This is a genomic window from Kribbella sp. VKM Ac-2568, assembly GCF_004345365.1.
Classification (GTDB): domain Bacteria; phylum Actinomycetota; class Actinomycetes; order Propionibacteriales; family Kribbellaceae; genus Kribbella; species Kribbella orskensis.
This window is the reverse complement of the sequence record NZ_SLVF01000023.1, coordinates 1-57,671: the sequence shown is the minus strand read 5'-3', so window position 1 is coordinate 57,671 and position 57,671 is coordinate 1. Positions and strand designations below refer to the sequence as shown.

Here is a 57,671-nt window from a genome sequence, read left to right as displayed (position 1 = left end):
TGTGAGCTTGGTCAAGAGCAGCCGTCCACACGTCAACGGAAGGAACAGACTCGTCGTTGCGCAGATCCGCGACGTCGCGATTCGCAGAGACTGTGAGTTCCTGCCCTTCGAGCGATGTCGTCGACAAGAGCGATAGGCCGGCCACTACTGGTGCAGCCGCCCACTTCAGTACGTGATCCAGGTGGGCCTTGTCGGGCTCGCCTGGTCTGCTCATTCGCTGCTGGGCAAGCATCACGAGAGTGTCGGCAGACAGCGGCCGCGGTGTTCCAGTTCCTGCCCAGCCGGTTGCGACATCGACAACGGCTCGAGCCATGGAGCAGTCGCCGCCAGCCGGCTCGAAGGGGCAGTGGCTGTCCCCTCCTGCCAGCCGTTCCAGCAATGAGCCTAAGGCGGTGAACGCCGGGCCGACTCCCTCGGCGAAGTCAAAGTCGGGGTAGATGGCTGCAGCCTGGGCGAGTTCTGCGGGCGACAGCAGGCGCTCCAATGCCACCGGCGTGCCGAACTCACGGGACAACTCGCGCTCCTCTGTCACCCACGTCGGGTACCGCGTAGACGAGATCGTTGCCACCACCCGGAGGCCAGGTGACCGCTCGCGGAGTTCACGCAGCAGCCGAACGCTCAATCCGTCGGGACAGAACCGGTCTACGTCGTCAAGCCACAACACCAATCGATCCGAGTCTGCCAATCGTGAAAGGACATCGAGGTCGTCGACTGCCTGGCGTAGGCCGTCGGGAGCGATAGGGATCAGCGCCGAACGGGCGAGAGGCTCCGCCAATGCCGTCTCGTAGGCCGTTCGGGTTGCCCCGCTCGCGGGCGCTCCGACAATCAGCAATAACCCACGAGCTCGAAGGTGCTCACGAGCCGGCCGATCGACATCTCGTTGTACGTACTCCGTGCTGCTCGGACCTTGGCTCAGTGAGCTCGCTACTCCGAGCGAATCGAACGGATCGATCTGGTCGAATCGTTGAAGGGGCCAGATCTTCACGCAGCGCGCGATTGACCGCAGCCATGCAGCCTCATCAGCTGCCGCCTGCTCGGCTGCGACCTTGAGCGCAGCATCACGGTCACGACGGATCGCCCTGATTTCGCGCAGAACCTGCACAACCACCAGCAGACCGAGTGCGGCCCAGGGGAGATATGGCCGCCGCTCGAGCCAGCCTGGCACGGCCGCGGATGCGTAGTTGGTAGTCAGGCCGATCGATACGAGGGTCAGCGCCGTAATCGCGACCGCAATCCAGTCTTTCCAATGCGTTCTGTTGCTCCCCACCCGCGCATACTGCCACGCTGCGGAGACTTGCGACACACCCAGCGAATGATCCAAGCGACCGCTTTAGCTGGTCCTGCGTCGGTCGCTGACTGCATAGCAGAGATCGTACGTCGGGAATCGTGGCTGCGACTGGCTGGTGCGGCCTCCACCTTCAGCGAGAGGTGGTCGCAGAGTCGTCGCGAAGGCCGAGCCGGCGATGGCTGCGGCTGCGAAAGTTGTGGAGATGAGCCGGTGGACCGTCATATTTCAACCGTAGCCGAGGGAGCCGGGATCCCTTTGTTTGTTGGGTTACCGCATCACTACGCGGGCTAGCCCAGTCGGAGATCGTCGAGGGTGTTGTAGTTCCACAGCATGCCGTGGCCGGGGGGGTCTGGCGGGGCTGCTCGGCCCGTCTTTGATGGCCAGGCTTTCGACCTGGTTCCTGATCACGACCTTCAGCGTCTCCTTCGGCACCCATGTGCTACATCTGCCGGCGCGGACGATGATTGTCGTCGCGGGTGCAACAGCTGCGACCCACGGGCTTCTCGTCATCCCGCGGCATTCGTCGTCGAACGCTACGGCCGCAGGGTGCCGATGGTGGTCAGATCGATCGGAGTGGCAGTCCTCGCCGTTCCGGCTTTCGCCCTGCTCCGCTCCGCCGTACCAGCACACACGACATGTCCTGCGCCGGTGATCGAGAAGTACCAGCCGCTCTTCTCCCAGGACCGCTCACAGGAGTCACTGTCTCTTGCCTCTTCGATCCGTCAGATACCAGACGGCCTCCCCTGCACCTGCAGCAGCGAACACGGCAACAGCGATCCATGGAAAGGCCGGCTGCGTGTCGACGGCAGGGCGGGTTCTAGTCAACGTCGCAACACGCGGTGCGTCGCCGAGGCTAGCAGCGCTGTGAACAACTCGGCAGGCGAGCGGTCTCCGAGGACGTGACGGGGCCGGTGGGTTGATCTCGTTCTCGACGGCCCGCAGGTGCGCTGGAGAGTGAATGCTGAGATCGGTTCCTTTGGGGAAGTACTGACGCAGGAGTCCGTTGGCGTTCTCGTTCGAGCCGCGTTGCCAGGGTGAGTGGGAGTCGCAGAAGTAGATCGGCGCTCCGAGCGTCGCGGCGATGGCGGTGTGGCGGGCCATCTCGGTTCCCTGGTCCCACGTGATCGACCGCAGCAGCGCTGGTGGCAGATCGCTCATGCGCGCCTGCAACGCGGCGTGCAGGGCATCGCTGTCGCGTTGCCGAAGATGCAACAGCCGGATGGTCCTGGTGGACCGCTCGATCAGGGTCCCGATGGCTGAGGCCTGGTCTTGGCCGATGATGAGGTCTCCTTCCCAGTGGCCGGCCTCGCTCCGGTCTTCGGGCGGGAAGGGCCTGTCGTGGATCGACAGCATGGGCTGCTCGAAGCGGGGTCGGCGGCGCTCGGTCTTTTGATGGGCTCGCCGGTGATCCCGCCCGGTGCGCAGCGGCGAACGATGCTGCGGTGCCACTCGCGGCGGCCGCAATAGCGTGGTCCCGGGCTGATAGACGGCCTGGTAGATGCTCTCGTGACACAACCACACGCCGGCTGCTCCGGATGGCGCAGCCGAAGCTGCCGGCTGACCTGCTGCGGGCTCCACCGCTGCGACAGCAACTCTCCCACCACGGCATGCAGCTCGGGGTTGGTGTCGAGGCGACGACGATGCCGGCGGGCCCGGCGAGCGTCGCCTGACGGTGCGCATCGAACGGCCGATAACTACCGCCCGCGTGCGCGTTGCGGCGCAGTTCACGCGAGATCGTCGACGGTGCCCGGCCCAGACGATCCGCTATCTTTCGGACGCCGCAACCTGCCTGGCGCAGGTCCGCGATCTCGATCCGCTCCTCCTCGGAAAGGAATCGTGAGCTGACCTGCCGCACCGCGAGCCGGTCGAGCGGAGCAACGAAGCCGACGACCTGGCCCTTGCGGTACGTCTTGTAACCGCGCGACCAGTTGTTCCCGGTGGTTCTCGAGATACCCACCTCGCGGGCCGCGGCCAGGATGCTCCAGCCACGATCACGCAACTCCACGAACCGCTGACGCTTGGCCGACTGCGGCCTACGCCCCGGCCCCATCTTCACACGACGAGACGACAACACAACCTCCGGATCCAGGACGAAGTGTTGCAACCGTCAGTAGAAACCACCCTGCCGCCTAGGGGTCAGTTTCCACGTGCCGTCGACATACTGCTCCTACGAGTCGCGGATGCGTTGGTGGCGATCGGCTGGCGCGCCTACGCGGATTCCTTCGCCTCGCGTCGGTGTGGGCGAGCGGGCGTTTGGTTGCGGCGTACGGCATGCGGCCGTGCGGAGGGGATGAGGTATCGAGCGAGTGGTCGACGAGCAGGGGAGCACACGGGCAGCTCAGTCGTGATGGCGAGCCGGGAAGTGTATTGCGGCGCCCCAGCCGGTGTTGTCGTTGAGTGCCTGTGATGGATTTCGTGCATATGGATCACGTGATGTTGCGAGCAGGACTGGTCATCTACGGACTGTCCGAGTCGAGGAGCGCAACCGTCGATCAGCGCCAGGTAACGGATCCGCTGCCGGGCGGGCTGTTCCCGGCCAGGGCAGCGTTCGCTGGGTCACTGAGGGCCTTGGTGGTGTCCGGATCCAGGCCGTTGCCTGTCTGGGTCAGTGCACCCGCAGCGCCGCCCCAACGGTCGGCGACAGCGCGAGCTCGCAGGCGATGACCGTGGCGGCCAGGATGATCGCCATACGAAGAGCGGCTTGCGCAGCCCACCGGCGGAAAGACCGGTCATGACACCCAGTGTCGCAGCAGAATGCCTCGACCGGGGTTCGTCAGATCAGTGTGCAGAAGACATCTTTGGCCTGTTTGGGGCGAGTGGGCAGCGAAACCCTCAGGCTGAGGACGTTGTTCGACTCGTCTTCCTCGGCGATCTCGTTGTTCGGGTCGACGGTCACCGTACAACGATGCGATCTCCCGTAGTCGTCCGTCGCGAGATCGACCTGCATACCGGTGGATCCTGATCCTGAGCCGAAGGCAGTGTGACCGCCTCCGCCGAGACCGGTATCGCTGAGGAGATTGAACGGGACGAGATGGTCGTAGTCACCCGCACCTTTGTTTCGGACTGTCACGAAGAGGGTCAGGCCGTCGGCGCCGCTGATCTGGCCACCAGGAACGACCGAACACCGCGGTTCTGCGGACAAGGTGAAGTCCGGGCAACGGCAGTCCCGGCGTGGTGGTGGGGGGAGTCGTCATCCAGGTGTCGGCCTCGAGGCTCACGATCGACGCCGGCCCCTTCAGGTTCTGATGAATTCGCATCTGAGCAGTCCCGCCTTCGCCAGGCTCGATGTGCACCGTGATGGAGCACGCCTGAAGTTTGACCAGATCCTCTTTCTCGCAGTTCCCGGTCTGGGAGAAACGTTCCGCGATATTGCCTCTGAACTCGATGAGGCCAATTTTCAGCAGGGTCTTTCCGCCACTCGTCACCACGACCTCGGAGTCGCATTGATCGCCGGTGCAGCGGACCTGCTTTGGCTGCACATCGATGCACAGCTGTCCCTCGCAGTGCCCAAACTTCCCGCCGGTCGTGGTGGGCTTGGAGGTTGTGGGAGTTGTTGTTGGGTCGTTCGCAGGATTCACGCCCGGCGGCACGGGGAACGTGTTCACCATCCCGAGCGCCGTTTCCGGGACCGAGAATCCGACGTACGTCAGCACCAGCGCGACGACGGCGGCAACGATCCCTCCGAAGAGTCGGAGTCGAGAGAACTTCCCGGCGGTGGCGATCAGCGGCGGGATGGCCGCGCCCAACGCGGCTCCGATCAGCTTGACGGTCGGCGACTTGTCCAGCGCAACGGTGACGAGTGTCCCGGCCACCGAGCCGACCACCGCCAACAGCGTCGGAACAAACGCCGCTTCCGCCTGCTCCTGTGCTTTGCTCGACTCTTGTGCATTCATGTCGATCACGTCCACGATCGTGGCTGCCGGGAACGACCCCCGAATGATCCGACGTGAACGAACCGCCCGCCCCCATCGCAATTATCGCTCTCATCGCCGACCAACACCAGACCGTGAATCCACCGGCCAGCGTCCCTGGCTTGTCGTTCAGGCTTTCAAACCCTTGCTTGACCCGGTGAAATGTATTTCCGCCCTGGACACCGCGCGGCAAAGGGCGACGATCGAATGACAGGCAGCACAACTGGTGGACCGGCGTGATTCGGGTCCCTGCTCAGATCTGATCCATTGACTACCACTTCGCCTGACGGCATCGTGTAAATTGTCAATTTGTCACCACTCACGGGGAGGGGTGTCGGGCGAGTCGCGGCACGCCGCCTAGACGACGGATGCCTCGGGGGCGATTCGATATGGGCGCTCAATGGGCTCGGCTCGGGCCATCCGGCCCCGGTGGTCCAGGGCACCCAGCTACCACACCGACGGGGCCAGTGCGCGTGACCTACCCGGTTCGACTCAGCCTGCTCAGCGGCTTCGAGCTGGTCATCGATGGGGACGCTGTACATGTCCCGACGAGCAGCCAGCGGGTGCTGGCCTTCCTTGGCCTGCACATACGACCGCAGCCGCGCACCCAGGTCGCGCGCAGCCTGTGGCGCGAAGCGACCGACCAGCGAGCAATCGCGAATCTCAGGGCTGCGCTGTGGAAGCTGCACGTCATCAGGGAACGGGTGATCGTCGCGCGAAAGGACCAGCTGTCTCTTTGCGGGGAAGTGTCGGTCGACCTCGCCGAGGTCTTGCAGAGGGCCCGTGAGCTTCTCGACATCTCCTGCGCCGGGGGCACCGACCAGCCTGCAGCGCCCGCCGAGCTGTTGGACCTGCTCTCCAGAGACGTCCTGCCTCACTGGGATGAGGACTGGGTCGTCATCGAGCGTGAGCGGGTGCGGCAACTGCGGATCCACGCCATCGAGGCGCTGTCGGTGCGTCTGCGCCGCCAGGGTTGGCACGCGGAAGCCGTCGAGGCCGGCCTGGCCGCCGTCGCCGCGGACCCGTTGCGGGAGAGCGCCCAGCGTGTGCTGATCGAGGCTCACCTGGCTGAGGGTAACGCCGCGGACGCGCGGCGCCAGTTCGAAAGCTTCCGCGACCTGCTCTGGAGAGACCTCGCGATCCGCCCCACTCCGGCGCTGGACGCGCTGATGGCCCGGCGTTGAGCCGGCGACGGCGTCACTGACTGACCCGACCGGGGACGGCGGGTGTGCGCACCCGGTCCAGGAGCGTCTCCGTGTCGGCCGACACGGAGACCCGGGAGTCGGACGCCAGTCGACGCCGGTAGCCGTCCAGAGTCCGCTGAGCGTCGTACTCGTTGCCCTCGGACAGGTGGGCCTCCATCACCAGCCTGCAGGTGACCTCCCGCATGGGGTCGATCGCCATCGCCGTCAAGCCGAGCTGGATCGCCTCCGCGGGGTCGCCGCGAGCCAGCGCCCCTCTCGCCCTGGACTCGAGCACCCGCAGAATCAGCTGGCGCAGCCGCTCGCGCTCGATGGTCAGCCAGTCGTCGTACCAATCCGGGAGGAGGTCGATGAACAGGGAGTCGAACGCCACCGGACCATCCAACCCGCAGTTCGCGCTGGCCGTGATCTCGCCGACGCCGTCACGGGTGTCGACCCACACCGACTCGGCTAGTCGTAGCCGCGTCGGCGTGGTCTCGATCAGTTCCACGGGCAGTCTCCGGAGTCGCCACAGGGTCGAGCGCAAGCTCGCCCGCGCGCGCTCCTCGGTGCTGTCCGGCCACAGCTGCAGGGCCGCGAAGTCCCGCTCCACGCCGCGCGCGGTCAAGGCCACGAAGGCGAGGAGCCGTTGCGTGCTGGGCTGCAGGGTGGGGGCCTGCTGCCCGTCGATGGTGAGCTCGAACCCGCCGAGCAAGTGGAGTCGTACGTCGGGCATTCCGCCCCCCTCGGTCGCTAGCGAAGTGGTCACGATGCCAGAGCGAGCACTTCCGGGCCGTCACCACGAACGCCGCACCCGCGTCACCATCGCCTCATCCGCCGGTCAGGCCCGGGCTCACCCCTCCTTCTCGAACGAGCGCACCACTGACTCCACGGCCTCCAGGATCGCGATGGTGCCGATCAACGGTTCGCCAGGCTCGACCGCGCCGACGAGCAGCCGAGCGCGCGGCCGCGGGTCGTGAGCCTCCGTCCACAGCCGAAGCACCACGATCAGGTCGTGGGGTGAGGAGTGCGTAGCCCCAGTCACCGGGCGACCATCGCGCAGGGAGGCCGTCGCGCACCGAGGTCAACCGCACTCCGGGGGAGCCGGGGCAAGGGCCGGTCGAGGTCCACGGGCAGACTCTCGGCGGCTCCCGTTACACGCGCGTCACCGGCCGTGGGGACCGTGTCATGCCTGTGACGCGTGGGTGACGTGGAATGCCCACAGTCAGGCTGGGGCGAAGTCCAGGGGCGACCTCGAGCAACTGAAAGACCTGAACCATTTCTAAGGCCGAGACAAGCGGTGATCGCGAGTCCCTTAAACCACTCCTCGCACCGGCCTTTGCATACCGCGGAGCGAATGGCAAGTCTTCAAAGGCGCGGAATTCATTTCGGCCCGTCCCTCGCATTCGCAGCGTCACAGCGAGGTGCTCGCGATCGAATTGCTGTCTCACGATCGCGCCATTGTGTCGAGCATCGTGAAGCCTGCCGACACGAGTGACGACAGCACGCACGGTCGGTTCCACGATGTCCGCCTTTACATGCGCAAGCAGGACCGGGGCGATTGGGTGCTGCTGGCGTGGGCAAACGAGGGCGCTCTCCCTCCCGGCCAGCATGTCGAGCCAGCCGGCCATCTCGCTGGACGCGAGAGTAACCAAGGCGTGGAGATTGGGAGGCACCACGCGAGCTCGGGCAGCGACGACGAGAGCAAGATGGTCACCGTCGCCTCGTGGCTGCTCAGATTCGCCGCGGCCATTCTCGCCTACCTCACAACACATTTTCTGTTCACCGAGAGTGTCAGTCGGGACGAACGACGGCAATCGGCCGTGATCGCCGCAGTCGGTGCGGCCATTTCCTTGGCCGGCGCCTACATCGTTGTGCTCTACGGTGGATATGCCAGTCGCAGTTGGAGGACCACGGACGTCATCGCCTGGCAGTACGGGTGGCTCGACCTCGTTCCCGAGGTCGAACGCCCCCCGATGAGTCGGACGCCTCCAGCGGCGCGGCAAGTTCGCCATCGACCGGTGGGCGGCCTCCCTGGAGTCATCGTCTCTGGCGCCTGGCTACCTACGGCCGGCGTCATGCGAGGCCTGCTCAGCCGGACCGCCTGGCGCCCGTCTTCGAGGTCTTCTTCATCTTCACAGTGGTGGCGTTCGTCGCCCTCATGGTGGGTGGTGCCTACTCGCGGCTGCGACGTTGACCACTGCCGTCAGAAGCGGTTTCCGGCCCCAGCCGCCGGTGGTCAACGCGGACGTGTCGCACGCCCCTTCGGGTGATCCGAGCGCGTGGATCTGTCCCTCGGCTGAACCCACTCTGCATCGGTTTTGGATCCTCCGATCCATGGTTCGGCGATGGAGACCCGCCGGAGAATCGGGCGATCGAGTTGACCTTCTCTGAAGGGCCCGTCCATGAGCCGAACGCGCGCGATCCTCGCAGGGCCGTTCGCCAGCACGCCCTTCGCGAACGGGCTCAGGATGTTCCTCGCGGGCTCGGGGCGGTTCGACACGGTCGAAGCGGCGGACCACGCCGCCGTGGACGACCTGCTCCTCGAGGACGGCCCCGTCGTGGTCATAGCCGAGGGGATCGACCTGCGCTGGGCGCTCGATCTCCTGGACCGTGCCGGTCAGCTCTCCGTCGTCCTCCTCGACGACGCCGGTCGCCGGGCAGTGATGACCGTCGACGACCCCGGCGCGCAGCACCTCGTGCGACTTATCGAGGAGCTGGGTGTGCCGGACCGCGCGGGCGCGGGCACGCGCCCAATCGCGCGACTGCACCTCGTCGACCCCTCCCACGCCAGTGGGTCCGCCGAGGTCCAAGACCCCACCTCGCCCCTCAATCTCGACGCCCAACCACCCCGCCCGGAATCGAGCCGCGGCCTCGACTCGACGGCAGTCCCCTCGATCCGTTCTGATCCGGCTTCTGTCGACCATCCGGCTTCTGTCGACCTCACGTCGGTGACGACGTGGCTCAGCCTGGTGCTTGGCGTCCGGCTGCGGGAGCGCGCCGAGGGGGCCAACGAGCCCTCCTTCGCGGGTTGGACCGCGTCGCCGAGTGACGCGCTCGCTGGTCTGGGCCTCGAGAACAACACCGCCGACGAACTGCGTGCTCGATTCGCTGATACGGATCGTGGCGTCATCGTTGACCGGCGCGGTCTGCCTGCCGTCCTCGCCGCGGCGGCCAGGAGCTTCGCTCTCAGCGACGGGGAGTTGCGTGCCCTGCTGGTCGCGCTCGCGCCGGAACTTGATGCTCGCTTCGGGGTTGCGATCGGGGTGCTGCACGACGATCTGAACCGCCGCAGGCCGAGCGTCACCTTACTGGACGAGCTCGGCGAGTCGCGGTTCGGTGCGTGGCGGTGCCGGCAGGAGCTCGAGGCGACAGGGTCGCTCCTCGGCCGGCGGCTCCTCGTGCCGGATCGACGCGACCCCACGGTGCCTGTGGTCGAGGCGGGTCTCCTACCCCTGCCCGCGTTGATCGCGTCGTTGTTCTCGCCCACGATCGACGCCGCGGCCCGGGCGACGGGTGCGCGCCTCGTGCGGTCCCGCGGTGTGGTCGCTGCGGCCGGTGCGGAGCAGCGCGCGGCCCAGCAGTTGGAGGCCGCGATTGCAGGGGCTGATGGCACCGCGCTCGTGCGCCTCGCTGAACCGGCTGGCGGGTGGTTCGAGCGTGTCGCGGCCGCGACGGGCCTCACGCTCGTCGACGGTGACCTCGCCGCTGTCGCGGACGGGCGTCCGATCGACGACGCCATCACGAGTTGGTTGTGCCTCGCCGCCATGACAGGCGCCGGCCTCCACCTGCGGGGAGTGGGCGAGCTCACCGCGCCTGACCACCGGCGCCTCGGAGAGGCGCTCCGGTCGTTCGCTGGGACCGTCGTCGCGGTGGTGTACGACGGACCGAGTCCCGACATCGAGTCGGACTGCCCGGCGGTCGTACTACGTCGGCCCGAGCTGGACGTGGGGGAGCGCATCGACCTGTGGTCGTCGGCCGCCGCCAACAGCGGTCTCGTCCTCTCCGAGGTCGACGCCACGGCCCTAGCAACGACGCTTCCACTCGGCCCGTCGGAGATAGCCAACGCCGTCGCCCGGTTCGCAGTACAGCCGCTCGAGGCGGATGAGCCGATCGCTCGGCAATTGCGGCAGGTCGCTATCGATCAGCGGAGCCATGACCTGCCGCCGACCGTGCGGTCGATCGCGACGCGGTTCGCCTGGGATGACCTTGTCCTGGCGGACCCGGCCAAGGCGGAGCTTCGGTCGATCATGGCGCACTTCACGCTGTCGGCTTCGGTGCTCGACCGGTGGGGTTTCGTGGACCGCCTGACCTACGGCCGAGGCGTGTCGGCGCTGTTCAGCGGCCCCAGCGGCACGGGCAAGACGATGGCGGCCCAGGTCCTCGCCCTCGAGCTGGGCGTCGAGCTGCTGCTCGTCGACCTCTCGAAAACCGTGTCCAAGTACCTCGGCGAGACGGAGAAGAACATAGACGCCGCCTTCCGCGTCGCCGAAGGGCGCGGCGCACTGCTCCTGTTCGACGAAGCCGACGCGCTGTTCGGCAAGCGCTCCGAGGTCAAGGATGCCCACGACCGCCATGCCAACGTGGAGGTCGCCTACCTCCTCCAGCGCATGGAGGCGTTCGAGGGCATCGCCATCCTCACGACGAACCTGAAGCAGAACATCGACGACGCTTTCCTTCGACGCCTGCGGTTCCTTGTCGACTTCCCCCTGCCCGACGCCGCGGCGCGTGAGGTCATCTGGCAGCACGCCTTCCCGGAACGTGCTCCGCTTGCGGACGACATCGATTTCGGCTTCCTCGGGCGGCGGCTCCAGCTGTCCGGCGGGACGATCCAGCAGATCGCGCTGCACGCCGCCTTCGCGGCCGTGGACGACGGGCCGATCCGGATGCGCCACATCCTCGCCGCGACCCGGCGTGAGCTGGACAAGCTCGGCATGTTCGACGCCGGACGGGCCCTCGAAGCCCGCGCCGCACGGGCAGGTGCGGCATGAGCGCCGACGCGATCGCCGACCTGACCTCGGCGATCCGCAACCGCATCGAGGCGGCGGTGGGCCAGTCGACCGTGCACATCGGACCGCCGGTGAGCTCCGACCTCACGGCCGGCGAGTCGATCACACTGTTCCTCTTCCACGTCGAGCCGAACCGGGACCTGCGCAACGTCGAGCACCTCGTCGAGCCGCCCGGGGGCGGTCCCGACGACCTGCTCGTCCCGTCCGAGGCCCTCCCGCTCGACCTGCGCTACGTCATCTCGGTCTTCCGGCGACCGCCGAACGCCGCCGACCCGGTGGAGCTCCGCGTGCTGGGGCAGCTCGTGCAGGCGCTTGCGGCGCAACCGACCTACACCGACCCGGTGCTGCCGGGCCAGACGGTGCGGCTCACGCCTGAGCCCTACCCGATGGAGGAGATGAGCCGGGTGTGGGGCCTGTTCCCGACGACGCCGTACCAGTCGTCGATCGTGTACCTCGCCACGCCCGTGTTCATCACGTTCGCGACGCCAACCCCGGCGGCTCCCGTGACCGAGCGTCGGCTGCGCGGCGGCGTGCTCACCGGCACGGAGGTCGGGCCATGAGCGGCACCATCGAGTTCCCGGCACTCGACCCGAAGGTCGACGTGGTCACGGCGGTCCTGGTGCCCGCGGATCGCGCCAGCCGCCGGGCCGTGACGTCCGGTGTGACCGCGACGCTCTTGGACCCGACCGCCGAGCGAGCGCTGCCGGACCGCATGGTCCGCAGCCTCAGCGGCGCACTCGTGCTCCTGAACCGGCCACTCGGGCAGGCCTACACGTTCCGGATCGACCCGACCGCGGCGGGCTACGCCGGTCCGTTCACCCTGGCGTTCCAGCCCCAGGCGGCCGCGCGGCGAAGGGTCGTATGGCTGTCGAGCCGGCCGGACTCGCCGATCGACGCGGGCGCGACGGTGGTGCGCGGCGTGATCACCCGGAGTGCCGCGGACGCGTCGGCCTCCGGCCTCGAGGTCGCGGCGGTGCCCGACCGGTCCGACGGCGGTGCACCGGCGGACGGCGATCCCACGTTCGTCGGAATCACCGATCGCAGCGGGAGCTTCGCCGTGGCCCTCTCCCTGGAGCCACCCGACGACGGCGACCTGACCGCCGAGGTCGACACGACGATCACCCTCAACCGCGGCGGTACCCCGCAGCGCGACCTCGTCGTGCCGCTCCGGCCCGGGCGCGAGCACGTGTTCTCCGAGCCCCTGGACCTCGACGGCAACAACGAGCCGCCGTTCACGGAAGGGGCCTGACCATGGCCGACTCCCGCGCCCGCAACGACTTCACGCCGCGAACGTCGCGGCCGCCCACCCATCCAACCGACCCACCCACCCACTGCCCAGGAGGCACCCCATGCCTGAGTACCTAGCTCCCGGGGTCTACGTCGAGGAGATTGAGCGCGGACCCAGGCCGATCGAGGGGGTGGCCACCAGCACGGCCGCGTTCCTCGGCGCCGCCGAGCGCGGTCCGAGCCGACCCCGCCTCGTCACCAGCTACAGCGAGTACGTGCGCTACTTCGGCGGCATCTTCGACGATGCGGCCTACCTGCCGTACTCGGTACGGAGCTTCTTCGAGAACCGCGGTCGCCGCGCCTACATCGCCCGCATTAGCGGGGACAACGCCGCCCGGGCCGCCGTCACCGTCGCGGGCCTGAGCCTGAGGGCGACGGGTGTGGGGACCGCCTACAACCGTGTCTGGCTCACGATCGACGAGGCCAAGACGAAGGGCCAAAATCAGGAGGCGCTCGGGTTCCGGCTGCGGGTCTGGTACTGGGACAAGGACCAGCCCGGCGTCCCCTACGACCGCGGCGCCGTCGCCGCGGGGGTCCCGCTGCCCGGTCCCGAGGCGAGCGCGTCGGAGGTCTTCGACGACCTGCGCCTGGAGCCCACCTCGCCGTCGTACTTCCTCAAGCGGGTGAACGGCAGCAACCCGGTGGCCGGTGGCAACTCCTCGTTCATCGAGTTCGTCGAGGGCGCCGCGGTCCCCGCGTCGGTGGCCGGCATCGCGGGATCGGCCGCACTCGAAGGCGGCGTAGACGACAACGCCGTCACCGTCGGCGACTTCGAGGGCATGAAGGACGACCCGAACGACCGCACCGGCCTCGCCGCGCTGGGCCTGGACCGCTACCGGGACGTCGCGATCGTCCACGCTCCCGCTGCGGAGAAGGCGGTCGCCAAGGCGGTGGTCACGCACTGCGAGCGGAACCGGTTCCGCTTCGCCGTCATCGACGCACCCCCGGAGCAGGGCGTCAGCGATGCCCTGGAACCCCGCGACACCGTGCAGGACACCCAGTACGGCGCGTTCTACTACCCGTGGATGTTCATCAGCGATCCGCGCAACGGCGCCCGGAAGAAGGTCCCACCCGGGGGAGCGGTGTGCGGCATCTACGCCCTCAGCGACAACACGACCGGCGTGTGGAAAGCACCGGCTAACGAGGTCGTCGCCGACGCCATCGACCTGGAGTACGAGGTCACTACCGGTGCCCAGGAGGTGCTCAACCCCAAGGGCGTGAACGCCATCCGGCGCTTCCCCGGACGCGGGATCCGCGTGTGGGGCGCCAGGACGCTGTCGAGCGACCCGCTGTGGAAGTACGTGAACGTGCGGCGGCTGTTCATCTTCCTGGAGGCCTCGATCTACTTCTCAACCCAGTGGGTGGTGTTCGAGCCCAACGACCCGCGGCTGTGGGCGCGGGTGAAGCAGACCATCACCCTCTTCCTGCGCACGCAGTGGCGCGAGGGAGCGCTGCTCGGGGAGAAGGAGGAGGAGGCGTTCACCGTCTCGGTCGGGCGGGACACCATGACCGAAGACGACATCCTGAACGGCCGCCTGATCGTCGAGATCGGCATCGCGCCCGTCCGACCCGCCGAGTTCGTGATCTTCCGCATCTTCCAGCAGACGCAGGAAGCCACGACCTGAGCCACCCGCGCCATCGGAGAACGGAGCAGTCATGACACGGGAAGACCCCCTGAGGAACTTCCGCTACCGGTTGGAGATCGATCAGATCCAGCAGGCCGGGTTCGCGGAGGTCGCCATCGGTGACCTGTCCAACGAGCCGATCGAGTACCGCGAGGGCGACGAGGTCACCACGGTCCGCAAGCTCAACGGCCTCACCAAGTACGCGAACGTCACGCTCAAGTGGGGCGTCACTTCCTCCAGCGAGGTCGCCGACTGGCACCAGCTGGTCGTCGACGGCGCCACCCCGCTCGACGAGGCGCGGCGCAACGTGGTGATCCGGCTGCAGGACGAGGCCGGGCAGGACAAGGCGGCCTGGGAGCTGACGAAGGCCTGGCCGTGCAAGTACGACCCGACCGACCTGAACGGCAAGGGCAACGAGGTCGCCATCGACACCCTCGAGCTGTGCAACGAGGGCATCAAGAGAATCCAGTGAGTCGGAGGAGGCACCGAGATGTTCCAGACCGAGGTCGAGTTCACCCTGCCGAAGGGCTACGTGGACGACGAGGGCGTCCTGCACCGGGACGGCGTCATGCGCCTGGCGACCGCAGCGGACGAGATCCTGCCGCTCAAGGACCCGCGGGTGCAGCAGAACCCCGCCTACCTCACGATCATCGTGCTGGCGCGGGTCATCACGCGGATGGGGTCGCTGCCGTCGATCAACACCAAGGTCGTCGAGGGGCTGTTCGCGTCCGACCTGGGTCATCTCCAGGCGCTCTACGAGCGACTCAACGGCGACCCCGACCAGGTCGCCCTGGCCGGGGCCGACGACCTCGCCGCGCTCTACGGGCTGGAGGCGGTCGGAGGTGGCGACCGATGATGCTCTACCCCGTTGACCAGCTGTACGAGGAGATGGCCTTCATCGCCATCCACTTCCACTGGTCACGCGACACGCTGATGGCCCTCGAGCACGGCGAGCGGCGCCGATGGTGCGAGGAGATCTCGGCGATCAACCTGCATTTCAACGAGCGGGCACCGAGCCTGCTCGACGTGACGTGAGGGCGTGACATGACGCGCCCCGACCCGTACCGGGCCTTCCGCTTCCGGATCGAGATCCAGGGTCTCGTCCAGGGCGGCTTCCGGTCGGTCGGCGGGATCGAGAGGCAGACGACCGTCGAGCCGTACCGCGAGGGCGGGGTGAACGACTTCGAGCACCAGCTCGTCGTGAAGACGACCTTTCCGCCACTGACCCTGCAGCAGGGCCTCGTCGACACGACGCTGTGGGACTGGCACCAGGAGGTGATCGACGGGTCGGTCACGCGGCGCGACGTCACGATCGAGCTGCTCGACGAATCCGGTCGGGAGGCCTGGCGGTGGGTCTGCCAGGACGCCTTCCCCGCCAAGTGGACGGGAGCGGACCTCGACGCGGTGGCCGGGACGATCGCCACCGAGTCCGTCGAGCTCGTGCACCACGGGATCCGGCGCCGATGAGCCGCCCGATGGTCCCGATGCGCCGGCTCGGACGGATGACCCGCCACCGGCGGGTACGGCGGCGCCCGGTGGCGCTCGTCCTGCGCCGTCCACGGGCGCACGCCTCGCCGCAGCGTCCCACGATCCGCGCGGCGGATCAGGTGTCCGTGACGCTCGCGCCCCGCTTCACGGTGGTCCTCCAGCAGTTCGTCACCAACGCCGCGCTCGTGCGGCAGCTCGCGCACGACGCTGTAGCCGAGCGCGGCGCTCCTGCCTCGACCGCCGACGCCCGTTCCGACGTGGCGTCGCAGCTCGCGTGGTCGTGGCCGGCGTCGCCGATGCCAGCGCGCTCGCTCAGGCGCCGCGCCGACCGGCCCATGGGAACGACCGGCGTCCTCCGGCTCGCCGGGCGGGCAGCGCCTCCGAAGGCGACCGTGGTCGTCACGCCGACGGCACGGCCCGGTACGACCATCGACGCCCGTCCCGGCTCCGGGCGACCCGGGTACATGACGCGCGGCACGTCAACGCAGCCGGTGTCCCCGGCCCATGGGGGGACATCCGCCGCCCGTCGATCCGGGCAGCCGCTCGCAGCCGTCGGAGTGATGGGTGAGCCGGGTCAACCGTGGCGAACGGCTTCCGGGACGCCCCTCGGCCCACGCCCGCACAGCAGTCTCTCCGTCGCTGATCCCGGGCGGGATCGACGGGTCACCGGCGCCGCCGCCACCCGGCGGTGGGTCGGAGCCCGGCAGCACTTCTCCGACGAGGTTGCGACGGCCGGACGGTCCCGGCCGCGGGTCGACCTCGCCCTCGCCGGCTCCACACCGTCAGGTCGGCGCCACGACAGGCACGTCGCGCCCGTCCCCACCGTCTACCGGCAGGAGCCGTCGAGGGAGGCCGCCGCAGCCCAGGCCCCGGTGCCGGAGGCGAAGCCCTCCGTCGCCCAACCGGCCATCGACATCGACCGACTCGACCGCGAGCTGTGGCGCCGGTTCGAGAAGCGCTCCCGGACCGAGCGCGAGCGACACGGGCGGGCGTGAGCGGTCATGAAGCAGCAGCTGACCCGGGCGACGGTCGAGGTCCTGAAAGGCAGCGCGAAGGGCACCGTCATCGAGGTGCTCTTCAACCCGACGGAGTACAACGTCGAGCACTCCGCCAGCTTCGGCCAGACCGCCCCGCCGGGCCTCGACAACCCCATCACCCAGTTCGTCAACGGCAACGCCCAGGTCCTCACCATGGACCTGCTCTTCGACACGTATACCGGCGGGGGCCAGGACGTGTCGGAGCGGACCCGTCGGCTCACGGATCTCGTCCACGTCAACGGCGACCTCCACGCACCGCCTGTCGTGAGGTTCTCGTGGGGCGTCTTCCTGTTCACAGCGGTCATCGAGAAGGCCAGCCTGCGGTTCACGATGTTCCTTGCGGACGGCACCCCGGTGCGCGCCACGCTGTCGGTCACGTTCACGCAGTACAGGACGATCCAGGAGCAGCTCGAGAAGCCGCGGCGGAACTCCGCCGACAGGACCAAGCGCCGCAGGGTCGAGGGGCCGAACAGCCTGTGGCTGCTCGCCGACCGCGAGTACGGCGATGTGGCCCACTGGCGCCACATCGCCCGGGCCAACCGGATCGACGACCCCGGTCGACTCACGCCCGGCACCGTCCTGCTGCTTCCACCGCTCGACGACCCGACGACGGAGGTGCGCCGTGGCGGCCAAGGCACTTGACCAGCTCTCGCGCCAGCACGCGGACTTCTACGTCCCCACCTTCACCGTGCTCGTGGGGGAGCGCGACGTCGTCCGCGAGCTCTTCCTGACCGTGTCGAACGTGCAGCTGGACCTGAAGGAGCGCTCACCGGGTCAGTTCTCCTTCACCGTGGCCAACTCCTTCGACCTGGAGCGCCGGGAGTTCGTGGCCATGCGCGGTGACAAGCCGATCGACCTGTTCGAGCTGTTCGCCTTCGGAAGTCCCATCCGGGTCCGCCTGGGCTATGGCGAGGGACCGAGTCTCGAGCTGTCAGGGCTCGTGACCGAGCTGTCGACGAGCTTCGCCGCGGGCGGCACCCCCGAGCTGATGGTCAAGGGCTTCGACGCGCTGTACCCGTTGACGATCGGCAAGAGCACGAGGAACTGGGAGGACGAACCCGACAGCACCGCCGTGACGGACGTGGCGCGGAACCGGGGCCTCAAGGCGGACCCCGAGCGCACGACGCCGGTGCAGAAGCGCATCGACCAGAGCCAGCAAACGGACATGGCGTTCATCGAGTCCCTCGCCGAGCGCAACAAGGCGACCTTCTACCTACGCGGCGACGAGCTGTACTTCGGTTCACGGCACCAGCACGACAGCGCCGTCGTGTCGCTGTCGTGGGGCTTCGGGCTCGTCTCGTTTGCCCCGGAGGCGAATCTCGCGCGGCAGGTCAGCGAGGTCCGGGTGCACGCGCGGTCGGCGACCGAGGGCAAGGAGATCGTGGGCAAGGCGGGTCGCGGCGACGAGACCGGGCGCGACAGCGGGGCCTCGAGCGGCAGCGAGCGTGTCGGGAAGGCGCTCTCGTCCACGCCGCTCCTCAGCGTGCGCGCACCCGTGCACACGCAGGCCGAGGCGGATGAGCGCGCGAAGGCGCTCCTCGACGAGCGCGCGCAGGACTTCGTCACCGGCAGCGGCGAGTGCATCGGGCTGCCCGAGATCGTGCCCGACGTCAACGTCGAGCTCGGCGGGATGGGTCAGGGCTTCAGCAAGACGTACTGGGTCTCCGAGGCCACGCACACGATCGACGGCGGCGGCTACAAGACGACCTTCAAGGTGCAGGAGACAACGGTGCGATGAAGGACATCTTCGGTGGATCGAACGGGCCCGAGCGCGAGGCGGACGGGTATCTCAGCGGCGCCATGACCGGCGTCGTGACCGACAACCGCGATCCCGACGGCCTGGCCCGCGTCCGGGTGCGGCTGCCCTGGTACGAGGAGGGGGCCACGAGCTACTGGGCCCGGCTGGCCGTCCCCATGGCCGGTGACGGCACGGGCACCTACTTCCTGCCAGAGGTCGACGACGAGGTGCTCGTCATCGCTGAGGCCGGTGACCCCTCTCACCTGTTCGTGGTCGGCTCGCTCTGGAACGGCAAGGCCATGCCGCCGGCCAGCAACGACGGCGGCAAGAACGACGAGCGATTGATCCACAGCCGATCGGGCCACCGGCTGCGCTTCGTTGACGACACCGCCGCGCCGGAAATCGACCTGGAGCTGAAGGACGGTGCCCGCCTCCGGCTCGACAAGGACGGCGTGGTCGTGGACGCCGGCAACGGCAACTCCATCTCGATCGGGGCCTCGGGAACGGTCGAGATCAAGGCGACGCAGAAGCTCGACCTCCATGCGCCGGCGGTCACGATCCACGCCGACGCGTCACTGGAGGTCAAGGCGAGCGGCACCCTCACGCTCAAGGGCGCGACGGTCCAGATCAACTAGGAGGAGATATGGGACAACCAGCCGCACGGGTGGGCGACCAGACCAGTCACGGCACGCCGCTGGGACCGGGACCGGGATCGCCGATGGTGCTCATCGGCGGCATGCCGGCGTGGCGGGCCGGCTCGGACGTCCACACCTGCCCGCTGTCCGACGCGGGGAAGCCCCATGTCGGCGGGGTCGTGACGGTCGGCAGCGCCACCGTCCTCATCGGCGGGCTCCCCGCCGCCCGGCAGGGCGACCAGGTGGTCGAGGCCGGCGTCCCGAACGCGATCGCCGTGGGCGCTCCGACGGTCCTGATCGGCTAGCCATGACCACCCTCGACCTGTCGTCGAACGACTTCCTCGGCACCGGCTGGGCCTTCCCGGTCCGGGTCGGCGCGCGCGGGATCGAGACGGTCGGCGGGGACGAGGACGTGCGCCAGTCGATCCACCTGATCCTGGCGACGGCCAAGGGCGAGCGGGTCATGCGCCCGGACTTCGGATGCGGCATCCACGACCTGGTGTTCGCGGCGGTCAGCACACAGCTGATCGCCCGGCTGCGGCGCGAGGTGGAGGACGCCCTGCGGACCTACGAGGCCCGCATCGACGTCCTGCGGGTGGTGGCCGGCACGACCGGCCTGGCGGCCGGCCGCCTCGACGTCGAGATCGACTATCGCGTGCGGGCCACCAACCAGACCGGCAACTACGTCTACCCCTTCTACTTCCGGGAGGCCTGAGTGCGATGCCCGAACAGCTCCCGACCACCGATGCCCGTCGAGCCGCGCAGCTGAGGGCCGAGCTGGACCGCATCGGCTCGGCCATTACTCCCGGATGGGGCGTCGCGACCGCGCCGGACTCGTTCGGGCGTGCCCTCGTCGAGATCGCCGGGCTCCTGGCCGAGGTGACGACGACCCAGCTCGATCGCACGGCCGAGCGCGATGCGCTGGCCTTCGCGGACACCCTCGACATCCCTCCGCCCGCACCGCAGGCCGCGACCGCCACCCTCGTCCTCGTCCCCGAGGAGTCGCGGACCGCGCGCACCTTGGTACCGCTCCGGACCCAGCTCGGCGTGAGCGTCGAGGGGGAGGAGGTCGTCTTCGAGACGGCACGGGCGCTCCAGGTGAGCCCGTGCCGGATCGCCGACGTCGTCGCGGTGGACCCCGGCACCGACCACGTCGAGCGTGCGCCGGGTCGCGTCATCGCGACGGAGCCGCCGCCGGCCGCCGTCGCGGGCCACCAGGTGGCGACCGCCGCCGGGGCGGCCAGCACCATGCTGCAGGTCACGCCGGCCCTGGGGATCGAGCCCGGTGACCAGGTCCGAATCCTGGGCGTGGCGTACCGCGTCGGCGACGTGAAGCAGGACCTCGTGACGCTGCTCGACCCGCTGGAGGCCGCGGTGCCCGCCAGTACCCCGCTCGAGCGCATCGAGGCCCTGGAGTCCTTCTCCCTGCGGAACCTCCAGGAGCACGCCGTCCACATCGGTCACGAGTCCCTGTTCAACCTCGAGCAGCCGGCCCGCATCGAGCTCGTGCTGACGCCGTCCGGGCTGGCCCGGCGGCTGGCCGCGTTAGACCTGCAGTACGCGATGTGGGGGACGCGGTCGGGGGAGGACGCCCCGAGGTGGCACGAGCTCGAGCTGGTCGGCGGCTCGGCCACCACGGTGACTCTGCGCAAGTCCTGGCAGGGATCCGTCGACAAGATCGAGGTCGAAGGCCGCACGAACCGCTGGCTCCGGATCGTCCACCCGGTGCCCATCACGACGGAGGGGGTGGCGGATCCCGTCGACCACGTCGCCCTGCGGGTCTCGTCCGAGCCGTCCTCCTCCGCGGCCACGACGCCGCCTCCAACGCCGATCGGCAGCACCACGATCATCCACGCATTCCACAACGCGATGCCCCTGGCGGTAACCGGCCGCTTCCTGCCGTTCGGGCCCACGCCCGCCCGCTTCGACATCTTCTCGTTCGCCGCGCCCGAGGCGCTCTCGAAGCCGGGCGCGAGGGTGGACCTCGACATCCGCGTGGCGGACGCGTCGTTGCTCGCGCTGACGGCCCCGCGGGACGGCGAGGTGAACGCGGCAGGCACGACGGCCTACGGCATCGACGTCGGCGGCCTGCTCTACTCCCTGACGATCTCGTCCGGGTCCGACGTGAGCTGGAGAGCGCTGCCGGGCCAGGCGACCGGCGGCGCCACGGCGGTGGTGCTCGACGGCGCGGCCGGGTTGCTCGTGGCGCGCACGGCCGGCTTCTTCACCTTCGACGTCCTCGTGGCTCGCGATCGGACCGGAGCGCTCGTCTACACGATGGTCGTCGACGGCGCCTTCGCTGGCACGTGGCTGCCGGTCCCCGCGGATGCCGGCGGCGACGCCGCGCTCGACGACGTCGTGCTGGTCAGGGGTGCGCTGCCGGGCGCCCCGAGCCCGGTCCGTCTCCTGCGCGTCGTCGACGGCCAGCTCCGAACCTGCGGCCTGGCGGCGAGCGGTCCCGACACCGTGTGGCAGACCGTGTCGTCGGCGGGGGTGGGCGGCCCCGATCTCGACCAGCCGGTGGCGATGACGCTGGTGCGGGGGACATCCGCGCAGGGCGGGGCAGCGTCGGTCACCATCGACATCGTCCTCGTCGCCGACGAGGGCTCGACGTGGCTCGGACGCATCGGTCCCGGGGCCGGCGGCCTCGCCGTCACCTGGAGGAAGCTGGCCGCGATGGGTGCGCGCGCCGACGTCCGCCCGGCCGCCACGCGACACGTGCGGACCGGCGCCGGTGAACAGCTCTGGGCGGCGTGGGCCGACGACAACGTCGGCATCGCCGCCTGGACCGGACGGACCGACGGCACCGTCGGCACGCGCCGCGACGCGAGCTTCCCGGGGTTCGCCGCTGCCTCCGGGAGCTCGCTGCGCGTGGCCGCGCAGCCGTGGGCCCCCTGGGCGACGCAGCCGCTCACCACGGCCGTCGCGTCCGATGGCCAGGGGAATCGCTCGGTCCTGGTGTGGTTCGACGAGAACTCCAGGAAGCGAGCCGCCCTGCCACACGACACGGCCGACCTGCCGCCCACGGACCTCGTCATCGTCGGGCCCCCGGTGGCGCAAGGGCCTCAGCGACCCCTGCTGGTGCTGCCCCGGACGGGCGAGGCACTCGTTGTCGCCCCCGTCGACCTGGAGGCGGGCGTCCCGCTGACCGCGGACCTGCGCGACGGGCTCGCCATCACGAACGAGACGGACGCGTCGCACTACGTGGATCTCGAGTGGGCCCAGGCGTCACGGGTGCAGGAGCTCGCGGCGGCCCGGATCATCAACGCGTCCGGCGACGACCGCGTCTACGAGATCGGCGGCGGCCTCCAGGGGGCCACGACGTACCGGTTCCTTCGGCGCCTCGGGACTGCCGCACACGACGTGATCGGCAAGGCCCGTGCCGGTGGGCAGCTGCGGTTGGAGGCCAACGACTCGCTCACCGACGTCGACGATCGCCTGGTCATCGGCACCGCGTCGACGAAGGTCACCGCCATCGACGACGTGACGGAGCCCGGGTTCCGGATCGCGACCCTCGACCCGCCCCTCGCCGGCACCGCCGTCGACGACGACGTCACATACACCGCGACGAAGGTGCTTGCGTCCGGGACCGTGGATCCGGCGGACCGGCGAACACTGGTGCACCTCGGGTCGGCCGTCAAGGCAGGCGACGTGGTGCGGTTCGACGACGGCGATCCGGAGCTGCTCGTCGTGGGCGCCGACGCGCGCAGCACCGACGGGCGGTGGTGGCGGACGGGAACCGCCTGGACGACCGTTCCGGCGTCCGGGTCGGCAGTGGTGCTGGGTGATGCGACCATCGGCGCCTGGACCGATCGAGTGCTCGAGCGCGGTTTCGACAACCCCGAACTCTCGTGGGAGTTTTTCGACGGCGACGGGTGGCGGCGGCTCGAGGACGGGTTCGTCGACCGCACCCGTGAACTGGCAGCCGGCGGCACGGTCTCGTTCCGGGTCCCCGCGGCCCTCGCGCCGACCGAGATCGGCGGTCGCGAGGACCTCTGGATCCGCGCCCGGCTCGTGGGCGGCGACTACGGCCGCCCGAAGTACGTCGTCACGTCGCAGACGACCGGGAACACGACGATCCAGTCGGCGGACATCGACACCACCGGGATGCACCCGCCGGAGATCGTGTCGATCGAGGCCTCGTTCGTCCTGGACGGCCGGGTGGCACCCGAGTGCGTGCTGGTCCGCGACAACCTGGCGACCCTGGACCAGACCCAGGCCAGCGCGGCGGACCAGGCGCGCTTCGCGTTGTTCTCGGGCGCCCGCGCCCTCGACTCCGAGGTCGACGGCCCGGCGCTGTACGTCTGCCTCACCCGCCCACCGGTGGGCTCGCTGGCGCTCCTCGCGGTCGTCGACGACCAGGCGGTCGGGGCCACCCTCACGGCAGAGGTGCTGACCGCCGCCGGATGGCGGCAGGCCGGCGTCGAGGACGAGACCGTGGCGCTGCACCGCACCGGCCTGGTCCAGGTGTTCCCGTCAACGCCGCCGGTCCGGGCTGCACGGTTCGGACGCGAGGGCTTCTGGCTGCGGCTGCGGTGCGTGACCGGAGCGACCGGGGACTGGAGACCGGTCGTGCGTGGACTGTTCGTGAACGCGGTTCCCGCCCAACAGGCCCGGACCATCGTGCAGGAGATCCTGGGCTCGAGCCGCGGGGAGCCGTCCCTGGTCCTCGAACTGGCGGAGCAGCCCGTCCTGCCGGAGACCGTCGAGATGCGCGTGCGGGAGGAGCTCGGCCAGGACGAGCTCCGGGCGCTCGAGGCGGACCTGCGCCGCTCGAGGCTCCGCTCTGGTCGTCCTCCGTCGGAGGTGCCGCGCGCCGCCGTGCAGGTCGACGGGATCGACGGCACCTGGGTACTCTGGCGCCTGGTCGACTCCTTCATCGGCGCCGACGGCGACGCGCGCGTGTACCGACTGGATCCCCGGACCGGCGGTGTCACCTTCGGCGACGGCCGGCAGGGCAAGGTCCCGCCGGCCGGCAGCGATGCCATCCGCGCCTTCCGGTACCAGCAGGGCGGAGGCCCCCAGGGCAACGCGCCCGCCTGGAGTGACGTGGCGGTGAAGTCGGCGCTCGAGGGCATCGAGTCGGTGGTGCTGCCGGTCGACGCCGCCGGGGGAGTCGCCAGCCTGGAGCCGACGGCCCTGCTCGTCACCGCACCAGCCCGCCTGCGCTCCGCAGGCCGCGCCCTTGCGGTCGCCGACTACCAGGCGCTGGCCGTCGCGGCCGCCGCGCAGATCGTCAGGGCCCGGTGCACCCCGCCCGCGCACCCCGGCGACCCGGTCGTAGTCGCCATCGCGATCCGGGACGGGACACGTCGCCCCGTGCCGTCCCTCGCGCTCCGGGCTGCGGTGGCGAGGAAGCTGCGCTCGGCCGGCTGGGGCGGCCTGGTGGCGCGCCGGCTGCGCGTCGCCCCACCGACGTACGTGCCCGTGGCGGTCTCCGTGAGGTTGCGGGCGCGGGGGGATCTCGCCGCCCAGGTCGAGCAGGTCGCGACGGACAGGCTGGTCGCGCTGCTCCATCCGACCGAGGGCGGCCCCGGCGGCTCGGGCGGGTGGCCGTTCGGGCGGCGCCTCTGGGAGAGCGATGTCCTGCGGGCACTGCACCACGTGGACGGCATCGACCGCGTGGTCGACGTCGAGCTTCGCCGCGTTGACGGGCACGACGACCTCGACGTCATGCCGGCCGATGGGCTCATCTGCGCGGCGGTCCCTGACGTCGCCGTGCACGTCGAACCGATGGTCGAGCCATGACCTCCATCGTCCCCGACCTCGACACCACGACCTTCGAGCAGCTCGTCGAGCGGGCTCGCGGACAGATCCCTCGGTTCGCGCCCGGCTGGACCGACCACAACCTCCACGACCCGGGCATGACCCTGCTCGACCTGCTGGCGTGGATCGTCGACCAGCAAGCGTACCGGGTCGGGTTCGTCGGTGACCGGCACCTGGCGGCGTTCGCCGCCCTCCTCGGCGCGGGACCGAGTGGTCCGATTCCTGCTCACGGCCTCCTGTGGCCCGAGCGGTCGATCCGCGCCGAGCGGGCGCTCGTCGCGGGCACCACGGTGACGTGCGCGACGGAGCCCGACCTGCCCTTCGTGCTCGAGGAGGCGCTCCACGTCTCACCCGCTCGCCTGACCGAGCTGGTCGTGTGCGGCGATCGCACCCCCGTCGCCGTGCCCCACGACGGTGCTCGCATGGCTCCGATCTCGCTCGTTCCGGCCGGTCCCGGCGGTCGCACGACGTTGACCCTGCGCTTCGATCGGCCACTCGTCGGGAGGCCACCGGGGCCGGTGTCGATCGGCTTCGCCGTCGAGCCACCGCCCGGAGAGCCCCCTGAGCCCTCCGCGCACTCCTGGGGGCCGCTGCGCTTCGAGCACCGCCGCGGCGAGGAGCCTTGGGCGACGGCCGAGCTCGTCTCCGACGGCACGGCCGCGCTGGCGCGGACCGGCGCCGTGATCGTCGAGGTGCCCACGAGCGATGCGAGGACGTCGGTCGATCCGTCCGAGCTCCGCCTCGTGCTCGACGCGGACGCGGTTCCCCTCGAGCGCCGCATCCTCCGGGTCGAGGTCAACGTGCTTCCCGTCGTCCAGCAGGTTCTCGACGAGTCGGCGCGCGGGCACCGGGGCACCGGCCTGCCGGACCAGGAGGTCGCGTTCGACAGCACCGACCTGGTGGACGCCGGTGCACTCGAGGTCCGGGTCGGTGAAGATGTGTGGGAGGAGCGTCCGACGCTGGTCGACGCCGGACCCGACGACCGCGTCTACGTGCGGCGACCGGATGCGCTGGTCTTCGGGAACGGCGTGAACGGCCGCGTACCGGCACCGGACGCCGTGATCCGCACCGGGCCGGTCACCCGGACGCTCGGCGACCGCGTTCGGGTCCGTGCGGGACTCGTCTGGAACGTCCCGGCCCTCGACCCCGACGGGGACGCGTTCGCCACCACCGTCGACTCGATCGGCCCCGGCCGTGGGCCTACCGACGGTGCCGGCCTGCTGGCGGCCGCCCGGCGCACCGCGATCACGCGCACGGCCCTGCTCACCAATGAGGAGCTCGCCGCCGCGGCTCGCCCGCTGCCCGGATTCGCCGTGGCGCGCGCCGAGGTGCTTGACGGGTTCCACCCGGACGTGCCCGCCCGGCGCATCGACGGCACGCGAACGCTGGTCGTCATCCCGCACCGGGGCCTCGGCGTCGCCGCGACCGCTCCCCGTCCGGCCTACCTGGAGGCGGTCCGGCGCCTCCTCGCTGACCGCCGGGTGCTCGGCGACCGCCTCATCGTCGCCGGCCACTCCATCGCCTCGGTGTCCGTGCACCTGACCCTCCTGGCCACACCGGGCATCGACCTGGCGGAGGTCCGAGCCGGGGTCGTGGCGGCCCTGTGCTCACGGTTCACCGACGTGCCCCGCGATGACGCGATCGCGCCATGGCCCCTCGGGCGGACCGTGACCTGCGAGGAGGTGACCGCTCTCGCCGCCGTGTGCGACGGGGTACTGGCCGTCGAGTCGTGCGCCATCGGCCGCGCCGGCGGTCCTACGGGGGAGCAGCCGATCGAGCTCGTCAGGGACGAGGTGGCCGTCACCGCGCAGGACGACCTCCGGGTGGAGGTGGTGAGGCCATGAGCCGCCTGCCGGATTCCAGCTACCACTTCGCGACCGAGGCCCAGTGGCGCACCGGCATGCGCGACGACTTGGGAGTCCTGGGCGGGTCGCTCCGTCCGCCGCGCTCACGGCGACCCCTGCTCGTCCCGGGCTCCGGCCCGGCGGATGGCGGCGCGCTGATCGCACTCGACCCGTGCGGGCGCCCGCTGTGGGTGCGACCGGGGGACCGATCGGTCCGGCGTCTCGAGGAGCTCGGGGTGGCCGAGCTCGGCGGTCTCACCCGTGGCGCGGCACCGGTGGCCCTGACGATCAGCGGCGGCCAGCTCTGGCTCGCGACGTCCGCCGGGGTCGAGCGCCATGAGGCTCACGACCTCCAGCGGCTGGGCGTCATCACCCACGCAGTGGTGGGGACGGGCCGCCGACCGATCGCCCTGTGCCCCGACGGGGCGGGCGGCGTCTGGGTCCTCGTGGCCGGGAAGACGGGCTGTCTCACGCCGGTCCGACTCGACTGCTGGGGTGCGCCGGTCGGCGAGCCCGGGCCGCTGCCCCTCGCCGGCGACGACTCGGGGCGCCTGGCGGCGACGCGGGACGGCGTGGTCGTCGTGCCCTCGCGGACGTCGCGCCTGGCCGTGGTCATGCGACAGCCGCGGCCGGGCGGCGAGATGGCGGCCCTGCCGCTAGGCCCCGGGGCGGACGTGAGTGCGCTCACGGTCGATGCCGACGACCGGTTGGTCCTGCTCCGTGCCGACGACACGGGGAGAACGGTCGTGGAGGTCCTCACGCTGGACGGGCAGATCGACGAGCGACACCGGCTGGAGCTGCCGCGTCGACTCGGTCGTCCGTCTGCCGTGGTTGCTGGCCATGAGGTGGTGATCGTCGGATCCGGTGGCCTCGCGGTGCTCGAACCCTCGGCCACCTCGACCTCGCGCCGGATCTCGACCTACGTGACGCCGACGCTGCGCTCCCCGGCCGGCCAGGAACGCGCGGACGGGCCCCGCGGCCGGTCGTTCGGAGGGTGGAACCGCGCCGAGGTCGACATGACGTTGCCGCGAGGCACCACGATGGAGCTGGCGTGGGCCGTCACTGACGACGAGTCGACAGTCCAGGACGTCGCCGCAATCATGGCCGATCCCGGTCTCACCCCGCGCAACCGCATCGAGGCGCTCGACTCCCACCTGTCCTGGCCGGCCCACGACTGTGTCGTCTACGACTCCCCGGAGGGCTCCGACGGTGGCGCGGGCGGGGCGCCGGAGCTCCTGGCCGCGTCGATCGACCGGCCCGAGCAGTACCTGTGGCTGCGGGTCACCCTCACAACCGCGGCCGGCGCGGAACCCCCGACGCTCGCCGGACTCCACGTGTCGTACCCGTCGGCCTCCTACGTCGACGACCTCCCGGCCGTCTACAGCGAGGATCCGGCCTCGGCATCGCAGCTGCGTCGTCTCCTCGCCCCGTTCGAGGTCCTGTTCGACGGGCTCGACGCACGGATCGATGCCCTGCCGTCGCGGATCGACCCCGGCACCGCGGACGACGAGTGGACGCCGGTGCTGCTGGGCTGGCTTGGCCTACCGCTCCTCGAGGACCTCGCGCAGGACCGGCGCCGGACGCTCCTGCGCGAGCTGCCGCAGCTGCAGGAGGCGCGGGGCACGGAACGAGCGCTGGTGCGCGCACTCGAGATCGTGACCGGGCATCGAGTCATTGTCCGCGACCACAGCGACGAGCCGTCGTGGTGGTTCCTCCCGCGCCGCGATCGGCCGCGCGGATTCCGGCTCGGGATCGACACGGTCGTCGCCGGGGCGCAGCCGGCGCCCTTCCGTGCCGGGACCGCCGTGCTCGGGGCCAGCCCGCTCGGCAGCGCCTGCGTCGACCCCGATCGCGTGGTCGCCGAGCGCGCCGGACTCCTCGAGGTGAGCCTCGCGCTGCCGGCCGACCAGCGGGCCGGAGCGCGCTCGATCGTCGACCGCATCCTCTCGGTGTTCGCCCCCGCCCACTGTCGTGTCGTCGTCCACAATCGACCGATGCCGGGCACCTCGTCCCCTCGCATCGGGGTCGACCTCCGCGTCGCCGGCTCCGCCACGGACGGCCCGGAGGCCCGCCTCGACGACGGGCGTAGGGAGCTCGGGACGGACACCGAGCTCGGCGCTTGGGCGCTCCCCGTGCCCGCCTCCGGCCTCGCCACCATCGACGACTCGGCGCTCGACGGCGCCTCGACCCACTTGACCTGACCATGACCACCCGCCGACAAGAGGAGCTCACATGAACACCACCGTCGCTGCTCACGAGCCCTGGTCGAAACGGCCGCGGTTCGCCCCTCGCCAACTCCTCGACGCCCAGCGCCTCAACGCTGCGCTCGACGACGAGCTCGACCGCCAACGGCTCCTCAACGTCGCCCTCCACGGGTGGGGCGTCGTCTTCGGCTTCGGGGTCGAAATCCCGGGCAGCGGCCCCGATCACCGACTGAGAAGGGCCGACTGCGTGCGGGTCACCTGTGGGCTGGCGCTCGACGCCTTCGGCCGCATGCTGCACACCGAGGATCGCTGGCTGTCCCTCGCCCAGCTCGAGGGCAAAGTGCCGGCGGGCGAAGGCACCTACACGCTGCTCGTGCACCACGCCGAGCGGCTCGATCCGCCGGATCACGCCTGTAGTGGCACCGGCCCCCAGTGGCGCGAGTACGGCGTGGTGTTCACCCTGCAGCCGGACTGCAAGCCCTTCGACGACGGCTGCCCGGACCTGAACGACCTCTGCCTGACCCGCACCGACTACGTGCGCCGTCGGATCGGATCGGCCAAGGGCTCACCTGGACGGTCCTCGGACCTCGATCAGGCCTGCGATCGACCCGGCTCGTTGCGACCAGCCCGGTGCGGCTCCTGGTGCTACGACCCGGCCGCGGGGGTGCCCATCGCCTGCGTCCAGATCAGCGATCGAAGCGAGGGCGACGAGACGGGCGGCGACACGCATGGCGAGGAAACTGGGAAGGCTCGTCGAGACGAGCACCAGGGCCATCAGGACGCGCCCTGCCTGGTGATCGACCGCGTCTGCACCGACGAGTGTTCGCCGGTGCGCCACGTGTACCGGTCTCCGCTTCTTCATGAGCTGCTCAGCTGCTGCGACGTCGACCTGCCCCGTGTCGAACGTGTGTCCTGGCCCGCGTGGTGGACGATGTCCAGCCGTCCCGTCACGTGGGACGACTTCGTGGCTCGCATCCAGGACGTGGATGAGGACCATGCAGACGACGGGTTCGCGATCTGGTTCACGCGGCCCGTCAGGACGAACACGGTCACTCCTTCTTCTGCCATCCTGACCGTCCTGGTGCCGGAACGACGGGCCGACTACTGGGAAGCGGCACGAGTGCCGATCGCCGTTCATCCCTTGTCGGTCGATGGTGATCTCGCCCGCGGCGTACAGCTCGTCCCCACATCGAACTGGCGCCGCAACGAGACCAACGACGAGTGGTCCTCCTTCGAGCGCGGCGCTCGCTTCGAGATCACGCTCCGAGGACAGCTCATCCGCGACGACTGCGGCCACATGCTCAATGCAGTGCCCACCGACGTCGGCTGCGCCCCCTGTCAAGGCCGGCCCGGCGACGACGTCGTCTGGCCGTTCGCCGTGAGCCGCCGCCGCCGGCCCGACGAGGGCGATGGCGATCCGTACGACACGACACCACAGGGAGAGACGACATGAGTACTCACCAGACCGCCGATCTCCAGGTGATCGTGCCCACCACGGTCGAGCGCGTGCAGTTCCACGACGGCCAGCTCGTCGACGCCGACGCCCTCACGGCCGCGGCGATGTTCCCCGTGTCGTTGCTGCAGCTGGTGCTGCGGTCGTTCCTCGGCTGCGGCATCGTCTGCGGGCTCGAGGTCGAGCGCCCGGACGTGAAGCGCCCGGTCGTCCGCATCAAGCCTGGCGTCATGGTCGACTACCACGGCATGCCCGTGGAGCTCTGCCGCGAGGCGGTGCTCGACCTCACGCCGGACCCGTGCGCCTGTGAGATGGAGAAGCGGACGCTGGCCATCGTCATGCGCCGGGCCACGTCCGAGGACGCGCCGCGCCGACCCTGCGGGTGTGGGTGCGGTGAGTCGGAGTCTGCGCACGACGACTGCAACCGAGTGCGCGACCAGGTGCTGATCAAGGCGGTCGACCTGCAGCGCCTCGATCCCGTCCGAGACCACGTGTGCTGGACGGCGCCGGAGGACTCCGGTGGGAGCGAGGACTCGGGGAAGTCGGGCGACGCGACCGCGCGCGTCAATGGGGATGCTGAGGCCGGGGACGGGAAGGACGAGCAGGACGAGCAGGACGAGTGCGCCTGCCTCGTGGCGTGTGCCGGGCGGTGCTGTGCCGAGCACAGCTGGGTGCTGCTGGCGTCCGTCACCATCAGTCCGGTGCAGGAGGGGGAGGGCGACTCCGGGTACACCTTGGGCGAGCTCGACCTCAGCGGTCGGAAGTACGTCAAGCCGATCGAGTGCTGCCGGTCGCACCACCAGACGAAGCCCGAGCAGGAGGCGACCGGGGTGAAGGCGAAGGCCACGAGCGTCTCGTCGGCGCCGAGTGACTCCACGTCCGAGGCCTGATGGCCGTCCCGGTCACGCGCCAGCGCGTCCAGCGACCGGTGAGCCGCCCGCGGCCGCCAGTCGCGGAGCGAGGCGCGGCGGCCGGCCGCCGGATGCCGGTGCCTGACCAGGTCGACCTCCAGCAGCGCTGGGGCAACCGGGGGACCGCCCGGTTGCTGAGCCTCGTCATGGACGAGACGCGGGCGGCGGCGGTGCCCGTCGCACCGGTCGCGGAGGTCCCGCCGCCGATCGCCGAGGCGCCGGTGCCGTTCGAGCCGGTCCCGTTTGCAGAGCCTGCGGTGGCTCCCGTGCCCCTCGTCAGCGCGGTCCTCGCTCCTGAGACGCCCGTGGCCGCGGTGCTCGACGAGACCACTGCCGGCGTGCCGCCGGAGGCTCCCAGCGTGCCCGTGCCCGAGGTGGCGGCGGCCACCGTCCCGGAGCCCGTTGCGGACCGGACGCCTCCCGAAGAGCCAGCCCCGGCAGCACCGGCGGCGCCCACTGAGCCTGCTGCCGCGGCGCCCCCTCCGCCCGCGCCGCCTCCGCCCGTGCCCCCTCCGCCCGCGCCGCCTGCGGCGCCGGAGTCCGCCCCGGGCGGTGGCGCCGCGCCGGGTGGCCCCACGTCCGCTCCGGCGACGGCCGAGGTCCCGCCCGTCCCATCCGCGGAGGAGGCGATCGCCCCCACGGTGCATGCGGTGGCCCGTCGTGCGAGCCAGCAGCGAGCGCATTCGCCGGCGGCCGTGCCGGTCGCCAACGCGAGCGCGTCTGCGCGGCAGCCCGACGTCGAACAGCGCCGCTCCTCGGCCGAGCGCACCGTCGAGGCCATCGACGCCGTGCCGCCGGGCGAGGTCCCCAAGCAGTCCTTCAAGGACGCCCTCCGCCGGGCGATCGACGAGGCCACGCCGAAGCCGAGGACGGAGGAGGAGGCCGAGAGTGTCATGGCGCATGGCGCGACCGATGCGAGCGCACAGCTGAACGCCCAGCTCGGCGTCCAGCGCGAGGAGGCGGCGGGCCCCCTCCGGTCGGCCGCCCAGGCCGAGGCGGCACCGGCATCCGAGGCCGGCGTGCCGGCGCCCGCGCCCGTCCCGGAGCCGACCGGTCCCGCGCCGGAGCCGGTTCCGGCAGGTCCCGTCGTCCCCGCACCGCTGCCGGCCGAGCGCCTGGACTACTCCGCGGACCGGTCGTCTACCGACCAGGCCATGGCCGAGGCCGGGGTCAGCACCGAGCAGCTCCAGCGCGGCAACGAGCCGGAGTTCACGCCGGCGCTCGAGGCCCGGAGCGCCGCCGAGACGCACGAGGCGAGCGCCGCGCCGCAGTACCGCGAGAGCGAGGCCGCGATGCGCGCCGAGGCGCGGACGCAGGCCGTGGCCGGACTCGATGGTGGCCTCACCGGGATGCGCGCGCACAGACTCGACCTCATCGGCCAGGTCGTCGGGGAGCAGGACGCCACGAGGACGGGCCAGTCCCAGCAACGCCGCCTGGTCACCGAGCGCGTGGCCGCCATCCACGAGGCGACCCGCAACGACGTCGAGGCGATCCTGACCGCGATGGACGCCAACGCCGTCGCGATCTTCGCGGTCGGGCTGCGCGAGGCCGAGGAGGCGTACGAGCGCGCGTTCGAGGAGGCCAAGGGCGGCATCGGCAACTGGCTCACCGAGTGGGGCAGTGACTGGGACCGGTTGATCGAGCGGTCGCTCACGACCGGCCGTACCTCGTACCTCGAGCGCGTCGGCCGGGCCATCGACGAGGTCGCGGCGCTCATGGAGGGCCAGCTGGCCGCCGCGAAGCAGCGGGTGGCCGCCGGCCGGGCGGAGCTGGACGCGTACGTGGCGGGCCTCGATGATGGCCTGAAGGCCGCGGGCGAGGAGGCCCGCCAGAAGGTCAGTGCCGACTTCGACGCGCTGGAGGCGTCGATCGACGACCGGCGCGACCGGCTCGTCGAGCGGCTGACCCAGCAGTACGGCGAGTCGTACCAGCGCATGTCCGAGACCGAGAACCGGCTGCGCGAGGAGAACAAGTCCCTCTGGCAGCGCGTCTACGACGCGACGATCGGCGTGGTCAGGAAGATCCTCGAGTTCAAGGAGATGCTGCTCTCGGTCCTGGCCGAGGCCGCCTCGGTGGTCATGCTGATCATCGCCGACCCGATCCAGTTCCTGAAGAACCTGATCAGCGCAGTGATGCAGGGCGTAACCAACTTCAAGGACCACATCGTCGCGCACCTGCAGAAGGGCCTGCTCGACTGGATCTTCGGAGCCGTCGCCGGGGCCGGGATCCAGCTACCGGCGAAGTTCGACCTCCCGGGCATCCTCGGGCTGATCCTTCAGGTCCTCGGGCTGACCTGGCAGAACATCCGACGCATCGCCGTCGAGATCGTCGGGGAGCCGATCGTGCACGCCCTGGAGATGTTCGCCGAGCCGGTCATCGTGCTGGTCCGTGAGGGGCCGGCGGGCCTGTGGAAGTGGATCAAGGAGAAGCTGTCCGACCTCAAGGCGATGCTGCTCGATGAGATCCAGAGCTGGCTGATCACGAACGTGGTCGAGGCGGGGATCAAGTGGATCCTTGGCCTGCTGACACCGGTGGGTGCGTTCATCAAGGCCTGCAAGGCGATCTACGACATCGTCATGTTCTTCGTAGAGCGGGCCAAGCAGGTGGCCGACCTCGTCAAGGCCGTCACCGAGTCGGTGGGCGCCATCGCCCGTGGCTCGCTCGGCGGGGCCGCGCAGCGGGTCGAGGATGCCCTCGCGCGCTCCATCCCCGTTGCCATCGGCCTGCTGGCGAGCTTGCTGGGGCTGGACAACCTCAGCGCGACCATCGCCAAGTTCATCCAGCGCATTCGGAAGCCCGTCGAGGCCTCCATCCGCTGGCTCATCGGCAAAGCGGTCGAGCTCGTCAAGGCCGCCGGAAGGCTGTTGGGGTTCGGCAAGGACGACAAGGACCCACACGGTGGTGACGCGGAACAGGAGGCCAAGATCGCCGCCGCGCTCGCCGACATCGACAGGCGGGACGCCGAGGCCGACACCGGCGAAGGAATCGAGCGTGAACAAGCAGAAGAAATCGCGAGCGCCACCCAGGCGAGCCATCCAGTCCTCACCAGTATTTCAGTGCTGGAAACACCGACGAGATTCAATTACATCTGGACGAGCAGTCCTCCGAAGTCCAAATCAGGCCCGAAGAAGAAGCAGAAGAAGAGTCAAGCGGTCAAGCAGTCTGGAGGCGGCTCGCCCAGTGGGAAACCCGAGTATGAGGAACTTGGCCCCGAAGTGATGCCTGAGTTCATTGGGCCGGAGCGTGCGCCATACGAAAGTGGCAAGACAGAACTCAAACCAGGTGACATCGACGTCTACGGATCCTTCAACACCGAGCCTCGCCGTGGCGATCGACTCGCGGGCCATGAGGTAGTCCAGGCCGGGTACCTGAAGGCGACCGGAGTCATCGAGGAGCGAGGAAAGGGTCCGGTCGCGCGGGCGAATCCCAGCTTGGCCGTTGACAAGGACGAGCACGACGCGATTGGTGCCGCGCAGAGAGATCTCGGGCTGCACGATCGCGACAAACTTGCGGGGATGAGTGCTCAGGAGGTCGTCGACAAGAACATCAAGGCGCTCGAGACTGCCGGGGTGGAACGGAGCCGAATCGAGACGATGCGTCGCCTGGCGGAAGAGTTCGCGGCCGAACACACAAAGCCGTAGTGCATGACGGTTTCGCTCGGATCATGTCCAGCGGCTCGCGGGCAGAAGCTCACCTGATCCGCCGGGCCCGGGTGGTGTGCAGCCGAACTTCTCCGCCAGATGGATGTACGCGGCCACGCTAGACACGTGCCAACCCGATCCGCTGCTTGGCGTGTGCGTCGCGATGAGCGAGGTCTTACGTCCGGCCTGGCTGGCGTCGACCTGACCGCCCCCGGCGCGTCGGAGTTGGTGACACCACGGCGACGGTGACGTGACGGGACGCTGCGAAGTTCGGTGTCGGGCCCGTCCGACCGGTCGAGCCGGCGCGAGGAGGTGGGGTCCGATGTCCACAGAGGGCAGTCAGGAAGGGAGCAACTCGGCACCGTCCGGTGGCGGCGGCTGCAAGGATCCGACCGACGCGTACATCGCGTTGCAGTGCTTCGTCGCGCAGGACTCCGTGGTGAGCGAGCACCGCAAGAAGGCGCTCGACGACATGAAGACCCGCACCACCGCGGTCAAGGGCATCCAGGTCACCTACGAGGACGCGCTCGCCGCGCAGAAGTCGGGGCTCGAGCAACTGCTCCAGGACCTGAAGGCGATCAAGAAGACGCTCGAGTGCCAGGTCACCGATCGGCGGGACGACCTCATCCGGTGCTTCTGCAAGAAGGTCACGCAGGAATCGGGTGGTGCGTCGCCCATCACCATGCCCGACAACCCGTGCCCGAAGGCGGAACGGCGGAACCCGGCCGACCTGGAGGAGCTGCGGACCGCGCAGGACGCGGTCACCTCCGCCATCGAGGCGCACAAGAGCAGACTGGACGACCTGACCGGCCTCCCGAACGGCCTGAAGGCGACGGTCGAGCAGCTGGCCGCGAAGGTCAAGGACCTCAACACGAAGATCTGCGACAAGACCATCGACGCCGAGCGCGCCTTCGTCATGCAGCTGCACTACCGCAGGGCGTACGTCGAGCTGCGTCGCAAGCTCACCGACCCGAGTACCTTCGTGTGCCGGATCTATGACCTCCTCGATGAGCTGTTCCGGCTCTACGCCTGGGACGTGTGCGTTGCCGGTGCCATCACGTGGCTGGAGAAGAAGAAGCAGCTCGACGACGAGCGGTCGAAGGGCCAGGACGCGGAGGGCGCGTTCATCGACGACGTCCTGCGGTGCTCCAAGCCGAAGAAGCCGCCGAAGCCGCCCAACGATGACACGGACGACGTGGACCAGCTCGACCCGTGCCGCAGCGTCGGGCAAGGCGGTCAGAAGCCCGACACCCAGCCGACGGAGCAGGGCACCGACGGCGGAGGCGGGAAGGGCGAGCCGGCACCCACCGGTCAGTACCCGCAGGCCGAGCAGACCACGCAGCAGGCTCCGACCGAGCAGCCCCCGCAGACCCAGCAGGCACCGACGGCGCAGGAGACACAGCCTCCGTCCGACGGGCCGGCCACAGCGCAGAGTTGAGCCGTGGCTCGCGTGCTGCTGTACGCGACGGCCCGGTTGTTCGCCGAGGCCGTGGGCGCCTGCCTGCGGCGCGACGACCTCGTTGACGATCTCGTGGTCGTCCACGACTCGCTCGCGGTCGCCGGGACCGCGTGGGACTCCGAGGTGGACATCGTGCTCTACGACATCACCGCGAGCGGGGCGCTCTCGGCGGTGCGTGACCTCACGGACCAGCTGGTCGAGGTGCCGGTCGTGGCACTCACCGCGTCCCCGAGCGCGAACGACGTCATCGCGTACGCCGATGCCGGGCTGGTGGCCTGGGTGCCGCGCGACGCGACGCTGGAGGAGCTCGTCGGCGTGCTGGGCATGGCGCTGCGGGGTGAGACGACCTGTGACCCGAGGGTGACGAGATCGCTCGTCGACGAGCTCCGCCGCCGACGTGAGTCGTGCGAGATCGTCGCGGCGGCCGAACTGCTGACGCGCCGCGAGGCCGAGACCGTCCGCCTACTCGAGCAGGGCTACACGAACAAGGAGATCGCGGCCGAGCTCTACCTGAGCGTGGCGACCGTGAAGAACCACGTGCACGCCGTGCTCTCGAAGCTGGAACTCACCCGGCGGGCTCAGGTCGGCGAACTCCTTCGCGAGAAGCCTTGGCTCCTGCGCTCGGCGTGACAACGCGACGAGTCGCGCGGCCTTCCGGCGATCGACACATGACCGTGGGGTATACGGAGATCGCGGACTTTCGGTTGAACCGGGCGGCGGCCGCGAACACAGACCGCACGTGTTGAGCAGGTGGCAGAGGGTCTCTGGTCTCGGCCCGTTCCGAGGAGGTCGAGTGCTCTAGCGTGGCCTGTTTCTCAGCTGAAAGGAAGGCGGCATGAATCTTGGATTCGAGTCGGTCAAGGACGTTCTCGAAGTTCTGCTGGTGCCGATCGCTCTTGGGGTGCTGGCGGTCGGCTGGCCCGCAATAGCGGAGCGCAGAAAGAGGGTGAACTTCGAGAATCTGACACGACGTGAATTGTCGGAGGCTGAGCCGCATGACCCGCGCAACTCTCAGCTTCTCTGGCATGAGCACCTGAGTCGGCGCTTTCTGCACGAGGAGATCGTCGGGTCCGTCGTCGAGAATGCCGACTTCGTGCTCAGTCTGGATCCGGAACTGTCGTATCACGTCTCTCAGCTCTGGATCGAATTCGCTAAGGCGCAGAAGGAGTCGAAGTCTGGAGTCGGCTCAAGTCCAGGGCACGCGTGCCAGTTCAGCTGGCACTTGCTGAAAGCAGCCGAGTTTCTTGATCGCCGGGGCAGCCGCACCTCGCGGCGCAAGCCGGGGTTGGTGGAGACGACATGGCGTCCGTGGGATGAGCTGATCAGGAATCAATTTCCGGAGAGTCCCCAATGCGACTTCCTTCGGCCCGGCGTAGCACCCGGATCCAGTCGGTCTGGACCGTCTGCGGTGAGTCGCCACCCCACCCGGAGGTGAGCAAGGGGGACCGCGCGACGGGTACGCGCCTGCCCGGTCCTGGCTGGCAGGTCGGGGCGTCATTGTGGGCGAAGTGGGCTAGTGCCTCGTCAAGCAACGTTGGGTAGGTAATCGGGTCGGCGGATCTTGGAGTCGACGGCGAAGTGTCGTTTGGGTTGGGCGCGTTTGTTGCGCCAGCGGACGTAGCCGGCGATCGCGGTCTCTTGGGCGGTGTGGCTTTGGTAGTCGCTGCCGTCGAGGGTGAAGTAGCGCAGGGCGGTGAACTCGCACTCGATCCAGTTCAACCACGACGCGTTGCTCGGCGTGAACACCGGCTCGACATCGTTGGCGCTGCACCAGTCGATGACCTCGGCCTTCTTGTGTGGCCCGTAGTTGTCGCACACGACGTACAGCTTCCCGGCCGGGTACCTGGACCGGAGCTGTTTGAGGAAGCCGAGGAACTCGGTCCAGCGTTTGCGGTCGCGGAACCGGTAGAACATCTGCCCGGTGGCCAGGTCCAGCGCGGCGAACATGTGCCGCACCCCGCCGGTGCGGTGATAGGTGGCCCGCAGCCTGGCCGGGCGAGCGGTGGGGAACCATCCTCTGCCCGGGCGGGGTTGGAGGTTCAGCGGCCCGAACTCGTCGACGCACAGCACGCGCCCATCGGCCGGCGGATGGTCGTACAGGCTGAGAACACGAGCCATCTTGGCGGCGAAGTCCGGGTCCTTGCTGGCCTTCCAGGTCTTGGTCGCCTGCCACCTGATCCCAGCCTTGCGCAGGATCTGGCGCACCGACTCGGTGCTGATCCGGATGCTCTTATGCTCGGCCAGGTACTCGACCAGCTTCGACAGGCTCCACGTCGTGAACGGCCGACCCAACTTCTGCGGCGGGGTCTTGGCGACCCGGCAGACCGTCTCACGCACCGGGGGGCCGAACCTGATCGGTCGGCCCCGCTCCATTTTGGGTCCAACGCCGCGAACCCCTGTTCGTTGAACGCGTGGATCACCTCCCGCGCATACTGCGGCTTCATCGCGAACATGCCCGCCGCCTCCGCAGCACTCCGCCCTTGAACCGACGCCAACACGATCCCCGCCCGGCGAAGCCGCACCCGATCCCTCGTGGTCCGCGTGATCCGCACCAGACGCTGTGCCTCCTCGGGCTCCAGCGAACGAACGAACACCTCAGGCTGTCGAGCCATCACCACCTCCGACAGCAAGCCTTCAGACTCACCACCGGACCGGTCAACCCGACACCGGTTACGACCCCAACCTTTCTGGATGAGGCTGGCGGCGGTTCGTTCGCGCTTGAGCTGCATGGCCACTTTTGGGAGACTCGGCGCTGCGGAGCGCGGCGAGCAACGAGCCGAGCAGCTGGCGGCCCCGCGAGGTGCTGGCGGCCGTCACGCCGATGCGTATTGTGCAGCCGAAGCCGTGCACGGCGGTCTTCTCGGCAAGCAAGCGTCGACGCCCGGCAGCTCCGGCCGGACTTTTGGCAGGTACAGCCGGGGCCGTGGGCCGAAGCCGATCACCGAGGACGACTTGCAGCACAAGCCGTTCACCGCTGCCCGTCTGTCCCAGGACTCCGAGAATGGCGCGGGACGTTGCCTCTGCGCGATCCAGATTGAGCGCTCTGGCGGTGTTGCCGGGGATGGTGAGCTTGGCGGCATGGTGCAGCCGTGGAGCACGAGGGCGCTCGGTCGGTACAAGTTGAGCGCCCTGCAGGTGTGTTGAGAGCTGGAGTACGTGAAGCGCTGGCGCAGGACTGGCCATCCACCACTGCACTTCGCTGGCAACGCCAACGGTCTCGATGACGACGCGAGGCGCACCGTACATGGTGGCCATTGTGCTCAGCGTGTTGGTGACCTGGTCTGGGTGGAGGCCCTGCGGCAGAAATAGGCGAGCCCACTTCATCTCGGGACGAGGGCTACGCATTCGGCGCCTCCCGATCAGGTGAATCGCCGCTCGTGGTTGTTTCCGCCTCTTTTTGCGCAGCGGCATCGGTCTCTATTTGAGCCTGGGCAAGTGCCAGACCGACGACGGCTTTGGCGATCCTCTGGATGTCCGGCTCTTTCCTCAGCTCGGAGCGAATGGAGAAACGCCGATCCTTGCCGATGGGGCGACCGGTGCGCTTTCGATTTCGTTTTGTCATGATCCTCCTTTCTGTATAATGCCGATGCATTTACGCATCATTGCTGTGATCTACTATGTGATGCGCGAATGCATCAGTCAATCGAAAGAGACGATTCCACAACGCCGAAAGGAATAAGATTTCCCCTGTTTAAGGAACACGAAAAAGCCGCCCACATGGGCGGCTTTTCACTTCACCAGCGCGCCGAGCAGCCGCGCGATCGAGGACACGGTGTTGTCGGGGTTGCCGAGCAGGTCACGAGCATGCTGGATCTGTTCGGTCGTCATCGCCGGTGGCCGGCCGAGGCGGGTGCCGCGGGACCGGGCGGCGTCAAGGCCTTCGCGGGTGCCCTGGACGATCATCTCGCGGATGAACTCGCCGAGGGCGGCGAAGACGTGGAAGACGAGCCAACCCCCGGGGGTGGTGGTGTCGAGTGCCTCGTGCAGGGACTTGAACCCGATCTCGCGTCGGCGCAGGTCGCCGACGATCGCGATCAGGTCTTGGAGGTTGCGGCCGAGTCGCCACAATTCGGTGACGGTGATGGTGTCGTTGGGTCGGGCGAACTCGAGGCACTTCCACAGCTCGGGTCGCTCGGCGTTCTTGCCGCTGAGCTTCTCCTGGAAGATCCGGGAGCACCTGGCCGCGGTAGCAGGTCGAGTTGCCGGCCGTGATTCTGATCCCTGGTAGAGACGCGGGCGTAGCCAAGGGACATGCCGCCACCGATAGCACCGAGGGGATCAGGATCGAGCAGCAACGCGGAGCGGTGGTCGAGATCGGGCGCGGTCACGCCCGCCTGTAGAAAAAGGGTGGGTGCGGAGTTGTTAGCCACTCCGGGTTTGCAACACGTTTTTCGACACCCGATGTGCGGCGTGTCGAGGTCCGGGCGGTCTGTCGGGTGGGGTGTCGAATAACGATGGTTTCTCGACACCGCTGCCCCGGCGACGCCGGAGACCCGCGACGAGACCCCAAGGCCGTCGAAAATCGTGTCGCGCAGACGGAAGCGTCAGGAACTGCCCACCTCCCTTTCTCGACGCGGCTGATGGACCTGCCGGCCGCCGCCGAGTCCCCCGGTGATAACTGCTGTTACAACAGGGCTGCGAAAGTCGGAGCGCTCGGTCTGGGAGCCGTCTGCCGGTGCGGTGGGTGATCCAGAAGGTTCGCTTCGCGGGCTGCCCGCACGGTTTGGGAGACGACCGCTATATCGGGCGTCGGCGATCATGGGGGTGGTGGGGGAGCGCCCGGCGCGGTCTGCTTCATCCAGCCCGGTAGCTTCAGACCCCGGGTTGGGGCTTCGGGAAGGCCCTGTGGCGCCACGCCGTCGGGCTGTAGGGATGCTGAGGTCAGCTCCACTTCGCCGCCGGAGAACTCGGCGCTGTCGAAGTCGACGATGCCGCCGGAGAACACCGCGTCGACGAAGCCGACAGCGCCGCCGGAGAACACCGCGTGGGCGAAGCCGACGATGCCGCCGGAGAACTCGGCGCTGTTTAAAGTGACAACGCTTCCGGAGAACTTTGCGCCGACGAAGTTGATGAGGCTGCGCGAAAACTTCGCGCTGCCGAAGCTGACTAAGCCGTCGGAGAACTCCGCGAAATCGAAGCCGATGGTGCCGTCGGAGAACACCGCCTCAGAGAAGTCAACGGTGCCGCCGGAGAACACCGTGTTGAAGAAGTCAACGGTGCCGCCGGAGAACACCGCCTCAGAGAAGACAACGGTGCCGCCGGAGAACACCGTGTTGAAGAAGTCAACGGTGCCGCCGGAGAACACCGCGTTGAAGAAGCTGACGGTGCCGCCGGAGAACTCGGCGCCGACGAAGCTGACCGTGCCGCCGGAGAACACCGCGCCGCGGAAGTCCCCTCCGTCGAAGGCAGCCCCGGCGAAGTCGAGGTCATGCCCGTGCCACGGGTGCGTGGCCGCGGCTTGCAGGTGTGCCGTGATGAGCCGGATGACAGTGAAGCGGACCTCCCGCTCGCCGGGTTCGCTGCCGGTCGGGTCGTAGGGCAGTCGCAAGTAGGCGCACAGCACATCGATGCACTGTTGCCGCTGCTCGTCCCAGTCGTCGGCGAGTCGCGACATCGCGTAGATGCCGGCGAGCCGGACGGCGGCCTTGTCGTGGCCGATGAGGTCGGCGGCGTCCTGGTACCGGCTGCTGAACAGCCGTTGGTCGTCGCGGTGGCTGGCGGACTCTTCAACGCGCGCGCGCCGGTACCCGACGATGAGAGCGACGGCCGCTCCCAAGCCGGCTGCCAGCCCGAGGGCGATCTTCACCATGTCGGCGAGCAGTTTTTGTTGTTCGGGCGTCGCAGCTTGGGGATGTGGGTCGATGCGAAGCAGCCAGGCCAGGATGAAGTAGAGCGCGACCGCGCCAGCCACCGCCGCAGCCACAGCCACGGATGCGTACAAGACCAGAGGTCTCATGATCGGCGTCTGTGCCGCGTCGCGGCCGCGGCGCAGATCACCCTGGCGCCTCGCTCGTTCGCGCGCTCGCTCGTGTGAGGTCGGCACAGTTCCCCTCCCGCAGTGCCAGCCACGTGTGACGCCGCATCCCCGAATTACACCGTGCCCGGGCCACGACGGTGTGTCTACCCGGCGGCGTCGGGCAGATGGAGGAACTCGCTGACGAACTGGTAACGGCCCTTATCGCAGGGAACCGCGTGTCGACCGCCCGAAGCTGGCGGACATGCCCGGGCGGCCGCCGATCAAGATTTGCCGTTATCGCTGGCTCGAGACGAGCCCGGTGCCGATAGCCGGCGCTATGTCCCCTCGCAGTCAGCGGCAGACCGATCGCACACCGCGCGGGCGGATCCCCGCTGGGTGCGCGCTTCCAGGCTCCTGTGATCGCTATGCCCCGGAGGGCCTCGCGGTGAATACTCCGAGTGGATGATCATCGGCGTAGACCACGACGGTTTGGAACAAGGAGCTTGACTAGCTCGCGCGCATTGCGCCGGCGGCGCGGATCCTTAGACCAGACTCCGGGAAGTGCGATCAGAGAGCGATCAGGACGGTTCGTGCTGCGTAGGGTCCGGTGGGGGCCAGTGCCCACCAGGGGCTGACTTCCGTCAGCCACCGGAGACTCACCAGATCGTGCCAGTCACGGCCGCCAAGTCGCTGCCTCCTCTGCTCACTCGGTGCTCCTGACTAGGGAGTTGGGCCCCGCGGGATCGGGACCGGGTATCGGGGTCAGTATGTGCCCATTGGCCCGACAAACCAGCCACTGCTCGCCGACTCACTGTTTCGGGGTGAGGCCCGGCCGCGCCAGTAACCCACCTGATGTCATCCCGCGTCGAGCGCCTGACCGACTTAACGTAACCAGCACGGCGAGTTAGTCGGAGGCGCGGGCCGTCCCCGACCGCATCGAGATCGTGCCAGAGAGTCAGCCTCCAATTTGGGCGCCGAGAACCGCGGCTCCGAGTTGGATCCCAAACTCGCGGCTAGCTCCTCCGACTGCAGCCAGGACCTTGCGCGCTCGGGATCGTTCTTCGGGGGGTTGCTCTTCAGATTCCGCGATGGCCTCCAGGGCCTTGATCAGCCGGTCGTACGCAGCCTCTGGCGTTGGCCACCTACCGACTCGCCTCATGGCCTCTCCGGTCACGCCTAGAACCCGTGCGGCCCGTGCAGGATTCATCCACGACACCTGGATCAGACCGTCTGATTCCAGCAGTCGCAGGGCGAGCAGCGTGTCGTCCTCGGATAGCTGTGCTGCCGCGGCGATTTCGCCGAGGCGCGCACCCTGCCTATCCACGTCGACTTCGCAAAGCTGCACTGTTGCGCGAAGCACTGGCAGATCGCGAGAGTGCCACGTGTCGTTCGGCTCGATGAACTCCATGCCGCCACGCTGCCACGCTCGCCAGGCGACGGATAGGGGCGGACGGAACGCGCCCGACACCCCGGGCTGGGTGGCCGCAGCCCGCAGGAGTCAGGCTGATGCGGCCTTCTTCCTCCAGGGCGCCTGCTCGTCCGCCAGGGTGTCGAGCACGAACTCGCACCACAACCGGGCGGCGTTGATCGTCAGCCGGGCATGGCGAGCGCTGAGGCCGGTACGGACGGTCGCCGGCCCGTGGCCCGTCCCGTATCCGCGAGGACAAGGTCCCGCATGGTATCGAGATCTTGGTGCCTAGCGAGTTCGCCGCCAACACCGTGGCCGTCTCGCCCCAGCGAGCGCTGAAGGCGGTGGTTAAGCTGACCCAGCGCCGCCAGAAGCCGCCGATCTCGGTGGACGACTTCCTCGCGACCCTCCAAGACAAGTACGGGATGCACGAGGCGGTCGAACTGATCGAAGACGCACGGTAGCCCGCCTCCTTAGCCACCGTCTGGGTGGAGTCTGAACGAGGTGTTGAGAACGATCGATTCTCAACACCTACCCGAGCGATCACCCCGTCTTTGCTGGCGGCGAGGCGATCGCGTGCACGATCTGCACGATGGTCGGTGCGATGGCGAGCACGAAGTCTCGCCGCTCTTTGGGCCAGGGAGGTAAGCACCACGAGCCGAAACTGAGCTAGCGAGGATCAGCCCACGCGGTTCATCGCGGCAAACTGAGACCTATGGCCTCGGTCGAGGGGATCTTCGAGCCTGGTGAGGGGTTCGATGTTGAGCTGGCATGCCTGGGCGCTGTTTCCCCCACGCGGATCGGCGACGTTGATGTTTTGATCGCGCTGCCTCAGTGCCGCCGGGACGGCGTTGAGGGGCGGCCGACCTTGCGTGCTCCGGCATTTGAACATGTGCGAAGCGATTACGACTGGACGACCTGGGATCCGGAAGACCCTGGCGAGGTCTGGGGACGGGTCCATCGATGGACCGACGATGCCGGTTGTGAAGGCGAAGGGGCCGCCTGGGTAGCAAGGTTCGGCGTCCGCATAGCCGAGCCGGATGACTCGTGCCAGGACTCCGCTGACGCGGTCTCGCTGTACCCGGCGGTGGACGAGTGGTGGCTGCGCGTTCGCGAATGGGTCGCGGTCGTGGACCATCAGCTGCATCTACTGGAGTTCGGCAGTGTCGATGGCGTTCATCGTCCCGGCCGGAGTCTTCAGCCTTGGACTGCCTCGCCGAACAAGAACGCCGGTGTCGACTTCATCTACAACCCTGCGCCGGCGTGAGGACGCTCGAGCGGTGGACTGAAACTTGCAGAGTGGCGAGCCATACTCGCCAAGGCCGCCTCCGGAGATAGCCCTCCACTGATGTGGCGATTACTGCGAAGTGCTGAGCAGATGGTGGTGGCGGGTTCGACTCGTCGAGCCTTGATAGATGCTGGCACGGCTGCCGAGCTGGCGTTGACGGAGGGGCTGTTCACGAGCCAAGACCCCCGTGCCGGGAGGCAGCACCACGGGTCAGGGTTACTGCAACGCCGACCCGGTGAACTGCTCCGACATCAGTGGCCTCTTCACGTACACCATCACCTACTCGCTAGGCCTCTTCCGCTACTCGGTGGCCAACTTCTTCGGGTATCTCCTCCGCTGCTTCACCTGCTACTTCCCGATCCCCGGGGCGCGCGCCCTGCGGTACAACCAGGGAATGGACCTGCGAGTGGGGCCCGCGCGGATCTGGTTCCCCCTCTGGGTGTCACGGCTGTGGCAGGGCACCAACTCGGCGGGGTGGAGGTTCAAGACGCTGCACGGCCACCCGGACTATCCCGGTTACATCGAGTTCCACTTCTACAAGTCCTACGGATGGCTCTACCTGACCATCCACGGATGGGTCCCCTGGTATTCCGCAGGCGCCTGGGTCCCGAAGCCGATCTACGTCGCAATTGCTAGGCAGACGTGGAACCGGTTTGCACTCAAACCTTTGGTATCTCGCCTGCGCCAAAGGTGGGAGTTACCTGCTGTGCTGAGCGTGAGTCAGAAGGGACGGAACCGGGAGACATGACAGGTATGTTTCCACTGCACAGGCGTCGGCGAGTGATCGCCGTCGCGTACGTGCTAATAGTCACCGTGCTTGCCGTCTTGGTCGCGGTGCCCGAGCATCCGAGCTTCGTGGCATATGCAGGCATGATGCTCCTTGATGCTCCACTCAGCCTGCTCCTCTACGTGCCCTACTACGTGATCACGCTTGGGGTGCTGCCAGTGGATGGACCCTCGTGGCTCGGGCTGTTTCCCATCGCCTGGTACGCCGCGATCGCCGCCGTGCAAGCCTGGTTGGCGGTCAAATACCTGGACCGTCATCAGCGTGACAAGGCAGCAGAATGACCGGGCCAACGGCATCCTACGGATCGCAAGAGCGCGAGGTGACATGATTGTCGGTGAGGAGAGGGGCCGCCAGTGTGGCAACCACGGGCGCGCGGCGAGATCGAGCGTCGGCTGCTGGTCAACTACCGGGTGGACCCCGACGTCCTGGCGTTGGCTGTGCCTGCACCGTTTCGTCCCCAGCTTGTCGAGGGCTCCGCAGTCGCCGGTATCTGCCTGATCCGGCTCGGCGCGATGCGGGTGGCTGGAGCGCCCCGATGGGCGGGCCTTCGCAGCGAGAACGCTGCCCACCGCATCGCGGTCGAATGGGACGACCCGAGCGGCGCCATCCGAACAGGGGTCTATATTCCCCGACGGGATAGCGACTCCTGGACCAACATCGCCCTGGGTGGCCGGTTTTATCCGGGTGAGCACCGTCGTGCGCGATTCCAGGTGTCGGAGACCGATGAGAGCATTCGTGTCGCCTTCACTGCCGTGGACGGCTCGACGGACGTCGACGTCGCCGTGCGCCTGACTCAACAGCTCGCCGGGAGTGCGCTGTTCGCCAGCCTCGATGAAGCCTCGGCCTTTCTTCGAGACTGGTTCCGTTGGCTACTCCGCCACCAGAGTGGACTCGCAGTACGACGGATTGCAGCTGCAGACCTCAGCGTGGAAGGTCGAGCCCGCCGTCGTTAGGCACGCGCATTCTTCCTTCTTCGAGGATCGACTCGCCTTCCCACCCGGCACAGCCCAACTCGACTCCGCACTGGTGATGCGCAAGGTGCCGGTCGACTGGCTCCCTTTGCAGCGCCTGGACGCCACCACCGACACAGGGGCATAGACGCCCACCGCTGTGCCATCTCAGGCGCGTGTCCGAGTATCCGCATTCGGCCGCCGAGTGCGCGGGTTGCGTTGCGTCCAGGCCGCGCTAGTCGGTCACGACGGCGATCCTCTCGGGGCTGTCGGGTCAGCCGGCTCGTTTGCGGATAGGTGACAAGTATTCTCAGCGACACCTCCCACGAGGCGCTCATCGCATCGGCCCGCACGCAGCCGAGCCCTGGCGAGGTCCGCCGAGTTCACAACGCTTGACGTAGGTGATGAGGGACTGATGCCATGACGCGGCCGAGGTCGTCGGTGATGGCGGCGATGCGTTCGTTTCGGCCGGCGTCGTCGATGTAGATCATGACGGTGCGGACGTCGGCGTGGGCGGATAGTTCCTGGAGGTCTTCGGCCCCGGGGCCGCGGCGCTTCTGGTCGGTGATGGCGGTTGCGCGCAGGGAGTGGGGGGTGACCTTCTCTGGTCGGGGGATGCCGGCGGCCCTGGCGAGGCGGCGCAGCATCCTGGTGACGTCGTGGCGGTCGAGCCGCTTACCCGCCGGGTCGACGATGAGCGGCGCCGGGCCCGCGCCGATCCAGGTCGGTCGGGTCGCGATGTAGAGGTCGAGTAGCTCGGCGACCGTGGTCTCCAGCGGCACGAGCTTCGTCTTCCCACCCTTGAGGGTGATTGCCAGCCAGGTCCGTCGTCCCTCGTCGCGGCGGTCGGTGTCGCTGGCCGCGCACAGGCCGGACACGCGCAGCGCGTCGGTGAACAGCAGCCCGATCACCAGGGCGTCGCGGACATCGGCGGTGGAGGCGAGCAGCGCCGCGACTTGGTCGGCGTCGAGGACGCGCGCCGAGGTGGCCCGGCGGCCACGCTCGACCTGGGGCCGGTGGTCGTCGATGGAGATCGGGCTGACGATCGGCAAACCCCAGCTGGCGGCGTACCGGTAGAGGCTGGACAGCGTCGACAGTCGGCGAGCGATGGAGGAGTCGGCGGCACTGGCGTCTTGCTGGCGGGTGAGCCACATCGTCACCTCGCCACGGTGCAGGTCGAGGCCGAAGCGTTCCCGGCCGAGGTCGCGGCGTGCCCAGTCGGCCCACAGCAGGAGGTCGTCGGCTGGCCGACCTGTTCGCGGCCGATGAACACGTCGAGGTCGAAGCGAGCTGGGGGATCTACCAGCGCATGATCGCCGCCTACCGCGAACCCGGCCGCAGCCGTGGCCGGGCGCTGATGAAGCAGCTCATCGACTCGGTCAGCCACGGCGTGCCCACCGCACTCGTCGAACTCATCACGCTCGGCCGGACACTGAACAAGCGCGCCGCCGACGTACTCGCCTACTTCGACCGACCCGGCACCAGCAACGGACCCACCGAAGCCATCAACGGCCGACTTGAACACCTCGGCGGCTCAGCACTCGGCTTCCGCAACCTCACCAACTACATCGCTTATGTCGATTTCCGCATAAGCGATGGTATGTCGTCCGCGTGATTATGTTGGCCAGGCTCCGGGAACTGCTGGTCGCGTAGGGCTGCGGCGCTGAGCCGGTCAACATAACAATCGGCGGTGGGTCGGGGGTTCGCTTGATCTGACCGGGCGGTCGCTGGGATCGCCTGGCATAGGTCGAGGAGACCAAGATGCCGATCCATCGTGAACGACGCTGCGCCGACGTGCGGGGTGTGCTGGACGAGTTCGAGACATGGCTGCTGCGAGAGCGGTCCGCGCAGGAGCGCACCGCTGGTGCGTATACGGCTCGTGTTGCGGGATTAGTCGCGTGGCTGCGTGCGCCGGTCGAGGAGTCGCTGCGCGACTTGACTGCCGCGACCGTGATCGAGTGGGTGAACCTGGAAGCCGAGCGAGGGCTGAAAGCCTCGACGTTGGGAAAGCAGCTGGTGATGCTGCGTTCGTTCCTGCAGTTCTGTCATCGGTCAGGCCGGACCGGGCAGGACCTGTCCGGGGTGGTTCCGCACGCGGCAGCGTGGCGACTGTCCTCGATCCCAGAGCCGGTGCCTGCGGGCACGCTCGAGGCGCTGTTCGACAGCCTCGACCTGCGTTCCCCGAAGGGGCTGCGGGACCGGGCGATCCTGTTGTTGCTGACCGGACTGGGGTTGCGGGCATGCGAGATCGCGGCAGTGCGTCTCGATGACATCGGCTGGCGCACAGGCAGCTTGCGCATCCGAGGCAAGGGCGACCGGCTCGACGAGCTCCCACTCCCCGATGAAGTCGGGCAGGCGCTGGAGGACTACGTGCTCCACGGCCGTGGCGGCAGGGTCGAGGGCGAGGAAGTGTTCTGGACGGTCATCGACCCGGTTCAGCCGTTGTCGGCGAACGGGGTCTGCGGGACCGTCCGGCAGATCTGCATCCATGCCGGTGTGACGAAGTTCGGGCCGCACCGGCTGCGGCAGACGTTCGCGACGGGCATGCTCGCCTCCGGCGCCACCCTGGAGGAGGTTCAGGGGCTGCTGCGGCACGCGCATCTGCGCACGACCGCGATCTACACCAAGGTCGACAAGACCCGGTTGACCCGACTCGTTCCCGAGTGGCCTGCCGCGGCTTCGGGCAGGTGGGCATGATGAGCCGGCTGGGTGAACGGATGGAAAGCTACCTGGCGACGCGCCGCGCGCTTGGCTTCAAGCTCACAGCGCCAGGCAGGACACTCGACGCGTTCGTTACCTGGATGGACGAGCACGGTGAGCCCACGATCCGCCGCGATCTGGCCACAGTGTGGGTCTCGCAGTTCACCCGTCGGACAGTGCCGGAGCGGTTGAACCACATCCGGCAGTTCGCCGAGCATGTCGCCTGGTTCGATCCCGGGACCGAGATCCCGCTCGTCGATGGGAACCCTTACGGCAGTCACCGCTCTCGTCCGCTGATCTTCACTCCTGAGCAGATCGACGCTCTACTGGCCGCGGCGGGTCGTCTGACGCCGAAGGTTCGAGCGGCGACGTGGCAGACGCTGCTCGGGCTGCTGACGGTGACGGGACTGCGGATCAGCGAGGCTCGCACCCTGAACGACGACGACGTCACGCTCGATGAGTCCGGTGACGGCAGCGGATGGGTGCGAGTCAGGGACACGAAGTTCGGCGAGTCCCGGCTGGTGCCGCTGCACGCAACGACGATGACCGCGATCGGAAAGTATCAGCGGCTGCGCGACAAGACGTTCCCCATCCCGAAGTCGACGGCGGTGTTCGTCGCGCGTCGCGGCACCCGGATCGCCCGCTCGACCGCGGGGAACACGTTCCGCGAAGTCCGCACGATGGCCGACCTGGCCGGCAGCACAGTTGAGCCTGCCGCTCGGCTGCATGACTTCCGGCACTCGTTCGCGACGAACACCCTGATCAGGCACATCCGTGCTGGCGGTGACGTCGACGAGATGGTGCCGGTGCTGTCGGCCTGGCTCGGGCACGTCGGACCGGACTCGACCTACTGGTATCTGTCGAACACCCCCGAACTGGCGGCAGCCCTCGCCGCCCGACTGCACACGAGCGGGGTTGATGATGAGTGACCTCGCGCCTCTGCTGCAACGGTTCTTCACCGACAAGCTCGACCGGCATCTGAACGCCAGCGCCCATACGAAGGCCGCCTACGCCGACACGTTCCGGCTGATGCTCTACGCCCAACGGGCCACCGGCATCGCGCCGTCGGCACTGACCCTGGCCGATCTGGATGCCGACCTGATCGGCGGGTTCCTTCAGCACCTCGAAACCGAGCGCGGGAACTCCGCCGCCACGAGGAACGCCCGGCGAGCGGCGCTGCGTTCATTCTTCACCTACGCCAGCTACCGCGCCCCTGATGCGATCGCCACGATCAGCCAGGTCCTCGCGATCCCCGCGAAACGCACGAAGAAGACGCTCGTGTCGTTCCTCACCCGGCCCGAAGCCGAAGCACTCATCGCAGCCCCCAACACCAGCACCTGGATCGGACGCCGCGACCGACTGCTGCTGCACCTGGGCATCCAGACCGGACTCCGGGTCAGCGAGCTGACCAGCCTCCGCGCCGACAGCATCCAAATCGGCCCGCATAGCCAACTCGAATGCGTCGGCAAAGGACGCAAGCAGCGCGTCATCCCGCTGCAGAAGAACACCGCGGGGCTCCTGACCGCCTGGATCAGCGAACTCCCGCTAACACCGGATGGACCGCTGTTTCCGACCACCACCGGCACCGCGCTGACCAGGGCGGCGGTCGGCAAGCTCGTCGCCCGGCACATCGCGACTGCGGCGGAACGTTGTCCGAGCCTGTCCGGGAAGAACATCACCCCGCACACGCTGCGGCACACCTGCGCGATGACGCTCCTGCACGCCGGGATCGACACAGCGAGCATCGCGCTCTGGCTCGAGCACTCCACGATCCAGACCACGCAGGTCTATCTCCACGCCGATCTGGAACTCAAACGCCGAACCCTTGAACGAGTCCCCGCACTCGACGAGCGGCCACCGGCCCGCTACCAAGCCTCGGATGCTCTCATCGCGTTCCTCGCGAACCGGTAACACCACCACGATTATGTTGACCGGCTCAGCGCCGCAGCCCTACGCGACCAGCAGTTCCCGGAGCCGGCCAACATAATCACGCGGACGACATACCATCGCCAGATCACTACTCGAAACCGGCGGCTTCAGACCACAACTACACCCTCGATCGTGAAGAGCCCCCAATCTGACCCCAACGATCCCTGCCAAAGAGCACGTGTCAGACGCGGCGGAGCTTGCAAGGGCGTAGCAAGGCTTCCCGCGGACGCGGCGTTGGCGGCGGATCAGGCAAGCTCTTTCCAGGTATACGCCCGTGTAGCCCAGGGCAACAAGTCTGACAATGGTCGTGTCGATGAATACCAGTCGGAACATGCCAAAGGTGCCAGCCATGACAGCCGTTCGGTCAGCCTGTGGCTCCAGAGACAGCTCAGTCTGGGTGGCGCGTCGAACTTGTAAAGCGGTGCTCAAAGATTCTAGGGATAAGTTCGTCTCGCCGGAGTGTCTCGGTTCACGTCCGCGTCGACCTAGAGTCCACGGGTAGCCCACCTCCATACTGAGGGCACGCTCACGTTGGAGGGGAACTATGACCGGCTGGCAGAGGCAGGCTAGACACACTTTGGGCGTTGTGTTCGCGGCAACTTTCGCGCTCCTCCTCTGGCGCGCAACTCTTCTTACAGAGGAGGAAGAGGAGGAAGAAGAGGAGGAGGAGGAGGAGGAGGAGGAGGAGGAAGAAGAAGAAGAGGAGGAAGAAGAAGAGGTAGCGGGTGATGTAGGTGGGGCAGAAAGGCTCCGGCTTGCTGGTGGCCCCCTGCCGAAGTCCTCGCCGGCTGCCAGGAGGAGGTCTGATCAAATCCCGGCCCTGCGACCGCACCAGCGGCGCTACTTGGCCGCGGTCGACCGAATCATCATCACCTACAGCGGACTTGCGGCCCGCAAGCTGCGCAGAGCGCGCATTCTCGAGGTGCTCACCTTGGTCTTCGCGACGACTGTTCCTGTCGCAATCGCAGCTCAACTGTCAGGCTGGGTCGCCGCCGCTCTGGGCGCTGCCGCAGCCATTGCTCAGGGGTTGCAGCAAGTCTTTCAGGACCGGCGTCACAGTGCCGAGATGCACGCAATGGCTGTCGAGCTCACACGAGCACGCAGACGCCTGGGGTACAAACTCGGCCAGCAGGCGGACCATGGGTCGCGCAGCCGAACGTTCGACGGATTTGTAGAAGAGGTAGAGGGTGCCTCCGGAGACATCGGCGGACGACTGCTCGATATCCTGCGACCTGACCAGGGGGCCAGCGATCCTCGGGAGGTCGGTAAGGCAACCTGACGTGTCCGCCGGCGGTTCTCTGTGACTGAAGCGTTCAGACGGCTACGCTTACACTCCCTGCCATGCCCACAGTTCATGAGCCGTCCGCGATGTCCCTGTACCTCTCGATGAGCGTCAACGGTGCACCGCTGGCGAACGGGACAGGGGTCATCGTTGGACACGCGGGCAAGTTCTGGCTTGTCACCGCTGGTCACAACATCACCGGCCGCGACGCCGTTACTGGCGAGCTCATCTCTCAGAGGACGGGGGCGTGGCCGGACACCGTGACGATCCGCCACACCTGGATGGACCAGCTCGGACAGTGGACCGAGCGTGTAGTGCCGCTGTTCAAGGACGGCCAGCCGATCTGGCTGCAGCACCCACGCGGACTCGCGGTTGACGTAGTAGCGGTACCGCTGTTGGAGCTGGATACGGTCGCCACCATCTATGCCGTCAACCTCGATGCGCCCGGGCTTGCCGAACTGGCTGTTCCAGATGAGGTGAGCATCGTCGGATACCCATTCAACATCACAAGCGGGGAAGGGTTTCCGGTGTGGACTCGGGGAACCATCGCCACCGAACTCGACTTCGACCACGACGGGCTGCCGATGTTCTTGGTCGACAGCCGGACGCGAACTGGACAGTCTGGGGCGCCTGTCTTCTGGTACTCCAGTCACGGCATGATTCCCGTACGAGGGGGATGGAAGCTCAACGACGGACAGAACCCCCCTCTAACGCTTCTTGGTATCTACTCCGGTCGCACTGATCAGCACAGTGACCTTGGCCGGGTGTTCAAGTTGTCTGCGGTGAGGGACGTCATCGAGCACGGGAAGCCGCCTGATGACGTCTTCTCCATCGAGGCGTAGTCCGCTCTGGCGGTCACCGAAGCCATGCTCGGTGGCGACGCCACGCCGACGGCTTCGACGCCAGCGCGCTGCCGATCGGGGACGAGTACTGGGGTGTGGGCTACCTGTCCGGGGTCACCGACGCCCGCCCACCGTGCGGACGTTCCTGGCCGACGCAGCGCACGCGGACAAGATCCTCACCGCCGCGCGCAAGTACCGCGGGCAGATCGGCACCCTGACCGGCGAGGCGGCCGGGGGAAGAGCTCGAGCGCGGGTCGCTGGGCATCTGAGCCGGTCGGGCTTCCTTATCCGAAAAGCTGTCACATCGCTGGATGACGTCCGCCCGGCGTCGGCGTAGTTGGCAGGGGCAAGCCTGGTGTGGCCAATGCGGGGTGAGCAGGATCCGGTCACGCGACCGGCCGCCGATGATCTTCGGCCCCGCGAGCGCCGCGCGGGAGATGAGTGCGCGCTCAGTCGGGTTAGCCGGCGGAAGCGAGGGTTCTGAGTATCTTCAAGAGATCGGTACCGGGTTCCGGTTTCGTGTCGCGAGCGGCGAGGTATGCCTGGGGAAACTCTTCCGATGGCCAGGTCTCGGCCACGTAGAGAGCATCGACGGGAGTGATACTCGTGAGCGAGTTGGGCTCAAGGTCTCTGAAGAGCAGGTGAGTGAGCGGCTGGCGGATCCAGTGTTGTGGCCGTTCGACTCTCAGGTATGTCACGTACTCGGGGGCGAAGTAGCCGGGATTGAACTCAAAGGGCATCTCGTTCGCTAGACGACGGTCAATGTCGTTTCGCAGTTTTAGAAGCTCTCCGCGCGCGGGTTCAGCGACATACCGGTCGGCGGACCACAGCAGAGCCACCACCATGGCGGCGTTGCCATTCTCTACGTTCGAGATCAGGCCGCCAAGGGTGGGGAACTCGTCAAGCATCGAGGGCTTGGCAACTGCAATTGCTGCTAGCTCGGGCCCAAGACTGTAGCCGGCGGGAGGAGGAAGGGCTCTCGCAAGCAATCGCGCTACGTAGGGCTCGGGCAACCCCTCCGAGATTCTTGCCAGCAGAGTCAGAATTGTTCGCCTGACACCGCCGCGCAAGGGCTCCGGTGACCCCAACAGTTCTTCAAACATATTTATGTCGTATGGCAACAAGCCACGAAGATATGGGGTGCCTGAATAGGTGGCTTGAATCAAGGCGAGTTGCTCGAGCGCCTTCAGGTCGGAGTAAGTCCAAGGATCAGCTGAGGCGCCTGATGCATGTCCGCCCGCGAGCAGTTTCGCCGCCGAGTAGCGATCACCTATGAGGTCAGCTTCGTTGACGTCCGGGTGCCACGGATTTCGATTACGCGTCAGTCGAAGGCCTTCGTCGTCCGGTCCCAAAGCGTTAATGACACTGGTCCAGGCTTGCGGATCCAGGCCAGCCCGCCACAGACGGACGAAGCGTTCCCAGCTATTGCGTGAGGTCGTGCCGATCAGTTCGTTGATTGGAACCGGGGCGCCGTCCAGTTGTACTCGAAGCAGCGTGAGGTTTGCCATGTAGCAGGCGCGACGGCGGACTGGGCTATAGGGGAGCGGGTTGTAGAGCTCATCGCTCACGTCGGGTCGGCCAAAATTAGCCTGTAGAACCTCGGTGATAGTAGCGAGCAACGATCGACGGTTGTCCGGGGTGAGCCTGTCTGCAGCTTCGCGAGCAAAGTCGAGCGTCGGCTGGCGGGTGCTCAAAGGTTGATGGCTCAGCACCCGTCTCAGCACGCTGTCGTCGAGGTGGCCGGGATGTAGCCCGGGGTCGGCGGCTTCGAGTTCTCGGTGGCGCATGAGGCGGGTGAGGAGATGCATGACGAGTTCGCTGACGAGGTACTCGCCGAACGTCGCGTGGAGAAACTCGTAGGCGGCGCGTCGATCGCGGTCGGCCCGGGCGTTGTGAACGAACATGAAGTCGCCCAGGACTCGATGGGCCGGGCTGATCGCCTGGATCGCGACTGCCTGTTGGCGGCGGGGTTCGAAGGCATTGAGGTCCGCGTCGAGCTCGTCGTCGGTGATGTGCTGACGGCCGCGGTTGAACATTCCGATCGCTGCGAACTGCAACTGTCTGCGCTGCTCGGCCTCCAGCCTCTTCTGCTCGGCTGGTTCGGCGACCGGCGCTGCCTTCTCCTTCACTTGCCGATCTATGAAGCGATCGAGGATGCGCTGATACAGGGTGCTCTGGGTCAGATTGGCGCCGCCGAGGCGACTCTCGCCGAGCTCCGCGAGGTAGACGGCGAGCATCAGCAGAAGGAGCGGATGGCGGGCCAGTTCGGCGGCGTTCTCCTGACTTGTCAGACCCTCGATGGCGAGTGGTTTGAAGTCGGAGATATGGCTGTGTGCGTCGTTCCAGACGGACAGCCAGCGCTCGATCCGCGCGTCGTCGAACTCGGAAAGTTTGACTATCGCCGTACCGGCCGGGATCTCGGCGCGATCCGCGACGACAGTCCGGGACGTCACGATGACGGCCGTCGGCGCGCCCAGAGTTGAAGCGCGCTTCTGGAATGACTGAATCTTGGTGAGGTAGCCCGACTGTGTGACGCCGGTCGCCTGAACCAGCTCGTCGAAGCCGTCGAGGAGCACGACCAGACGGCAGCGGTGCGGGCAAGCCAGGGAGTTGCCGCCCTGGATGCAGTCGGCGCACGAACCACATTCTTGGCGCAGTTCCTCAAGGTCGGCAGCTGGTTTTTGGAGCGTGCGCTGGAGTTCCTTCGTGATTTGAATCGCTAACTCATCATCGGTGTTGACCGAGCGGAGTGGAATTCGTACAACGGCGAACGAATCGGTTGGAAGTTGGGCTGCGAGCACTTCCGTAAGCAGCGACTTGCCCGCGCCGGGATGTCCGAGAAGTAGCAGCGGCCGCTCGGTGCTGAATTGGTCGGCCAAGTGGCCGGCGAGGTAGTCGACCAGCGACTCGTACTGAGGTTGTTCCTCCCACCAGTCCTCGTCGGCCGGCCGAGAATAGTGATCCGCGATGGCATACCGGAATGCGGGTTCGACGAAGCCGTTGCGCACAGTCGGCGAGGCGACCGCGCGGGAGCCGGACCGCAGCAAGGGTTCGTCGAGGACTTCCTGTGCCGCGAGTGCCAACTGGTCTCGGTAGCTGTTTCCGGGTGCCGGTTGGCCGGAGATGGCTACCGCGAGCAACTTCTGGAGTTCGCCCATGGCCGACGCTCGATTGTGGGCTTCGGCTCGGATCAGGCTTCTGGTGGCCGCGAATTCGTTCAACGTCACCCAGAGCGCGAACGGCCCCGAACGGACCTAGCTCCAGCATTCGGCTGCGGTAAGTTATCGCCGCGCGATCAGCGATGCGTTCTGTCAGACGATCATCGTCCTTCAGACGAGTCCGGTCCCATGCGTCGAGGCCGCTAAAGAAGGTGACGCACCGCTGGGCAAGGAGCTTGAAGTACGGCATCAGGTTTCGTTCGAGATTCTCCTCCAATCCGAGCTGCGGAGACGGCAGCGGTATCTCGACCGCAAACGGGTCGTCGCCCTGCGCGTCCCAACTCGAGAGCTTGGCTCTCTCTTTGTCGGTGAGAGCCAGCTCGGAGTGCACATTGCCGAGTACGTCCTTCAAGGCGTCGAAGAACGAGGACAGGACAGTAATGGTATGGGCGGCGGCGATGAGTTCGACTTGAGTCCTGTCGTTGGTGCCCTTGAGGCGGCCGTACACCTTGTTCACCAACGGGGCCAGCAGCTTGGTTGCTTCATTCTTCGGGTCGACCAGGGTGAGCCATGCCGCGGCCGACAGGCCGACTACCGGGCCGCCGATGACGAAGGCAGCGCCGGCGCCCACGAACACCGCTCCGCCGAAGATCTTGTCCAGCACGTCGCTGGCACTGCGATCCGGATCGAGGAGTTCCAGCGCACCACTAAACCTCGATCCACCGATGAGGGCGTTTGAGGGAGCGGGTCGGAACGCGAGAATGCCCTTACGTACTGGAAGAATTTGACTTCTCTAGGGTCCAATTCGCACCAGAACGAAGGGCATCTCGTAGATGCAACTGTCTCACACGCCACGGGCGACGTCGGCTGTGTTCGATGATCCGAATCTCATGT

47 protein-coding genes and 5 pseudogenes (1 of these 52 running past the window's edge) are annotated in these 57,671 nt (G+C 68.1%); 37 read left to right on the top strand and 15 right to left on the bottom strand.

Going from position 1 to position 57,671, the window contains the following annotated elements:
- The 5 genes and pseudogenes from EV648_RS41110 to EV648_RS41090 form a co-directional block, all read right to left on the bottom strand.
- A protein-coding gene (locus EV648_RS41110) for a tetratricopeptide repeat protein (RefSeq protein WP_132301696.1) crosses the window boundary here: on the bottom strand, window positions 1–1,321 show its beginning. Its footprint begins 1,337 nt before the window's first position; the window shows 1,321 of its 2,658 coding nt (coding positions 1–1,321); the start codon lies at window positions 1,319–1,321; its stop codon lies off the left edge, out of view.
- 788 nt (window positions 1,322–2,109) lie between these two features.
- Window positions 2,110–3,143 (bottom strand): annotated as a pseudogene (locus tag EV648_RS41105) (IS30 family transposase).
- Between the two features lie 66 nt (window positions 3,144–3,209).
- Window positions 3,210–3,338 (bottom strand): annotated as a pseudogene (locus EV648_RS45500) (helix-turn-helix domain-containing protein); the annotation flags it as partial.
- A gap of 723 nt (window positions 3,339–4,061) precedes the next feature.
- On the bottom strand, window positions 4,062–4,358 hold the full coding sequence (locus EV648_RS41095; RefSeq protein ID WP_158294220.1) for a CARDB domain-containing protein: 297 nt from the start codon (window positions 4,356–4,358) through the stop codon (window positions 4,062–4,064).
- Entirely contained in the window at window positions 4,330–5,190 is an 861-nt protein-coding gene (locus EV648_RS41090) for a hypothetical protein (protein WP_132301692.1), read from the bottom strand. Before EV648_RS41090 ends, EV648_RS41095 begins: the two co-directional genes overlap by 29 nt.
- A gap of 476 nt (window positions 5,191–5,666) precedes the next feature.
- On the opposite strand from EV648_RS41090, the gene EV648_RS41085 reads away from it, so the two are divergent.
- Window positions 5,667–6,383, top strand: coding sequence for a BTAD domain-containing putative transcriptional regulator (locus tag EV648_RS41085; RefSeq protein WP_158294219.1), 717 nt, complete (start codon window positions 5,667–5,669; stop codon window positions 6,381–6,383).
- A 13-nt stretch (window positions 6,384–6,396) separates the two neighbouring features.
- On the opposite strand, the gene EV648_RS41080 is transcribed toward EV648_RS41085, so the two are convergent.
- Both EV648_RS41080 and EV648_RS41075 read right to left on the bottom strand, forming a co-directional pair.
- Complete coding sequence (locus EV648_RS41080; protein ID WP_132301688.1) at window positions 6,397–7,116, bottom strand: BTAD domain-containing putative transcriptional regulator; 720 nt, start codon at window positions 7,114–7,116, stop codon at window positions 6,397–6,399.
- Between the two features lie 117 nt (window positions 7,117–7,233).
- Window positions 7,234–7,425, bottom strand: a complete 192-nt coding sequence (locus EV648_RS41075; RefSeq protein WP_132301686.1) for a hypothetical protein — start codon at window positions 7,423–7,425, stop codon at window positions 7,234–7,236.
- Between the two features lie 1,360 nt (window positions 7,426–8,785).
- On the opposite strand from EV648_RS41075, the gene EV648_RS43620 reads away from it, so the two are divergent.
- The 23 genes from EV648_RS43620 to EV648_RS40965 all read left to right on the top strand — a co-directional run bounded on the left by EV648_RS43620 (window position 8,786) and on the right by EV648_RS40965 (window position 37,912).
- Window positions 8,786–11,371: an ATP-binding protein gene (locus EV648_RS43620; protein ID WP_199235131.1), complete on the top strand. Its 2,586-nt coding sequence runs from the start codon at window positions 8,786–8,788 to the stop codon at window positions 11,369–11,371.
- The gene (locus EV648_RS41065) at window positions 11,368–11,949 is read left to right on the top strand and encodes a DUF4255 domain-containing protein (protein WP_132301684.1); all 582 of its coding nucleotides are present in this window, start codon (window positions 11,368–11,370) and stop codon (window positions 11,947–11,949) included. Before EV648_RS43620 ends, EV648_RS41065 begins: the two co-directional genes overlap by 4 nt.
- Window positions 11,946–12,638 carry a hypothetical protein gene (locus tag EV648_RS41060; RefSeq protein WP_132301682.1) on the top strand — a complete coding sequence of 231 codons (693 nt, stop codon included), beginning with the start codon at window positions 11,946–11,948 and terminating at the stop codon, window positions 12,636–12,638. Before EV648_RS41065 ends, EV648_RS41060 begins: the two co-directional genes overlap by 4 nt.
- Before the next feature lie 100 nt (window positions 12,639–12,738).
- Window positions 12,739–14,301 carry a phage tail sheath family protein gene (locus EV648_RS41055; protein ID WP_132301680.1) on the top strand — a complete coding sequence of 521 codons (1,563 nt, stop codon included), beginning with the start codon at window positions 12,739–12,741 and terminating at the stop codon, window positions 14,299–14,301.
- A gap of 31 nt (window positions 14,302–14,332) precedes the next feature.
- The gene (locus EV648_RS41050) at window positions 14,333–14,773 is read left to right on the top strand and encodes a phage tail protein (RefSeq protein ID WP_132301678.1); all 441 of its coding nucleotides are present in this window, start codon (window positions 14,333–14,335) and stop codon (window positions 14,771–14,773) included.
- A gap of 18 nt (window positions 14,774–14,791) precedes the next feature.
- Window positions 14,792–15,157, top strand: coding sequence for a hypothetical protein (locus EV648_RS41045; RefSeq protein ID WP_132301676.1), 366 nt, complete (start codon window positions 14,792–14,794; stop codon window positions 15,155–15,157).
- Window positions 15,154–15,336 carry a DUF6760 family protein gene (locus EV648_RS41040; RefSeq protein WP_132301674.1) on the top strand — a complete coding sequence of 61 codons (183 nt, stop codon included), beginning with the start codon at window positions 15,154–15,156 and terminating at the stop codon, window positions 15,334–15,336. Before EV648_RS41045 ends, EV648_RS41040 begins: the two co-directional genes overlap by 4 nt.
- A 9-nt stretch (window positions 15,337–15,345) precedes the next feature.
- A complete protein-coding gene (locus EV648_RS41035) occupies window positions 15,346–15,768 on the top strand; it encodes a phage tail protein (protein ID WP_132301672.1) in 423 nt (140 codons plus the stop codon).
- Entirely contained in the window at window positions 15,765–16,784 is a 1,020-nt protein-coding gene (locus EV648_RS41030; RefSeq protein WP_132301670.1) for a hypothetical protein, read from the top strand. Before EV648_RS41035 ends, EV648_RS41030 begins: the two co-directional genes overlap by 4 nt.
- Before the next feature lie 6 nt (window positions 16,785–16,790).
- On the top strand, window positions 16,791–17,468 hold the full coding sequence (locus EV648_RS41025; protein ID WP_132301668.1) for a LysM peptidoglycan-binding domain-containing protein: 678 nt from the start codon (window positions 16,791–16,793) through the stop codon (window positions 17,466–17,468).
- The gene (locus EV648_RS41020; RefSeq protein WP_132301666.1) at window positions 17,449–18,564 is read left to right on the top strand and encodes a phage late control D family protein; all 1,116 of its coding nucleotides are present in this window, start codon (window positions 17,449–17,451) and stop codon (window positions 18,562–18,564) included. The genes EV648_RS41025 and EV648_RS41020 overlap by 20 nt, the downstream gene beginning before the upstream one ends.
- Window positions 18,561–19,199 (top strand): phage baseplate assembly protein V, encoded by a 639-nt coding sequence (locus EV648_RS41015; RefSeq protein WP_132301664.1) that lies wholly within the window; start codon window positions 18,561–18,563, stop codon window positions 19,197–19,199. Before EV648_RS41020 ends, EV648_RS41015 begins: the two co-directional genes overlap by 4 nt.
- A gap of 8 nt (window positions 19,200–19,207) precedes the next feature.
- Entirely contained in the window at window positions 19,208–19,504 is a 297-nt protein-coding gene (locus EV648_RS41010) for a PAAR domain-containing protein (RefSeq protein WP_132301662.1), read from the top strand.
- A gap of 2 nt (window positions 19,505–19,506) precedes the next feature.
- Window positions 19,507–19,914 (top strand): GPW/gp25 family protein, encoded by a 408-nt coding sequence (locus EV648_RS41005; protein ID WP_132301660.1) that lies wholly within the window; start codon window positions 19,507–19,509, stop codon window positions 19,912–19,914.
- Window positions 19,915–19,919: 5 nt separating this feature from the next.
- Window positions 19,920–24,947: a hypothetical protein gene (locus EV648_RS41000; RefSeq protein WP_132301658.1), complete on the top strand. Its 5,028-nt coding sequence runs from the start codon at window positions 19,920–19,922 to the stop codon at window positions 24,945–24,947.
- Window positions 24,944–26,809 (top strand): hypothetical protein, encoded by a 1,866-nt coding sequence (locus EV648_RS42945; RefSeq protein WP_158294218.1) that lies wholly within the window; start codon window positions 24,944–24,946, stop codon window positions 26,807–26,809. The genes EV648_RS41000 and EV648_RS42945 overlap by 4 nt, the downstream gene beginning before the upstream one ends.
- Window positions 26,806–29,010 carry a phage tail protein gene (locus EV648_RS40995; RefSeq protein WP_158294217.1) on the top strand — a complete coding sequence of 735 codons (2,205 nt, stop codon included), beginning with the start codon at window positions 26,806–26,808 and terminating at the stop codon, window positions 29,008–29,010. The genes EV648_RS42945 and EV648_RS40995 overlap by 4 nt, the downstream gene beginning before the upstream one ends.
- A 31-nt stretch (window positions 29,011–29,041) precedes the next feature.
- On the top strand, window positions 29,042–30,466 hold the full coding sequence (locus EV648_RS40990; RefSeq protein WP_132301654.1) for a hypothetical protein: 1,425 nt from the start codon (window positions 29,042–29,044) through the stop codon (window positions 30,464–30,466).
- Window positions 30,463–31,356 (top strand): hypothetical protein, encoded by an 894-nt coding sequence (locus tag EV648_RS40985; protein ID WP_132301652.1) that lies wholly within the window; start codon window positions 30,463–30,465, stop codon window positions 31,354–31,356. Before EV648_RS40990 ends, EV648_RS40985 begins: the two co-directional genes overlap by 4 nt.
- Window positions 31,356–35,018, top strand: a complete 3,663-nt coding sequence (locus EV648_RS40980; protein ID WP_132301650.1) for a hypothetical protein — start codon at window positions 31,356–31,358, stop codon at window positions 35,016–35,018. The genes EV648_RS40985 and EV648_RS40980 overlap by 1 nt, the downstream gene beginning before the upstream one ends.
- 322 nt (window positions 35,019–35,340) lie before the next feature.
- On the top strand, window positions 35,341–36,456 hold the full coding sequence (locus EV648_RS40975) for a hypothetical protein (RefSeq protein WP_132301648.1): 1,116 nt from the start codon (window positions 35,341–35,343) through the stop codon (window positions 36,454–36,456).
- A 3-nt stretch (window positions 36,457–36,459) separates the two neighbouring features.
- A complete protein-coding gene (locus EV648_RS43615) occupies window positions 36,460–37,107 on the top strand; it encodes a response regulator transcription factor (protein WP_199235130.1) in 648 nt (215 codons plus the stop codon).
- A gap of 205 nt (window positions 37,108–37,312) precedes the next feature.
- Complete coding sequence (locus EV648_RS40965; protein WP_132301646.1) at window positions 37,313–37,912, top strand: hypothetical protein; 600 nt, start codon at window positions 37,313–37,315, stop codon at window positions 37,910–37,912.
- A gap of 89 nt (window positions 37,913–38,001) precedes the next feature.
- On the opposite strand, the gene EV648_RS40960 is transcribed toward EV648_RS40965, so the two are convergent.
- The 6 genes and pseudogenes from EV648_RS40960 to EV648_RS45495 form a co-directional block, all read right to left on the bottom strand.
- Window positions 38,002–38,850 (bottom strand): IS630 family transposase, encoded by an 849-nt coding sequence (locus EV648_RS40960; RefSeq protein WP_241996103.1) that lies wholly within the window; start codon window positions 38,848–38,850, stop codon window positions 38,002–38,004.
- 964 nt (window positions 38,851–39,814) lie between these two features.
- Window positions 39,815–40,039, bottom strand: a complete 225-nt coding sequence (locus EV648_RS40955; RefSeq protein WP_132301644.1) for a hypothetical protein — start codon at window positions 40,037–40,039, stop codon at window positions 39,815–39,817.
- Between the two features lie 167 nt (window positions 40,040–40,206).
- Window positions 40,207–40,650: pseudogene (locus EV648_RS40950) on the bottom strand (recombinase family protein); the annotation flags it as partial.
- A 583-nt stretch (window positions 40,651–41,233) separates the two neighbouring features.
- A complete protein-coding gene (locus EV648_RS40945; RefSeq protein ID WP_132301642.1) occupies window positions 41,234–42,400 on the bottom strand; it encodes a pentapeptide repeat-containing protein in 1,167 nt (388 codons plus the stop codon).
- A gap of 988 nt (window positions 42,401–43,388) precedes the next feature.
- Entirely contained in the window at window positions 43,389–43,841 is a 453-nt protein-coding gene (locus tag EV648_RS40940; RefSeq protein WP_132301640.1) for a hypothetical protein, read from the bottom strand.
- 90 nt (window positions 43,842–43,931) lie between these two features.
- A pseudogene (locus EV648_RS45495) lies at window positions 43,932–44,075 on the bottom strand (abortive infection family protein); the annotation flags it as partial.
- A gap of 50 nt (window positions 44,076–44,125) precedes the next feature.
- Here EV648_RS45495 and EV648_RS40930 point away from each other — a divergent pair.
- The 5 genes from EV648_RS40930 (at window position 44,126) to EV648_RS40910 (ending at window position 46,869) form a co-directional block, all read left to right on the top strand.
- Entirely contained in the window at window positions 44,126–44,305 is a 180-nt protein-coding gene (locus EV648_RS40930; RefSeq protein WP_132301638.1) for a hypothetical protein, read from the top strand.
- A 251-nt stretch (window positions 44,306–44,556) separates the two neighbouring features.
- A complete protein-coding gene (locus EV648_RS40925) occupies window positions 44,557–45,108 on the top strand; it encodes a hypothetical protein (protein WP_132301636.1) in 552 nt (183 codons plus the stop codon).
- A 208-nt stretch (window positions 45,109–45,316) separates the two neighbouring features.
- A complete protein-coding gene (locus EV648_RS40920) occupies window positions 45,317–45,877 on the top strand; it encodes a hypothetical protein (protein ID WP_132301634.1) in 561 nt (186 codons plus the stop codon).
- A gap of 32 nt (window positions 45,878–45,909) precedes the next feature.
- Complete coding sequence (locus EV648_RS40915) at window positions 45,910–46,197, top strand: hypothetical protein (protein WP_132301632.1); 288 nt, start codon at window positions 45,910–45,912, stop codon at window positions 46,195–46,197.
- 72 nt (window positions 46,198–46,269) lie between these two features.
- A complete protein-coding gene (locus EV648_RS40910) occupies window positions 46,270–46,869 on the top strand; it encodes a DUF2071 domain-containing protein (RefSeq protein ID WP_199235129.1) in 600 nt (199 codons plus the stop codon).
- 380 nt (window positions 46,870–47,249) lie between these two features.
- Here EV648_RS40910 and EV648_RS40905 read toward each other — a convergent pair whose 3' ends face one another.
- Window positions 47,250–48,020, bottom strand: a complete 771-nt coding sequence (locus EV648_RS40905) for a tyrosine-type recombinase/integrase (RefSeq protein ID WP_241996105.1) — start codon at window positions 48,018–48,020, stop codon at window positions 47,250–47,252.
- Between the two features lie 86 nt (window positions 48,021–48,106).
- Between EV648_RS40905 and EV648_RS40900 the strand changes: the two are divergent.
- The 7 genes and pseudogenes from EV648_RS40900 to EV648_RS42940 all read left to right on the top strand — a co-directional run.
- Window positions 48,107–48,481 (top strand): annotated as a pseudogene (locus EV648_RS40900) (transposase); the annotation flags it as partial.
- A gap of 146 nt (window positions 48,482–48,627) precedes the next feature.
- On the top strand, window positions 48,628–49,563 hold the full coding sequence (locus EV648_RS40895) for a tyrosine-type recombinase/integrase (RefSeq protein ID WP_132301628.1): 936 nt from the start codon (window positions 48,628–48,630) through the stop codon (window positions 49,561–49,563).
- 20 nt (window positions 49,564–49,583) lie between these two features.
- On the top strand, window positions 49,584–50,495 hold the full coding sequence (locus EV648_RS40890; protein ID WP_158294216.1) for a tyrosine-type recombinase/integrase: 912 nt from the start codon (window positions 49,584–49,586) through the stop codon (window positions 50,493–50,495).
- On the top strand, window positions 50,488–51,477 hold the full coding sequence (locus EV648_RS40885) for a tyrosine-type recombinase/integrase (protein ID WP_132301624.1): 990 nt from the start codon (window positions 50,488–50,490) through the stop codon (window positions 51,475–51,477). The genes EV648_RS40890 and EV648_RS40885 overlap by 8 nt, the downstream gene beginning before the upstream one ends.
- Before the next feature lie 562 nt (window positions 51,478–52,039).
- Window positions 52,040–52,774 carry a DUF4231 domain-containing protein gene (locus tag EV648_RS40880; RefSeq protein WP_132301622.1) on the top strand — a complete coding sequence of 245 codons (735 nt, stop codon included), beginning with the start codon at window positions 52,040–52,042 and terminating at the stop codon, window positions 52,772–52,774.
- 62 nt (window positions 52,775–52,836) lie between these two features.
- A complete protein-coding gene (locus tag EV648_RS40875) occupies window positions 52,837–53,619 on the top strand; it encodes a trypsin-like peptidase domain-containing protein (RefSeq protein WP_132301619.1) in 783 nt (260 codons plus the stop codon).
- A 133-nt stretch (window positions 53,620–53,752) separates the two neighbouring features.
- Window positions 53,753–53,956, top strand: coding sequence for a hypothetical protein (locus EV648_RS42940; protein ID WP_158294215.1), 204 nt, complete (start codon window positions 53,753–53,755; stop codon window positions 53,954–53,956).
- 121 nt (window positions 53,957–54,077) lie between these two features.
- On the opposite strand, the gene EV648_RS40870 is transcribed toward EV648_RS42940, so the two are convergent.
- Complete coding sequence (locus tag EV648_RS40870) at window positions 54,078–56,846, bottom strand: NACHT domain-containing NTPase (RefSeq protein WP_132301617.1); 2,769 nt, start codon at window positions 56,844–56,846, stop codon at window positions 54,078–54,080.
- Window positions 56,847–57,162: 316 nt separating this feature from the next.
- Between EV648_RS40870 and EV648_RS40865 the strand changes: the two genes are divergently transcribed.
- Entirely contained in the window at window positions 57,163–57,516 is a 354-nt protein-coding gene (locus EV648_RS40865) for a hypothetical protein (protein ID WP_132301615.1), read from the top strand.
- Window positions 57,517–57,671: the final 155 nt, after the last annotated feature.

What these genes read in the sequence shown, in the direction of transcription:
- EV648_RS41030 (WP_132301670.1), top strand. Translation starts at nt 15,765, where the DNA reads ATGAGCCGCCCGATGGTCCCGATGCGCCGGCTCGGACGGATGACCCGC.
- EV648_RS41040 (WP_132301674.1), top strand. Translation starts at nt 15,154, where the DNA reads ATGATGCTCTACCCCGTTGACCAGCTGTACGAGGAGATGGCCTTCATC.
- EV648_RS41015 (WP_132301664.1), top strand. Translation starts at nt 18,561, where the DNA reads ATGAAGGACATCTTCGGTGGATCGAACGGGCCCGAGCGCGAGGCGGAC.
- EV648_RS41005 (WP_132301660.1), top strand. Translation starts at nt 19,507, where the DNA reads ATGACCACCCTCGACCTGTCGTCGAACGACTTCCTCGGCACCGGCTGG.
- EV648_RS41045 (WP_132301676.1), top strand. Translation starts at nt 14,792, where the DNA reads ATGTTCCAGACCGAGGTCGAGTTCACCCTGCCGAAGGGCTACGTGGAC.
- EV648_RS40925 (WP_132301636.1), top strand. Translation starts at nt 44,557, where the DNA reads ATGGCCTCGGTCGAGGGGATCTTCGAGCCTGGTGAGGGGTTCGATGTT.
- EV648_RS40960 (WP_241996103.1), bottom strand. Translation starts at nt 38,850, where the DNA reads ATGGAGCGGGGCCGACCGATCAGGTTCGGCCCCCCGGTGCGTGAGACG.
- EV648_RS40965 (WP_132301646.1), top strand. Translation starts at nt 37,313, where the DNA reads ATGAATCTTGGATTCGAGTCGGTCAAGGACGTTCTCGAAGTTCTGCTG.
- EV648_RS41035 (WP_132301672.1), top strand. Translation starts at nt 15,346, where the DNA reads ATGACGCGCCCCGACCCGTACCGGGCCTTCCGCTTCCGGATCGAGATC.
- EV648_RS40940 (WP_132301640.1), bottom strand. Translation starts at nt 43,841, where the DNA reads ATGGAGTTCATCGAGCCGAACGACACGTGGCACTCTCGCGATCTGCCA.
- EV648_RS41050 (WP_132301678.1), top strand. Translation starts at nt 14,333, where the DNA reads ATGACACGGGAAGACCCCCTGAGGAACTTCCGCTACCGGTTGGAGATC.
- EV648_RS40890 (WP_158294216.1), top strand. Translation starts at nt 49,584, where the DNA reads ATGGAAAGCTACCTGGCGACGCGCCGCGCGCTTGGCTTCAAGCTCACA.
- EV648_RS40905 (WP_241996105.1), bottom strand. Translation starts at nt 48,020, where the DNA reads ATGTGGCTCACCCGCCAGCAAGACGCCAGTGCCGCCGACTCCTCCATC.
- EV648_RS40885 (WP_132301624.1), top strand. Translation starts at nt 50,488, where the DNA reads ATGAGTGACCTCGCGCCTCTGCTGCAACGGTTCTTCACCGACAAGCTC.
- EV648_RS41080 (WP_132301688.1), bottom strand. Translation starts at nt 7,116, where the DNA reads ATGCCCGACGTACGACTCCACTTGCTCGGCGGGTTCGAGCTCACCATC.
- EV648_RS40880 (WP_132301622.1), top strand. Translation starts at nt 52,040, where the DNA reads ATGACCGGCTGGCAGAGGCAGGCTAGACACACTTTGGGCGTTGTGTTC.
- EV648_RS40980 (WP_132301650.1), top strand. Translation starts at nt 31,356, where the DNA reads ATGGCCGTCCCGGTCACGCGCCAGCGCGTCCAGCGACCGGTGAGCCGC.
- EV648_RS40895 (WP_132301628.1), top strand. Translation starts at nt 48,628, where the DNA reads ATGCCGATCCATCGTGAACGACGCTGCGCCGACGTGCGGGGTGTGCTG.
- EV648_RS41010 (WP_132301662.1), top strand. Translation starts at nt 19,208, where the DNA reads ATGGGACAACCAGCCGCACGGGTGGGCGACCAGACCAGTCACGGCACG.
- EV648_RS40955 (WP_132301644.1), bottom strand. Translation starts at nt 40,039, where the DNA reads ATGACAAAACGAAATCGAAAGCGCACCGGTCGCCCCATCGGCAAGGAT.
- EV648_RS41000 (WP_132301658.1), top strand. Translation starts at nt 19,920, where the DNA reads ATGCCCGAACAGCTCCCGACCACCGATGCCCGTCGAGCCGCGCAGCTG.
- EV648_RS40995 (WP_158294217.1), top strand. Translation starts at nt 26,806, where the DNA reads ATGAGCCGCCTGCCGGATTCCAGCTACCACTTCGCGACCGAGGCCCAG.
- EV648_RS41065 (WP_132301684.1), top strand. Translation starts at nt 11,368, where the DNA reads ATGAGCGCCGACGCGATCGCCGACCTGACCTCGGCGATCCGCAACCGC.
- EV648_RS41060 (WP_132301682.1), top strand. Translation starts at nt 11,946, where the DNA reads ATGAGCGGCACCATCGAGTTCCCGGCACTCGACCCGAAGGTCGACGTG.
- EV648_RS40875 (WP_132301619.1), top strand. Translation starts at nt 52,837, where the DNA reads ATGCCCACAGTTCATGAGCCGTCCGCGATGTCCCTGTACCTCTCGATG.
- EV648_RS41055 (WP_132301680.1), top strand. Translation starts at nt 12,739, where the DNA reads ATGCCTGAGTACCTAGCTCCCGGGGTCTACGTCGAGGAGATTGAGCGC.
- EV648_RS43620 (WP_199235131.1), top strand. Translation starts at nt 8,786, where the DNA reads ATGAGCCGAACGCGCGCGATCCTCGCAGGGCCGTTCGCCAGCACGCCC.
- EV648_RS40975 (WP_132301648.1), top strand. Translation starts at nt 35,341, where the DNA reads ATGTCCACAGAGGGCAGTCAGGAAGGGAGCAACTCGGCACCGTCCGGT.
- EV648_RS42945 (WP_158294218.1), top strand. Translation starts at nt 24,944, where the DNA reads ATGACCTCCATCGTCCCCGACCTCGACACCACGACCTTCGAGCAGCTC.
- EV648_RS40985 (WP_132301652.1), top strand. Translation starts at nt 30,463, where the DNA reads ATGAGTACTCACCAGACCGCCGATCTCCAGGTGATCGTGCCCACCACG.
- EV648_RS40990 (WP_132301654.1), top strand. Translation starts at nt 29,042, where the DNA reads ATGAACACCACCGTCGCTGCTCACGAGCCCTGGTCGAAACGGCCGCGG.
- EV648_RS41025 (WP_132301668.1), top strand. Translation starts at nt 16,791, where the DNA reads ATGAAGCAGCAGCTGACCCGGGCGACGGTCGAGGTCCTGAAAGGCAGC.